At 65.1% G+C, this 54,687-nt stretch carries 57 protein-coding genes and 1 pseudogene; 42 read left to right on the top strand and 16 right to left on the bottom strand.

Translation table 11 applies throughout. The features are described 5' to 3' along the window. Positions 1-18 precede the first annotated feature (18 nt). Positions 19-2,040, bottom strand: coding sequence for a YgiQ family radical SAM protein (locus C7G41_RS03125; protein WP_106941174.1), 2,022 nt, complete (start codon positions 2,038-2,040; stop codon positions 19-21). A gap of 193 nt (positions 2,041-2,233) precedes the next feature. Between C7G41_RS03125 and C7G41_RS03120 the strand changes: the two genes are divergently transcribed. Beyond that, positions 2,234-2,419: a hypothetical protein gene (locus C7G41_RS03120; protein WP_035961037.1), complete on the top strand. Its 186-nt coding sequence runs from the start codon at positions 2,234-2,236 to the stop codon at positions 2,417-2,419. Positions 2,420-2,572: 153 nt separating this feature from the next. Further along, on the top strand, positions 2,573-2,737 hold the full coding sequence (locus C7G41_RS37645) for a hypothetical protein (RefSeq protein ID WP_007597654.1): 165 nt from the start codon (positions 2,573-2,575) through the stop codon (positions 2,735-2,737). Between the two features lie 6 nt (positions 2,738-2,743). Here C7G41_RS37645 and C7G41_RS03110 read toward each other — a convergent pair whose 3' ends face one another. Then, the gene (locus C7G41_RS03110; protein WP_106941172.1) at positions 2,744-3,409 is read right to left on the bottom strand and encodes a GntR family transcriptional regulator; all 666 of its coding nucleotides are present in this window, start codon (positions 3,407-3,409) and stop codon (positions 2,744-2,746) included. Between the two features lie 8 nt (positions 3,410-3,417). Further along, the gene (locus tag C7G41_RS03105) at positions 3,418-4,830 is read right to left on the bottom strand and encodes an FAD-binding oxidoreductase (protein WP_106941171.1); all 1,413 of its coding nucleotides are present in this window, start codon (positions 4,828-4,830) and stop codon (positions 3,418-3,420) included. 169 nt (positions 4,831-4,999) lie between these two features. Here C7G41_RS03105 and C7G41_RS03100 point away from each other — a divergent pair, with 169 nt between their 5' ends. The 8 genes from C7G41_RS03100 (at position 5,000) to C7G41_RS03070 (ending at position 15,725) form a co-directional block, all read left to right on the top strand. After that, positions 5,000-5,884 (top strand): dihydrodipicolinate synthase family protein, encoded by an 885-nt coding sequence (locus C7G41_RS03100; protein WP_199198098.1) that lies wholly within the window; start codon positions 5,000-5,002, stop codon positions 5,882-5,884. Positions 5,885-6,090: 206 nt separating this feature from the next. Continuing rightward, positions 6,091-8,418 carry a TonB-dependent siderophore receptor gene (locus C7G41_RS03095; RefSeq protein WP_106941170.1) on the top strand — a complete coding sequence of 776 codons (2,328 nt, stop codon included), beginning with the start codon at positions 6,091-6,093 and terminating at the stop codon, positions 8,416-8,418. Positions 8,419-8,481: 63 nt separating this feature from the next. Beyond that, positions 8,482-9,675, top strand: a complete 1,194-nt coding sequence (locus tag C7G41_RS03090; protein ID WP_106941169.1) for a PepSY domain-containing protein — start codon at positions 8,482-8,484, stop codon at positions 9,673-9,675. A 137-nt stretch (positions 9,676-9,812) separates the two neighbouring features. Further along, the gene (locus tag C7G41_RS03085; protein WP_245446438.1) at positions 9,813-10,688 is read left to right on the top strand and encodes a DUF1963 domain-containing protein; all 876 of its coding nucleotides are present in this window, start codon (positions 9,813-9,815) and stop codon (positions 10,686-10,688) included. Next, positions 10,675-11,103, top strand: a complete 429-nt coding sequence (locus C7G41_RS38170) for a DUF1963 domain-containing protein (protein ID WP_245446437.1) — start codon at positions 10,675-10,677, stop codon at positions 11,101-11,103. The genes C7G41_RS03085 and C7G41_RS38170 overlap by 14 nt, the downstream gene beginning before the upstream one ends. Positions 11,104-11,245: 142 nt before the next feature. Next, positions 11,246-12,478 carry a rhodanese-like domain-containing protein gene (locus tag C7G41_RS03080; RefSeq protein WP_106941168.1) on the top strand — a complete coding sequence of 411 codons (1,233 nt, stop codon included), beginning with the start codon at positions 11,246-11,248 and terminating at the stop codon, positions 12,476-12,478. 258 nt (positions 12,479-12,736) lie between these two features. Beyond that, entirely contained in the window at positions 12,737-13,981 is a 1,245-nt protein-coding gene (gene serA / locus C7G41_RS03075) for a phosphoglycerate dehydrogenase (RefSeq protein ID WP_106941167.1), read from the top strand. Positions 13,982-14,063: 82 nt separating this feature from the next. Continuing rightward, entirely contained in the window at positions 14,064-15,725 is a 1,662-nt protein-coding gene (locus C7G41_RS03070; protein ID WP_106941166.1) for a tannase/feruloyl esterase family alpha/beta hydrolase, read from the top strand. 41 nt (positions 15,726-15,766) lie between these two features. Here the strand turns inward: C7G41_RS03070 and C7G41_RS03065 are convergent, their stop codons facing one another. Next, positions 15,767-17,380: an MDR family MFS transporter gene (locus C7G41_RS03065; protein ID WP_199198097.1), complete on the bottom strand. Its 1,614-nt coding sequence runs from the start codon at positions 17,378-17,380 to the stop codon at positions 15,767-15,769. Then, the gene (locus C7G41_RS03060; protein WP_199198096.1) at positions 17,328-18,566 is read right to left on the bottom strand and encodes an HlyD family secretion protein; all 1,239 of its coding nucleotides are present in this window, start codon (positions 18,564-18,566) and stop codon (positions 17,328-17,330) included. Before C7G41_RS03060 ends, C7G41_RS03065 begins: the two co-directional genes overlap by 53 nt. Before the next feature lie 157 nt (positions 18,567-18,723). Here C7G41_RS03060 and C7G41_RS03055 point away from each other — a divergent pair, with 157 nt between their 5' ends. The 5 genes from C7G41_RS03055 to C7G41_RS03035 all read left to right on the top strand — a co-directional run bounded on the left by C7G41_RS03055 (position 18,724) and on the right by C7G41_RS03035 (position 23,930). Continuing rightward, a complete protein-coding gene (locus C7G41_RS03055) occupies positions 18,724-19,332 on the top strand; it encodes a TetR/AcrR family transcriptional regulator (RefSeq protein WP_306768028.1) in 609 nt (202 codons plus the stop codon). Between the two features lie 59 nt (positions 19,333-19,391). Then, entirely contained in the window at positions 19,392-19,877 is a 486-nt protein-coding gene (locus tag C7G41_RS03050; protein ID WP_106941163.1) for a MarR family winged helix-turn-helix transcriptional regulator, read from the top strand. An 11-nt stretch (positions 19,878-19,888) separates the two neighbouring features. Then, positions 19,889-20,659, top strand: a complete 771-nt coding sequence (locus C7G41_RS03045; RefSeq protein WP_106941162.1) for an enoyl-CoA hydratase — start codon at positions 19,889-19,891, stop codon at positions 20,657-20,659. Between the two features lie 123 nt (positions 20,660-20,782). Beyond that, positions 20,783-22,864: a methyl-accepting chemotaxis protein gene (locus C7G41_RS03040; RefSeq protein ID WP_106941161.1), complete on the top strand. Its 2,082-nt coding sequence runs from the start codon at positions 20,783-20,785 to the stop codon at positions 22,862-22,864. A gap of 124 nt (positions 22,865-22,988) precedes the next feature. Beyond that, positions 22,989-23,930, top strand: a complete 942-nt coding sequence (locus C7G41_RS03035; RefSeq protein ID WP_106941477.1) for a dihydrodipicolinate synthase family protein — start codon at positions 22,989-22,991, stop codon at positions 23,928-23,930. Between the two features lie 153 nt (positions 23,931-24,083). Here C7G41_RS03035 and C7G41_RS03030 read toward each other — a convergent pair whose 3' ends face one another. From C7G41_RS03030 to C7G41_RS03020, 3 genes are read right to left on the bottom strand one after another with little or no spacing between them, the layout of a single operon-like run. Further along, positions 24,084-24,782 carry a DUF1045 domain-containing protein gene (locus tag C7G41_RS03030; protein ID WP_106941160.1) on the bottom strand — a complete coding sequence of 233 codons (699 nt, stop codon included), beginning with the start codon at positions 24,780-24,782 and terminating at the stop codon, positions 24,084-24,086. Between the two features lie 18 nt (positions 24,783-24,800). Continuing rightward, positions 24,801-25,994, bottom strand: a complete 1,194-nt coding sequence (locus C7G41_RS03025; RefSeq protein ID WP_106941159.1) for an alpha-D-ribose 1-methylphosphonate 5-triphosphate diphosphatase — start codon at positions 25,992-25,994, stop codon at positions 24,801-24,803. After that, entirely contained in the window at positions 25,991-26,662 is a 672-nt protein-coding gene (locus C7G41_RS03020) for a chloramphenicol acetyltransferase (protein WP_106941158.1), read from the bottom strand. Before C7G41_RS03020 ends, C7G41_RS03025 begins: the two co-directional genes overlap by 4 nt. Positions 26,663-26,845: 183 nt before the next feature. On the opposite strand from C7G41_RS03020, the gene phnC reads away from it, so the two are divergent. From phnC to phnE (C7G41_RS03000), 4 genes are all read left to right on the top strand, one after another. After that, positions 26,846-27,655: a phosphonate ABC transporter ATP-binding protein gene (gene phnC, locus C7G41_RS03015; protein ID WP_106941157.1), complete on the top strand. Its 810-nt coding sequence runs from the start codon at positions 26,846-26,848 to the stop codon at positions 27,653-27,655. A gap of 63 nt (positions 27,656-27,718) precedes the next feature. After that, positions 27,719-28,654, top strand: coding sequence for a phosphonate ABC transporter substrate-binding protein (phnD, locus tag C7G41_RS03010; protein ID WP_106941156.1), 936 nt, complete (start codon positions 27,719-27,721; stop codon positions 28,652-28,654). 77 nt (positions 28,655-28,731) lie between these two features. Further along, positions 28,732-29,616 (top strand): phosphonate ABC transporter, permease protein PhnE, encoded by an 885-nt coding sequence (gene phnE, locus C7G41_RS03005; protein WP_106941155.1) that lies wholly within the window; start codon positions 28,732-28,734, stop codon positions 29,614-29,616. Next, the gene (gene phnE / locus C7G41_RS03000) at positions 29,613-30,461 is read left to right on the top strand and encodes a phosphonate ABC transporter, permease protein PhnE (protein WP_106941154.1); all 849 of its coding nucleotides are present in this window, start codon (positions 29,613-29,615) and stop codon (positions 30,459-30,461) included. The genes phnE (C7G41_RS03005) and phnE (C7G41_RS03000) overlap by 4 nt, the downstream gene beginning before the upstream one ends. Positions 30,462-30,507: 46 nt before the next feature. On the opposite strand, the gene phnF is transcribed toward phnE (C7G41_RS03000), so the two are convergent. After that, positions 30,508-31,239: a phosphonate metabolism transcriptional regulator PhnF gene (gene phnF, locus C7G41_RS02995; RefSeq protein WP_106941153.1), complete on the bottom strand. Its 732-nt coding sequence runs from the start codon at positions 31,237-31,239 to the stop codon at positions 30,508-30,510. Positions 31,240-31,407: 168 nt separating this feature from the next. Between phnF and phnG the strand changes: the two genes are divergently transcribed. The 9 genes from phnG to C7G41_RS02950 are packed head-to-tail and all read left to right on the top strand — an operon-like array spanning position 31,408 to position 38,346. Continuing rightward, on the top strand, positions 31,408-31,821 hold the full coding sequence (phnG, locus tag C7G41_RS02990) for a phosphonate C-P lyase system protein PhnG (RefSeq protein WP_199198156.1): 414 nt from the start codon (positions 31,408-31,410) through the stop codon (positions 31,819-31,821). 4 nt (positions 31,822-31,825) lie between these two features. Then, positions 31,826-32,434: a phosphonate C-P lyase system protein PhnH gene (gene phnH, locus C7G41_RS02985; protein WP_199198095.1), complete on the top strand. Its 609-nt coding sequence runs from the start codon at positions 31,826-31,828 to the stop codon at positions 32,432-32,434. Positions 32,435-32,436: 2 nt separating this feature from the next. Continuing rightward, on the top strand, positions 32,437-33,552 hold the full coding sequence (locus tag C7G41_RS02980) for a carbon-phosphorus lyase complex subunit PhnI (RefSeq protein WP_106941151.1): 1,116 nt from the start codon (positions 32,437-32,439) through the stop codon (positions 33,550-33,552). Beyond that, positions 33,549-34,439, top strand: a complete 891-nt coding sequence (locus tag C7G41_RS02975; protein WP_106941150.1) for an alpha-D-ribose 1-methylphosphonate 5-phosphate C-P-lyase PhnJ — start codon at positions 33,549-33,551, stop codon at positions 34,437-34,439. Before C7G41_RS02980 ends, C7G41_RS02975 begins: the two co-directional genes overlap by 4 nt. Beyond that, on the top strand, positions 34,432-35,229 hold the full coding sequence (gene phnK / locus C7G41_RS02970) for a phosphonate C-P lyase system protein PhnK (RefSeq protein ID WP_106941149.1): 798 nt from the start codon (positions 34,432-34,434) through the stop codon (positions 35,227-35,229). Before C7G41_RS02975 ends, phnK begins: the two co-directional genes overlap by 8 nt. A gap of 22 nt (positions 35,230-35,251) precedes the next feature. Continuing rightward, complete coding sequence (phnL, locus tag C7G41_RS02965; RefSeq protein WP_106941148.1) at positions 35,252-35,950, top strand: phosphonate C-P lyase system protein PhnL; 699 nt, start codon at positions 35,252-35,254, stop codon at positions 35,948-35,950. An 11-nt stretch (positions 35,951-35,961) separates the two neighbouring features. Beyond that, positions 35,962-37,119: an alpha-D-ribose 1-methylphosphonate 5-triphosphate diphosphatase gene (locus C7G41_RS02960; protein WP_106941147.1), complete on the top strand. Its 1,158-nt coding sequence runs from the start codon at positions 35,962-35,964 to the stop codon at positions 37,117-37,119. Next, the gene (phnN, locus tag C7G41_RS02955; protein WP_106941146.1) at positions 37,116-37,712 is read left to right on the top strand and encodes a phosphonate metabolism protein/1,5-bisphosphokinase (PRPP-forming) PhnN; all 597 of its coding nucleotides are present in this window, start codon (positions 37,116-37,118) and stop codon (positions 37,710-37,712) included. Before C7G41_RS02960 ends, phnN begins: the two co-directional genes overlap by 4 nt. A gap of 22 nt (positions 37,713-37,734) precedes the next feature. After that, positions 37,735-38,346 carry a pyridoxamine 5'-phosphate oxidase family protein gene (locus C7G41_RS02950; RefSeq protein ID WP_106941145.1) on the top strand — a complete coding sequence of 204 codons (612 nt, stop codon included), beginning with the start codon at positions 37,735-37,737 and terminating at the stop codon, positions 38,344-38,346. 180 nt (positions 38,347-38,526) lie between these two features. Here C7G41_RS02950 and C7G41_RS02945 read toward each other — a convergent pair whose 3' ends face one another. Further along, on the bottom strand, positions 38,527-39,204 hold the full coding sequence (locus C7G41_RS02945) for an SDR family NAD(P)-dependent oxidoreductase (protein WP_106941144.1): 678 nt from the start codon (positions 39,202-39,204) through the stop codon (positions 38,527-38,529). Between the two features lie 447 nt (positions 39,205-39,651). Between C7G41_RS02945 and C7G41_RS02935 the strand changes: the two genes are divergently transcribed. Together C7G41_RS02935 and C7G41_RS02930 are read left to right on the top strand one after the other, a co-directional pair. Further along, the gene (locus C7G41_RS02935) at positions 39,652-39,873 is read left to right on the top strand and encodes a hypothetical protein (protein WP_106941143.1); all 222 of its coding nucleotides are present in this window, start codon (positions 39,652-39,654) and stop codon (positions 39,871-39,873) included. Between the two features lie 21 nt (positions 39,874-39,894). After that, positions 39,895-40,848 carry an aliphatic sulfonate ABC transporter substrate-binding protein gene (locus C7G41_RS02930; RefSeq protein WP_106941142.1) on the top strand — a complete coding sequence of 318 codons (954 nt, stop codon included), beginning with the start codon at positions 39,895-39,897 and terminating at the stop codon, positions 40,846-40,848. Positions 40,849-40,854: 6 nt separating this feature from the next. On the opposite strand, the gene C7G41_RS02925 is transcribed toward C7G41_RS02930, so the two are convergent. The 3 genes from C7G41_RS02925 to C7G41_RS02915 all read right to left on the bottom strand — a co-directional run bounded on the left by C7G41_RS02925 (position 40,855) and on the right by C7G41_RS02915 (position 43,819). After that, positions 40,855-41,637, bottom strand: a complete 783-nt coding sequence (locus C7G41_RS02925; RefSeq protein WP_106941141.1) for an alpha/beta fold hydrolase — start codon at positions 41,635-41,637, stop codon at positions 40,855-40,857. A 4-nt stretch (positions 41,638-41,641) separates the two neighbouring features. Further along, entirely contained in the window at positions 41,642-42,937 is a 1,296-nt protein-coding gene (locus tag C7G41_RS02920) for an O-acetylhomoserine aminocarboxypropyltransferase (RefSeq protein ID WP_106941140.1), read from the bottom strand. 81 nt (positions 42,938-43,018) lie between these two features. After that, positions 43,019-43,819 (bottom strand): IclR family transcriptional regulator, encoded by an 801-nt coding sequence (locus C7G41_RS02915; RefSeq protein WP_199198094.1) that lies wholly within the window; start codon positions 43,817-43,819, stop codon positions 43,019-43,021. 132 nt (positions 43,820-43,951) lie between these two features. Between C7G41_RS02915 and C7G41_RS02910 the strand changes: the two genes are divergently transcribed. The 6 genes from C7G41_RS02910 to C7G41_RS02885 are packed head-to-tail and all read left to right on the top strand — an operon-like array spanning position 43,952 to position 48,556. Beyond that, positions 43,952-44,917 carry a tripartite tricarboxylate transporter substrate binding protein gene (locus tag C7G41_RS02910; RefSeq protein WP_106941138.1) on the top strand — a complete coding sequence of 322 codons (966 nt, stop codon included), beginning with the start codon at positions 43,952-43,954 and terminating at the stop codon, positions 44,915-44,917. Between the two features lie 3 nt (positions 44,918-44,920). Further along, a complete protein-coding gene (locus C7G41_RS02905; protein ID WP_106941137.1) occupies positions 44,921-45,538 on the top strand; it encodes a flavin reductase family protein in 618 nt (205 codons plus the stop codon). A 43-nt stretch (positions 45,539-45,581) separates the two neighbouring features. Then, positions 45,582-46,442, top strand: a complete 861-nt coding sequence (locus C7G41_RS02900; RefSeq protein WP_106941136.1) for a fumarylacetoacetate hydrolase family protein — start codon at positions 45,582-45,584, stop codon at positions 46,440-46,442. Positions 46,443-46,445: 3 nt separating this feature from the next. Then, positions 46,446-47,249 (top strand): 2-oxo-hept-4-ene-1,7-dioate hydratase, encoded by an 804-nt coding sequence (gene hpaH / locus C7G41_RS02895; protein ID WP_106941135.1) that lies wholly within the window; start codon positions 46,446-46,448, stop codon positions 47,247-47,249. A 25-nt stretch (positions 47,250-47,274) separates the two neighbouring features. Next, the gene (locus C7G41_RS02890; protein WP_106941134.1) at positions 47,275-47,667 is read left to right on the top strand and encodes a RidA family protein; all 393 of its coding nucleotides are present in this window, start codon (positions 47,275-47,277) and stop codon (positions 47,665-47,667) included. Between the two features lie 13 nt (positions 47,668-47,680). Continuing rightward, complete coding sequence (locus C7G41_RS02885) at positions 47,681-48,556, top strand: amidohydrolase (protein WP_106941133.1); 876 nt, start codon at positions 47,681-47,683, stop codon at positions 48,554-48,556. Between the two features lie 111 nt (positions 48,557-48,667). Here C7G41_RS02885 and C7G41_RS02880 read toward each other — a convergent pair whose 3' ends face one another. Together C7G41_RS02880 and C7G41_RS37290 are read right to left on the bottom strand one after the other, a co-directional pair. Further along, a complete protein-coding gene (locus tag C7G41_RS02880) occupies positions 48,668-49,675 on the bottom strand; it encodes an LLM class flavin-dependent oxidoreductase (protein ID WP_106941132.1) in 1,008 nt (335 codons plus the stop codon). 80 nt (positions 49,676-49,755) lie between these two features. Continuing rightward, entirely contained in the window at positions 49,756-49,896 is a 141-nt protein-coding gene (locus tag C7G41_RS37290) for a hypothetical protein (RefSeq protein ID WP_158267985.1), read from the bottom strand. Between the two features lie 14 nt (positions 49,897-49,910). Here C7G41_RS37290 and C7G41_RS02875 point away from each other — a divergent pair, with 14 nt between their 5' ends. The 5 genes from C7G41_RS02875 (at position 49,911) to C7G41_RS02850 (ending at position 52,732) form a co-directional block, all read left to right on the top strand. Then, on the top strand, positions 49,911-50,333 hold the full coding sequence (locus tag C7G41_RS02875) for an MgtC/SapB family protein (RefSeq protein WP_106941131.1): 423 nt from the start codon (positions 49,911-49,913) through the stop codon (positions 50,331-50,333). A 135-nt stretch (positions 50,334-50,468) separates the two neighbouring features. Then, positions 50,469-50,972: a Twin-arginine translocation pathway signal gene (locus tag C7G41_RS02870; protein WP_106941130.1), complete on the top strand. Its 504-nt coding sequence runs from the start codon at positions 50,469-50,471 to the stop codon at positions 50,970-50,972. A gap of 11 nt (positions 50,973-50,983) precedes the next feature. Further along, a complete protein-coding gene (locus C7G41_RS02865; RefSeq protein ID WP_106941129.1) occupies positions 50,984-51,622 on the top strand; it encodes a ferric reductase-like transmembrane domain-containing protein in 639 nt (212 codons plus the stop codon). 172 nt (positions 51,623-51,794) lie between these two features. Then, a complete protein-coding gene (locus C7G41_RS02855) occupies positions 51,795-52,271 on the top strand; it encodes a Crp/Fnr family transcriptional regulator (RefSeq protein ID WP_106941127.1) in 477 nt (158 codons plus the stop codon). Positions 52,272-52,402: 131 nt separating this feature from the next. Beyond that, positions 52,403-52,732 carry a hypothetical protein gene (locus tag C7G41_RS02850; RefSeq protein ID WP_106941126.1) on the top strand — a complete coding sequence of 110 codons (330 nt, stop codon included), beginning with the start codon at positions 52,403-52,405 and terminating at the stop codon, positions 52,730-52,732. Positions 52,733-53,016: 284 nt separating this feature from the next. On the opposite strand, the gene C7G41_RS02845 is transcribed toward C7G41_RS02850, so the two are convergent. Next, positions 53,017-53,394, bottom strand: coding sequence for a hypothetical protein (locus C7G41_RS02845; RefSeq protein ID WP_106941125.1), 378 nt, complete (start codon positions 53,392-53,394; stop codon positions 53,017-53,019). Between the two features lie 473 nt (positions 53,395-53,867). Between C7G41_RS02845 and C7G41_RS02840 the strand changes: the two are divergent. Further along, positions 53,868-54,175: pseudogene (locus C7G41_RS02840) on the top strand (putative quinol monooxygenase). The last annotated feature ends 512 nt before the right edge of the window (positions 54,176-54,687 follow it).

Below are 54,687 nucleotides of genomic sequence, written 5' to 3'. Positions count from 1 at the left end.
CCTGATCCGGCCCGCCCGCTACTTCATCACCCGCAGATTCTTGGTCGTGAACCGCTGGGTCTTGCCGTCTGGACGAACCGGTCGCCGCGTGCCGGCGGCCTTGCCGGTGCCGGGCGGCTGGTGCGCGGGGACCAGCTGGTCGGGGCGCGAGCCGATCAGGTCGGCGCGGCCCATCTCTTTCAGCGCTTCACGCAGCACCGGCCAATTGTCGGGGTCGTGATAGCGCAGGAACGCCTTGTGCAGCCGGCGCTGGCGCAGGCCCTTGATGGCCTCGACCTTGTCGCTGCCGCCGCGCCGCACGCCGCGCAGCGGGTTGACGCCGGTGTGGTACATCGCCGTTGCGGTCGCCATCGGCGAGGGCAGGAAGGTCTGCACCTGGTCCGCGCGGTAGCGGTTCTTCTTCAGCCACAGCGCGAGGTTCATCATGTCCTCGTCGGTCGTGCCCGGATGTGCCGCGATGAAATACGGGATCAGATAATATTTCTTGCCGGCCTGTTCGGCCGCGGCATCGAACATCCGCTTGAACTGGTTGTAGGCGCCGATGCCGGGCTTCATCATCTTGTCGAGCGGCCCGCGCTCGGTGTGTTCAGGCGCGATCTTCAAATAGCCGCCGACGTGATGGGTGACGAGTTCCTTGATGTATTCGGGGCTCTCGACCGCGAGGTCGTAGCGCACGCCGGAGGCCACCATCACCTTCTTGATGCCCTTGGTCTCGCGCACCTTGCGATAGAGCCGGATCAGATCGTCATGCGAGGTGTTGAGGTTCGGGCAGATCTCGGGGAAGACGCAGGACGGCCGCCGGCACGCTGCCTCGACCTTCGGGTCCTTGCAGGCCATCCGGTACATGTTGGCGGTGGGACCGCCGATGTCCGAGATCACGCCGGTAAAGCCGGGCGTCTTGTCGCGGATCAGTTCGATCTCGCGCAGGATCGAGCCCTCGGAGCGGTTCTGGATAATGCGGCCCTCGTGCTCGGTGATCGAGCAGAAGGTGCAGCCGCCGAAGCAGCCGCGCATGATCGTCACCGAGAACTTGATCATGTCCCACGCCGGGATCTTCGCGTCACCGTAGGACGGATGCGGGGCGCGCGCGTAAGGAAGATCGTAGACCGCGTCCATCTCGTCGCTGGTCAGCGGGATCGGCGGCGGGTTGAGCCAGAGATCGCGATCGCCGTGGCGCTGCACCAGCGGTCGCGCATTGCCGGGATTGCTCTCACGATGCAGCACGCGTGACGCGCGCGCATAGGCTTCCTTGTCCTGCTCGACCTGCTCCAATGCCGGCAGTCGGATCACGGTCAAGCCTTTCGTCCGCGACGCGCCTTCATCGGCGGAGTCAATATCGTCGGCGTGCAGCTCGGAATAATCCTCGGGCACGCGGCGGAACAGCGCGACGCCCCTGATGTCGTCAAGCTCGCGCGGCGCCTCGCCGGCGGCAAGACGATTGGCCACTTCGACGACGGCGCGCTCGGCATTGCCGTAAAGCAGCAGGTCCGCCTTGGCGTCGGCCAGCACCGAGCGGCGCACCTTGTCCGACCAGTAATCGTAATGCGCGATCCGGCGCAGCGAGGCCTCAATGCCGCCGAGCACGACCGGGACGCCCTTGAACGCCTCGCGGCAACGCTGCGCGTAGACGACGGTGCAGCGGTCCGGCCGCTTGCCGCCTTCGCCGCCCGCGGTATAGGCGTCGTCGCTGCGGATGCGCCGGTCCGCGGTGTAGCGGTTCACCATCGAATCCATGTTGCCGCCGGTGACGCCGAAGAACACTTTTGGCTTGCCCAATGCCTTGAACGGCTCGGCCGAATGCCAGTCCGGCTGCGAGATGATGCCGACGCGAAAGCCCTGCGCCTCCAGCAGGCGGCCGATGATGGCCATGCCGAAGCTGGGGTGATCGACATAGGCATCGCCCGTCACCAGCACGATGTCGCAGGCATCCCAGCCGAGCGCATCCATCTCGGCGCGGCTCATGGGGAGGAACGGCGCCGGCTTGCGCGGACGCGCCTGCGCCATCAGGGGTTTTTCGGCGGCGATGATCTGGATGTCCATGGCGCCTACGCATAGGACTCCGGGCCGCCGAATACAACCGACAGGCGCGTGAAAGATCCGGTTCCGTGGCCGGCAGCCTGGGCGCGCGAACGCGTTAACCGCTCGCGAGAGCCGCCATCAGGTGTGTGACGCCGTCCACATACCGCCCAGCCTGTCCCGCGTCATGCTCTGCCTCGTTTCAAGGGAGAGATCGATGTTTGTGGTCGACATGCTGCTGATCCTGGCGATGATGTTTTTCCTGTTCCTGCCGATCACCGATCGCAGGACAGTGCGGATGAGACTCTGCATGCTGTGCGCGCTGCTGGCGCTGTTCTCGGTCTCCGTCACCCGTACCCAAATCGCACCGGTGCAACTCGCGGGCGTAGGCTCGACCCATTAAGCGCGCCAGCTGATCCACATTCTCGGGTTACACGCAGGAACCAACTGCCCTCGCGAACATTCTGATGCAGGGTTTGCGCCGGCCCGGCTGGCGCGCGCTCGCGCCCGGGGTTTAATATCGCCTCGATGTTCGCCTTTGGCGGATGGGGGAGCCGTGAGTACAGTCATAGAGAACTTGCTGTTGCGAAAGCAGAAGCTCGTTGAGCAGCTCGAGAAGGCGCCCACGGTCGAGGACCGCGACAAGATCGAACACCAGCTCGAACAGATCAACACCGCGCTGGATTTTCTGGACAGGCCCGGCACGAAAGGCGCGCGGTAGCAGCGCTCAATCGACCTGCAGCGCTTTGGCGTAGACCACGCCCGAATTGGTGACATGCGTGGTCATCAGCGTCGCGAAGGCGGCGAACTCGCCGCGGGCGAACAGATCGAGCAGCTTGCGATGCTCGTCGAAGGACGTGCGGGTGCGCACGTCGATCGGCGAAGTCAAATTGGTGCGGAGTGCTGCGACGCGGCTGGATGCGAGCTGATAGGATTCGGCGAGATAGCGGTTGTCGCAATGGGCGAACAGCGCCTCGTGAAAGGCGGCATCGGCGCGCCCGTAGGCGATGTTGTCCCTGGCGGCAATCGCCGGCTCCATCGCCGCGATCGCCTCGCTCATCGTCGCGATCGCACCGGCGCGATCATGGTGGAAGGCGAGCTCGGCGGCCTTGGGCTCGAGCGCGATCCTGAACGTGCAGAGCGCGGTGATGTCTTCCGCGCTCGGCGTAAAGACAAAACTGCCGACCTGCGGCCGGATCACGACGAGGCCCTGTGCCTGCAACTGGCCCATCGCCTCGCGCACCGGGGTGCGGCTGACACCGAAGGAGTTTGCCACCATCTCCTCGGAGATGGCGGCGCCGAGCGCGAACTCGCCGTCGATGATGGCCTGGCGCAGCCGCTGCACGACCCGTTGCGACAGTGATTTCGGTGCATCGAGCTTCAGCGATCGCATCGGCTCTCTCAGATCACCTTGCCGGGGTTGAGCAGATGATCGGGATCGAGCGCGGCCTTCAGCGTCCGCATCAGCGCGATCTCGGCCTCGCTGCGGGCGTGACCCAGCCACTTCTTCTTCAGCGTGCCGATGCCGTGCTCGGCGGAGACGCTGCCGCCCATCTCGCGCACGAGACCGTAGATGATCGCGTCCATCGCTTCCTTCGGCTGCTCCTCGACGGCAAGGCCGGTCACCCAGGAGACGAGATGCAGATTGCCGTCGCCGATATGGCCGTAATAGACGCTCTCGCAGCCCTCGATGCCATCCGCGAGCGCCGCCTTGCAGCGCGTGACGAACTCGTCCATCCGCGCCACCGCGAGGCCGATGTCGTAGGAGATGTGCGGCCCCAGCACCTGGCCGAACTCGGCGCAGATGTCGCGCACGCGCCAGAAGCTTTGCGTCTGCGCCAGCGATTGCGCCACGGCGGCATCGGCGAGGAGCCCGCGCTCCATCAGCTCTTCGAGCCAGCTTTGGAAGCGCGGCGCGTCGAGGCTCTCGTCGGTGCCCTGCGCTTCCACCAGCACGTAGAGGCCGTGGCCTGCGGCGACCGGCGGCTTGACGCCGGCGCGAGTCGTGATCACGTCCCAGTAATCCGGCCACATCACCTCGAACGCCGACAGCAGCGGGCCGAGCCCGCTTCGCGCGGCGCCGAGCAGCGCGATCACCGCGGCATAGTCCTCGAGCGCGCAGAGCGCGGCTATGGTCGAGCGCGGTTTTGGAAACAGCCGCAGCACCACGCGGGTGATGATGCCGAGCGTGCCTTCCGAGCCGATGAACAGATGCTTCAGATCATAGCCGGCGTTGTTCTTCATCAGCTTGTTGAGGCTGGTGATGATGGTGCCGTCGGGCAGCACGACTTCGAGCCCGAGCACCAGTTCGCGCGTCATGCCGTAGCGGATCACGCGGTTGCCGCCGGCATTGGTCGAGAGGTTGCCGCCGATGGCGCAGGAGCCGCGCGAGCCGAGATCGAGCGGAAAGAAGAAGCCGGCCTCGTCGGCCGCCATCTGGATCGTCTGAAGCGGCGTGCCTGCTTTCACCGTCATCGTCATCGAGGCATGATCGATCTCCTCGATGCCGCTCATGCGCTCCAGCGAGATCGCGACCCAGCCTGCTTCAGGCGATGCGCCGCGGCACAGCCCGGTCAATCCGCCCTGCGGCACGAACGGCAGATGCGCCTGCCGGCAGGTCAGAATCGCGTCCGCAACGCCTTGCGCGTCGACCGGGCGGATCACCGCGAGCGGCGTTTGCGGCAGGCTCGCGCTCCAGTCGTTGCAATTGCGCGCGGGCACGTCGGTGCCGACAAGCACAGCTGCCGCGCCGAGCTTGTCGCGCAAGGCGCCAAGCAGTTGGTCGGGCCGCTCGATGGGGGTCACCATGTTCATGCAAGCCCTCCTCAAGATCGGCGGCGCCGTGACGGCGAAAGCATTTGCGTGCTCGTTGTATGTAAGGTACAAGACTAAAAGTAAAGCAAAAACAAGGCCCGACCAAGCCCGCTAAGGTCCCTCAAGATCAGAGGCCTGGTCCGAAGCCACAGCAATGGATGATGGTGTGATGACGGAGGCAATTCGCGGGTTCTGGGTGGCGTCGGCGACGCCGCTGGCGACGGACGGCAGCGTGGACTCCGCAAGGCTCGCGGCCCACGCCAAGCAACTCTTCGCCAAGGGCGTCGACGGTGTCGTGCTGTTCGGCACCACAGGCGAGGGCACCTCCTTCAATGTCGCCGAACGCGTCGCGACCATCGAGGCCGTGCTCAAGGCCGGCGTCGCGCCGGCCCGAATTGGAATCGGCGGCGGCTTTCCCGCGATCAGCGACAGCATCGCGCTGACGCGCGCCGTGCTCGGCCTCGGCCTGCGTCACGTGCTGTATCTGCCGCCTTACTTCGACCGTAGCGTCAGCCCCGAAGGCATCGAGGATGCCTTTGCGGCGATCCTCGACGGCGTCGCCGACGATCGCCTGCGCGCCTACCTCTATCATATCCCGCAGATCTCGGGTGTCGCGATCCCGACGGGCGTCGCCGCGAATTTGCGCAAGCGCTACGGCAAGATGGTTGCGGGTCTGAAAGACTCCAGCGGCGACTTCAAACAGTTCCAGGCGTTCCGCGCGGCCGCTCCCGAGCTCGCCATCACCGTCGGCAACGAGGTCGACATTACCCGCGCGATCGCCGCCGGCGGTGCCGGCACCATCTGCGGCATGGCCAACATCGCGCCGGAGCTGGTCAAGGCCATGATCGACGGCAAGGATGTCGAAGCACGCATGCAGGCTGCCGTGGACATCGTGGTGAAATCACCATCCTTCCTCACGACGCTGAAAGCCATCCTCGCGGCGCAGACGGGCGATGCGAGCTGGCTGCGCGTGCGGCCGCCGCTCCGGGCCTTGTCCGACGGCACCGCGCTCAAGCGGAAACTCGACGAGCTGATGGCTCCCGCCATCGCGTGAGATCGCGCAAAACCGCGACACGTTGCCGCGAATTCGCGCGCTGCGTGTTGCGCTCGCTGCGCAATCAATCGAGGATTGCCGAATAGCGTGATCGAAGCCTAGAACCATTCGACACTAGAGCGATTCAAGGCCGGCTACGGTTCTCTTCGCGTACCACGACTGTTAGACGCGCCAGCTTCTGCGTCTGACTTGGAAGTGAATCGAAAGTGCGTGTCTATCTGGACGGCCAGCACGTCAGCGGCCGTCGAACGCCTGCCGGCGAGAGCCGCGCGGGCCTTCTCATCGGCGCGGCCGTGCTGCTTGCCGAATTTCTCTCCAGCTCCGCGACAGCGCAGGCACAATCCGCACTGCCGCCGGTGACGGTGGAAGCGCCGGCGCCGCGGCCGAAAGCGGCGCGGGCATCGGACCAGCCTCAACGCCGGACGCAAGCGCCCGCGCGTCAGCGCAGCCGCAATGCTACCGCGCCCGCAGCTCCGACGCTCTCGGAGCGCGCCGCCGCGGAAGCCGCCGCGCAACAGGCCGCAAAGCTCGGCTACCGCGCGATGCCGAGTGCGACCACGCTGCGCAGCGGCGCCTCGCCGCTCGACACCTCGCAGGCCGTCAACGTCGTGCCCGCGCAGGTGTTGAAGGACCAGCTCCCGCGCAACATCGACGACGCGCTCATCAACGTCTCCGGCATCACCCAGACCAATACGCTCGCCGGCAGCCAGGACGCGGTTATCCGCCGCGGCTTTGGCGACAACCGCGACGGCTCGATCATGCGCAACGGCATGCCGCTGGTGCAGGGCCGCAGCTTCAATCCCGCAGTCGAAAGCGTCGAGGTGCTGAAGGGCCCGGCCTCGTTGCTCTACGGCATCATGGATCCCGGCGGCATCGTCAACACCATCAGCAAGCGGCCGGAGCTCTACCAGCATGGCTCGGTCACGCTGCTCGGCTCGGCCTTCAACGCCTCGACAACTGGCGCTGACGGCTTGCTCGACGTTACTGGTCCGATTGGTGACCAGGGCCTCGCCTATCGCTTCATTGGCTACGGTGTCAGCGAGGACTACTGGCGAAATTTCGGCCGTCATCGCGAGATGCTGGTTGCGCCGTCACTGGCCTGGTACGGCCAGGACACCACCGTTCAGCTCAACTACGAGCATCGCGAGTTCATCTATCCGTTCGATCGCGGCACGGCGTTCAATCCGGTGACCAAGGCGCCGCTGGCGGTACCCACGACGCGCCGGCTCGACGAGCCGTTCAATAACACGTGGGGCACGTCGGACCTGATCCAGGCGTCGGTCGAGCACCGCTTCAATCAGGATTGGAACCTCTACGCCGGCTACAGCTACAACACCGAGACTTTCAGCGCCAACCAACTCCGCATCTCCACGCTGAACTTCTCGACGGGCGTCGAGACCCGCAGCAACGACGGCACCCAGGGCTCGCTCAGCAATGCCAGCTACGGTACGTCCTACATGTCCGGCGGCTTCTGGCTCGGCAACATGCGCAATGATGTGGTGTTCGGTGGCGACGGCCAGTATCGCACCATCTACCGGGACAACCTGATCCGGCAGGCCACGCCTGCCATCAATGTCTACAATCCGGTCTACGGGCTGGTCGGACCCGGCACGACGGTGTCCAATCCAGACAGTGCGCAGACTGACAAGCTCGGCCAGTGGTCGATGTTCGTGCAGGACACCTTGCATCTGACGGAGCGGTTCGCGTTGGTCGGCGGCGTCCGCTACATGGACTACGACCAGATCGCCGGGCGCGGGAAGCCGTTCGTCACCAACACCAATGTGTCCCAGGACAAGGTGCTTCCGCTCGGCGGCGCCATTTTCAAGCTGACCGACCAGATCTCGCTCTATGCGAGCTATACTGAATCGCTGAAGCCGAATTCGACCATCGCCCCGATCGGCGTCCTGATTGGCTCCAATGTCGCGCCGGAAGAAGGCGTGTCATACGAGACCGGCGTGAAGTTCGATTTGAACAAGCGCATTTCCGGAACGCTGGCGCTCTACGATCTCGACAAGAAGAACGTGCAGACGACGAAGACGAATAGCGCAGGCGTGGTGGAACTCCACACCGTGGGCCGTGCCCATTCGCGCGGCGTGGAGCTGGATGTCACCGGCAGGCTCACCGACAGCTGGGCTTTGATCGGCAGCTATGGCTACACCGACGCCCGCGTGACGGCATCCGAGGATGTCACTCTGCTAGGCAGGAAGCTGCAGAACGTCGCGCTGAACACGGCGTCGCTTTATCTGGTCTATGACTTCGGTACAGCCTTGCCGGGCCAACTCCGCCTCGGCGGCGGCGCGCGTTATGTCGGCGATCGTCCCGGCGATTCGATCAACTCCTTCTTCCTGCCCTCTTATGTGGTCGCTGATATTTTCGCGACCTATGAGACGAAACACCAGAACACGCCCGTGATCTACCAGTTCAACGTCAAGAACCTGTTCGACACCGTCTACTATCCCTCCGCCGTCAACAATCTGAACGTCGCCATCGGCGACGCGCGCCGGGTGTCGCTGTCGGCGACGGTGAAGTTTTAGCGATGGGCATGTCGCGCAGGGACACTCGTCTGATAATCGCGCCGAGCGGGAAGGCCCGCGCCGATGCGTGAGTGCTGGCGCGCGATCAAGGCGGTCCTGCTTCAGGTCCATTCGGTCGCCGGGCTCTTGCTCGCGCTGCTGCTCGCTGTGATCGCACTGACAGGTGCGATCATGAGTTTCGAGGACGAGATCGGCGACTATCTGAATAGCGGCATCATGCAGGTCGCACCGCGCCAGGCACCGGCGCTGCTGCCGGACGAACTGGTTGCGCGCCTGACCGCGGGGCAGGATGTCGGCAAGGTCTCCGCCGTGACGCTGGCGAGTGATCCGTCCGTCGCGGTGCATGTGCGCTTCGCCCGCGACGAACAGGGCGCGCGGCCGTCCTCGCTCTATGTCGATCCCTATGACGCGCGCGTGCTGGGCGCGCCGCGCGGCGAGGAATTCTTTGCGACCGTGCGCAAGCTGCATCGCTGGCTGTTGATTTCCGGCGACGCCAAGGGCTGGGGGCGTCAGATCACGGGCGTGGCCGCGCTTGGCCTCATCGTCATGCTGGTTTCGGGCCTCGTGCTGCGCTGGCCGCGTCGTTCAGGCAGCGCGAAGATGTGGCTGAAGCCCAATCTCGGCCTGAGCGGACGCGGGCTGCATCGGTCGCTGCATGCGGTGATCGGCACCTGGGTCCTGCCGGTCTATCTGGTGATGACGCTCACCGGGCTGTGGTATTCGTTCGACTGGTACAAGGACGGCGTCGTCTGGCTGCTATCGCGTCCGCAAATTGCCGCCGCGAAGATGCAGCCCAAAATGCCCACGAAGGCGTCGCGTGCCGCCGGCGTCAGCGAGACGGCAGCGCCGATCGGCTTTGATCCCGCGTGGGCCGCCTTCCTGCACGAAGAGGGCAGCCGCTTCTCCAAGGCTCTGTTGACGCTACCGGCCGGTTCGGGGACGGTGATCCGGATCCGGTCATGGGGGAAGGACTCGACCCTCGACACCACCCGCGACGAATTCCGCATCGACGCCGTCACCGGTCAACTGGTCTCCGCGGAACGCTACGCCGACAAGACTCTCGGCGAGAAGATCATCGCCAACGTGCTCGACATCCACCGCGGCGCATTTCTGGGCTGGCCCGGCAAGCTCGCCTTCATGCTCGCGGCTGCGTTGATGCCGCTGTTTTCGGTCACCGGCGTCCTGCTCTATCTGTCGCGCCGCAGGCTACGGCGCCCTGCGCAGCCGCGGCTCGGGCGGCTCATGCCGGGCGAGTGAACGCGTCGACTGCCGTTCGGCGATCGCCGAATAGCAATGACAGCGAAGCGCATTGGCGCGGCGGGCAAGAAGCACTTGTCGGAGCTTTCGCAAAATGGTTCGATTGGCGAGGTGCATCCTAAAGTGGTGGTCGTCTGATGGCGTTATCTGAACGAGACGAGATCGAAGAGACGGCGCTGCCTGCTGTACTGGTGAGACGCAGTGACCTGCCCGTGCCGCTCACGCACACGGCGCGAAGTTTCTTCGGCGGACTTCCCAGGCTGCCCCCAGAATTGGAGTGGCCGACGGCGGAAGTCAGGGCGAACGAAACCTTGGAGACCGTCGCGCTCACCTTCGTCGCCCAGATCGACTTGGCCGAAGTCCCGGGCTCCGGTTGGTCGCCGCTGCCGAAACGAGGCACGCTCTATTTCTTCTGCAGCTCGGTGTTTGTGGGCGAAGGACGTCCGCCTTGCCGCATTCTCTACGGTGCTGCTGCGGGTGACGCATATCCCGACCGCGCGCCACCGCCCGATTTAATGCCGCTGGCGGGGACCGATGGTGACGCCCAGGTCAAATGGCTCGATCCGGCGCTCGATTTTCATTCCGAGGTCGAGTTCAAATATCCACTTTCTTTCCAGGTATTCCGGGACTTCTATTTCCACGAGGACGCCGTCGGCGGCGAACTCATGATCGCAGAATTATGCAAGGCATTGGGTCCCGGGGTGCCGCAACAACCTGATTTGCTGCAATTCAGAATCGCGTCCGAATACGAGAAGGACGATCATTGGCCTTTCAACTGGCTTCTGATCAATCATGTGGTTCGGTCCGTGCTGTCGCACGTCGTGCGCGATCTGACACCCCGATACTCCCACAAGCCAAGTAAACGACGAGGCAGTCGCGGAATTGAAGCGCCTTCGCGCTGGCGCAATCGGATGGCTCGAGCGTTGTCGGGCGCTGACTCCAATGGACGACGTGGATGCGGACACAAGAGCGATCTTTCGGGCTTGGTGGACCGACGTCGTGCACACCTATGAGAATATCAATCAAAACGTCTATACGTATTCGTCCACAATCGCAGCGGACCTCGGCAATGCCATCAATCATACGATCCGATGCATAGCGGAGCAGAATGTCGAAGCTCTCGACGAAGTTCCTCTCAGCTATCTTACGAATCTCGCGCGTCAAAATCATTGGAACACGCCGACCGTAAGAAGCGCCAAATACCGCCATTTCGACACCGCCCTGCATCAGATGCTGGGATATGGCAGTGGCCCGCAAAATGCGACGGAGGAGCACTTGGAGGATATATTATTGCTCCAGATGCAAGGTGATCTCGCGTTTCTTGATTGGCACTCCAACATCGGATGTACGCTTCATTTCTGGATCGACCGCGATGCTCTCGATCAGCTCGACTTTGCGAAAGTGGTCGCCACATATGAATGTGATTGAGGTGACGCCGACGCGCTCAGGATCTTCCTCCTCGACCATGATGTGTCTGACAAGGGCTACCGAATTCGATTGTGCGCAGCATGGCTAGCCAATGCCGCAACAATGGTTCAAAAGCTCATGGCCACCTCTCAGAGTTCATGCCATGAAGCTCCCGACCGTCACTCCCGCTGATATCCGCCGCGCACTGCTGCTCCGCGAGGAGATCGCGCTGCTCGATCTCAGGCACGAGGCTGGTTTCGCGACGGGACATCCGCTGTTCGCGGCGAACATGGCCGCGGACCGGATCGAGATCGAAGCCGAGGTCAGGCTGCCGCGCAAGAATGTGCCAATCGTGCTCTATGACGACGGCGAAGGACTGGTCACAGCCGGCGCCGAGCGGCTCGCGGCCCTCGGCTATACCAACGTCCGCGCGCTCGATGGCGGGCTGAAGGCCTGGCGCGACGCGGGCTATCAGGTGTTCGAGGACGTCAACTCCTACTCGAAAGCCTTTGGCGAGCTGGTCGAGTCGCGCAGGCATACGCCGTCGTTCAGTGCCGACGAGGTGGCAAAATTCATCGCGGACAAGGCCAACATCGCGATCCTCGACGTCCGCCGCTTCGACGAATATGCCACCATGAACATCCCGGGCTCGGTCAGCGTGCCCGGCGCGGAGCTGGTGCTGCGAGCAGGACAGGCGGCACCCGATGCCGACACCACCATCATTGTCAATTGCGCCGGCCGCACCCGCTCGATCATCGGCACCCAATCGCTGATCAATGCCGGCGTGCCGAACAAGGTCCGGGCGCTGCGCAACGGCACTATCGGCTGGACGCTGGCGCGGCATACGCTCGACCACGGTGCCGACCGGCGTGGCGCGATCGGGCCGTTCGAGGGCGGTCCGGCCAATGCGCGCGATGTCGCCTATCGCGCCGGCGTGCGCCACATCGGTGCGAGCGAGATGGCTGCGCTTGTCGCGCAGACCGATCGCACGCTCTATCGTTTCGACGTGCGCGATGCCGAGGAATATGCAGCCGGCCATCTCCCGAGCTTTCGCCATTATCCCGGCGGCCAGCTCGTCCAGGAAACCGACATGGCAGCGCCAGTGCGTGGCGCGCACATCGTGCTGACCGACGACAAGGGCGTCCGCGCCGACATGACGGCGTCCTGGCTCGGGCAGATGGGGTGGGAGGTTTTTGTGCGGGAAGGCGGCTATGACGGCACGCTCGAAATCGGTCCGCCGCACGTCCTGCCCAAGCCCGACCCCGCCCACCGTTACCGCCGCCCCTATGAAGGCACCGGCGTCGAGGAGCGCGCGATGCAGGCCTATCTCGACTGGGAATACGGCCTGGTCGAACAACTGCGTCTGGATGGAACGCACGGGTTTTACGTCATCTGACGCTGATACCGTCACCCTGAGGTGGCCGCTCCTTCAGCGGCCCTCGAAGGGCGACGGCGCAGCTAGGGCCATTCATCCTTCGAGGCTCCCCACGCGACGCTTTGCGTCGCATGGCTCGCACCTCAGGATGACGGAAGAAAGTAGTGGGATGCCAAGCAGGTCTATCCCCGCCATCTTCTCCCCGTATCCAAACCCTATTGTGCTGCGCATCCCCCGCGGTCTATGAGCTGCGGCGAAGCTGTGACCCACGGAGATTTCATGTCAGCCCCAGGCCAAAGCCCTGAGCGGAACGCGAAGGCGCTGCTGCTCGAAGGCGTCAATGACAGCGCCGTGGACCTGTTCAGAACTGCGGGTTTCACCAATGTCGAGCGCCTGACCAAGGCGCTGGACGGCGAGGATTTGCGGCGTGCGCTCAAGGGCGTGTCATTGCTCGGCATCCGCTCGCGCACCCAGATCAGCGATGAGGTGCTGGAAGCGGCCGACCAGCTTCTCGCCGTCGGCTGCTTCAGCGTCGGCACCAACCAGGTCGATCTGCTGGCGGCGCGCAAGCGCGGCATTCCGGTGTTCAACGCGCCGTTCTCCAACACGCGCAGCGTCGCGGAGTTGGTGATCGGCGAGATCGTGATGCTGCTGCGGCGCATCTTCCCGCGCTCGGTGTCGGCCCATGAGGGCGGCTGGGATAAGTCGGCGACCGGCAGCCGCGAGGTGCGCGGCCGCACCCTCGGCATCATCGGCTACGGCAATATCGGCTCGCAGCTCTCCACGCTGGCGGAGGCGATCGGCATGCGCGTGATCTATTTCGACCGCACCGACAAGCTCCGTCACGGCAATACCGAGCCGGTCGAGAAGCTGGAGGAGCTGCTGGCGCAGAGCGACGTCGTCAGCCTGCACGTGCCCGAGACGCCGGAGACCGCTGGCATGATCGGCGAGAAGGAGCTGCGGGCGATGAAGCCCGGCTCGCTCCTGATCAACAACAGCCGCGGCACCGTCGTCGATCTCGATGCGCTGGCGGGAGCTCTGCGCGACGGCCATCTCGCGGGTGCCGCCATCGACGTGTTTCCGGTCGAGCCCTCCTCGAACTCCGATCGCTTCAAGAGCCCGGTGCAGGGCCTCGGCAACGTCATTCTCACCCCGCATATCGGCGGCTCGACCGAGGAGGCGCAGGAGCGCATCGGCGGCGAGGTGGCGCGCAAGCTGGTCGACTTCTTCATCACCGGCTCGACCACGGGGGCGGTGAATTTTCCTGAGGTGCAGTTGCATCTGCGCCCCTCCGGCGCGCGCTTCAGCCACGTCCATCGCAACGTGCCCGGCATGTTGCGCCGGCTCAACGAGGTCTTTCTCCAGCGCGACATCAACATCGCTGCGCAATATCTGGAGACCTCCGGCGACCTCGGTTACGTCGTGCTCGACGCCGACCTCGGCGGGCAGGATTCAGGCGCGCTGCTGGAGCAGATCCGCAGCCTCGAAGGCACGGTCGGCGCGCGGCTGGTGTTCGAGCACTAGCCTCATTGACGGCCGGCCGGAGGTCGCCTTGAATGCGGCCATCTGACGGAACGAACGAGAATAGAAAGTGCGGGGGGAAACGATGGCGCAAGTGTGTGCGAAGCTGTGCGTATTGCTCGTGGGCGCGGTGACTGCGCTGGGCGCGAATTCCGCTTCGGCGGCGACGCTGGCCGAGGATGCGGACACCGTCTGCAAGGGCCTCATCGGCGGCGCTGACGCCGTGAAGATCGATTCGGCGACGTTGCTGGCGCCGTCGCAACTGGCCGTCGCCGAACGCGGCCCGACGCCGTCGGGGCGCGTCACGCCGGCCAATCCCGGCTTCTGCAAGGTGCTCGGCCATATCGATCCCACCGATGCCAAGGCGCCGCCGATCAAGTTTCAGGTCAATTTGCCCGTCGAATGGAACGGCCGCTCGGTGCAATATGGCGGCGGCGGATTCAACGGCGTGCTGATCACGGGCCTGGCGCTGCCGCCGGCCTATCCCTTCGACAAGCCGTCGCCGCTCGCGCGCGGTTTCGTCACCTACGGCACCGATTCGGGTCATGAGTCCAAGCCGGGCGAGCCGCCGCAGCTGTTCGCGCTCAACGACGAAGCCTTCGAGAATTTCGCCCATCGCGCCTACAAGAAGGTGCGCGATGCCGCCGTCGCGCTGATGCAGCGCGCCTACGGCAAGACGCCGGAAAAGATGTACTTCATGGGTTCGTCCGAAGGCGGCCGCGAAGGCCTCACCATGGCACAGCGCTATCCCGACGATTTCGACGGCATCTTTGCCCGCGTGCCCGTCATCAACTGGGTCGGCCTGCAGCATGCCGGCACCCGTTCGGGGCTCGCGACCATGGGTGACGGCTGGATCAATCCGGCGCAGGTGAAGCTGGTGGGCGATGCCGTGCGGGCCGCTTGCGACAAGGCCGACGGCTCCGATGACGCGCTGGTGCAAGATCCCGTTTCCTGCAAGGCGGCGTTCAAGGCGGAGACGCTGCGTTGCGCGAGCGGCAAGTCGGGCGATCAGTGCCTCACCGACGCACAGATCAAGGCGATCGACACCCTGCATGCGACCTACAAATTCCCGTTCGCGCTTGCCAACGGTCTCGATGATTATCCGGGCTGGGGTGTGTCGGGCGAGGACACGCCGGCGGTCGGCCCGACCGGCGGCTGGGTCGCGTGGTGGCTCGGCACGGCGCCTCCCGCGCAGCCGCCCGCGCCCAACAACGGCATCGCCTGGATCTACGGTGCCGGCGGCATCCAATATGTGTTCGCGCGCGATCCCAAGCTCGACGTGACGACGTATAAGCCGGAAGAGCACAAGGCACGGCTGCTCGAGGTCTCCAGCTTGATGGATTCGACCGACCCCGATCTCAGCCGCTTCCGCGCCCGCGGCGGCCGGCTGATCATGCTCGAACACATGGCGGACTACGCGCAGAGCCCTTATGCCGGCATCCGCTATTTCGAAAACGTCGAACGCAAGCTCGGCAAGGCCGAGACGGCCGAATTCGCGCGGCTCTACACCGCGCCCGGGGTCGATCACGTCGGCTCCGGCGCGCCGGCCAATGTCGACATGCTGAGCGCGCTGGTCGACTGGGTCGAAAAGGGCAAGGCGCCCGTCGACCTCGAAGTCGCCGAGCAGAAGGTCGAAGCGCCGTCGTTTGCGACGCTTCGCGCGCTGCCGCTTTGTCGCTGGCCGGCCTGGCCGCACTACAAGAGCGGTCCGGTGACGGAGGCCGCGAGCTTCAGCTGCGGGCCGTGAGGTCCGGATTCACCTTTCCGCGTGCGGGGGAGGCGGCGACCTCAATGCGCCGGCCCGCCCGCCGCCTTCACCCGGCGCGTCAGCAGCACTGCGATTGCGGCGAGCACCAGCACCACGCCGATCACGGCAAACGTGTCGGAATAGCCCATCACCAGCGCCTGGCGCTTCACGGTCTTGCCGAGCGCGATGATGGCCTGCTCGCGCGCGGCGTGGGGGTCGGGCACGCCGTGCGCCATGAAGTAGTCGGTCACCTGCGCGATCCGGGCGCGGACTTCCTCGCGGCCGAGCGTGATCGACTGGCCGATGATGTTGGAGTGGAACTGCTCGCGTTTGGTGATGATGGTGGCGAGCGTCGCCGTGCCGATCGCGCCGCCGAGGTTGCGGAACATGTTGCTGATGCCGGAGGCCGCTGCCGCATCCTGCGGCGCGATGCCGCCGGTCAAGACCGAGGTCAGCGGCGTCAGCACCATGGCTTGTCCCACGGCGCGCACGATGTTCGGGATCCAGAGCTGGTCGCCGGCATAGTCCGGCGACATCGCCGTGTTCATGAAGCAGCTGTAGGCGAAGATCAGAAGCCCGGTGATCGCGATATAGCGCGTGTCGAAGCGCTGCATCAGTTTCGGGATCAGCGGGATCAGCACGAGTTGGGGCAGGCCGGTCCATGCCAGCACGTTGCCGATCTGCTCGGCATTGTAGCCCTGCGCCTGGCCGAGATAGGCGGGCAGCATGTAGACCGAGCCGAACAGCGCGAACCCGACCATGGTCATGGCAATGGTACCGAAGCCGAAATTGCGTTGGGTCAGCAGGCGCAACCGGATCAGCGGCTTCTCGATCGTGAGCTCGATCGTGATGAACAGCGTGAGGCTGACGGCCGCGATCACCGCCAGCTTGATGATGAAGGGTGAGGAAAACCAGTCGTCCTTGTTGCCTTCCTCGAGCACGGCTTGCAGCGCCGACAGACCGATCGCCATGGTGACGATGCCAGCCCAGTCACCATCCTTCAGCAGGCCGAGCTGCATCTTCTGCCGCTCCAGCGTCAGATAGAGCGCGGTCACCATGACAGCGGTCGGGATTACGTTGACGAAGAAGATGGTGCGCCAGCCGTAATTTTCCGTGAAATAGCCGCCGATGGTCGGGCCGATCGCCGGCGCAAAGGTGACCGACAGCGCAAAGATCGCGAGCCCGACGGGCTGCTGCGGCTTCGGCAGCTTGGTCAACACCAGCGTGAACGCCATCGGGATCAGCACGCCGCCGGCAAAGCCTTGCAGGCCGCGCATCGCGATCATCGACGGCAGGTCGTGGGTGAAGGCGCAGGCGACGGAAAAGGCTGCAAACAGCACCGCGCTCGCCAGCATGTAGCGGCGGAACGAGAACACGCGGCTCAGATAGTCGGTCAGCGGGATCACGATGATCTCGCCGATCAGATACGACGTCGAGATCCAGGAGCCGTTGTCGGCGCCGGTGCCGATGCCGCCCTCGATGTTGAGCAGCGAGGCGTTGGTGATCTGGATGTTCAGGATCGCCATGAACGAGCCGATCATGGCCGCGAGCACGGCGATCCAGGTTGCGAGGCTCGCGCGGTTCGGATCGCTGGCGGCGCGATCAGGCGTCGCGGCCGGTGTTGCTTGCGTCGAAAGTGAGAGGCTGTTTGACATGGCACGACCCTCCGGAGACGAGCTTCGCTTTGGGCGTCACGGCCGTATTCGCGGTCGAACGTGTTGCAATGGTCGGGATCACGGACATGCCGGGCCGCAGCGCGATCGCGGGGCCATGCGCGGCGTCGAGCGCGATCTTGACCGGGATACGCTGCACCACCTTGGTGAAGTTGCCGGTGGCGTTGTCCGGCGGCAGCAGCGCGAATTCCTGGCCACTTGCGGGCGCGATGGAATCGACATGGCCGTGCACGATTTGGCCCGGGAACATGTCGACCTCGATATCGACGGCCTGTCCCGCCTGCACATGCGTCAGCTGCGTCTCCTTGAAATTGGCGACGACATAGGCGCCTTCGGCCGGAACGATCGACATCAGCTGCGTGCCAGCCTGCACGAACTGGCCGATGCGCAAGGAACGGTTGCCGACCACCCCGTCGATTGGTGAGACCACATTGGTGTAGCCGAGGTTCAGCTCGGCCTGGTGCTGCACGGCATCCGCGCGCGCGGCTGCTGCCTTGGCTTGCTCGATCTCGGCCTTGAGCAGATCGATCTGCTTGAGGGCCGAAGCGAGGTTGGCGTTATCGCGCTCGAGCGTTGCCCGCGCCGACGCGATGCGCGATTGAGCCTGCTGCGCGTTCTGGAGGCTGCCCGAGCCGGACGCGGCGAGGTCGGTGTAGCGCTTGTTGTCTTGCGCGGCGAAGGTGAGGTTGGCCTGGTCGACGTCGAGCGTGGCGCGTGCGGCCTTGATCACCGCCTGCTGCACGTCGAGCTGCGCTTCCTTGCTGGAGATGGTCGCGTTCGCGGCCTGGACGTCGGCGCGGGCCTGATCGAGCGCGACGCGGAAGTCGCGGTCATCGATCCTCGCCAGCACCTGGCCAGCCTTCACATGCTCGTTATCGGCGACCAGGACCCGATCGAGATAGCCGCTGACCTTCGGCGCGATGGTTGTGTTGTCGGCCTTCACATAGGCGTCATCGGTGGAGACGAGGTACTGCCCAACGGTCCAGTAATCGTAGCCGTACCAGCCCGCGCCAGCCAGCGCGACGACAGCGACGCCCGCCAGCAACAGCTTGCGAAGGTTAAGTTTTTGTCGGCGGACGTCGGTCGCGGCGCCGGTCAGGACGCCCTCCAGCGCAGTCGCGGGAAGGGCGCTTTGGGCGGCAGCGGATGGGGTGGTGTGGACGGTCATGGCCGGCTCCCCGGAATTAGGAAACTTGATAATTTCCAAAATGAGGTTAGCTTTGGAATTGTCAATGGAATGACAGGCATCATTTAAAGACATGGCTCAGGAAAAATCGGAAAGCGCAAGATCGTCGGGCGAATGCCGCCCGCGGGGACGGCCGCCGGTGCGCGACGACGAGGAGACGAAGCAGATCGTCCTTGACGCCGCACGACACACCTTCGCCGTCGAAGGCTATGCCGCGACCAGCACCGAGGAGCTGGCGCGCAGCGCCGGGATTTCGACCAAGACGCTGTATCGGCTGTTTCCGGGCAAGGCTGCGCTGTTCGAAGCGATGTGCGTTGACCGGCTCGAACGTCTGCTGTCCGCCGTCGATCTCCAGGCCGGCGACGAGGTCGACATCGAAACGGGCCTGCGCGCCGCGTTGCTCGCCTGCGCCGATCTCGCGCTCGATCCGGACGTCATGGGATTGCAGCGCATGGTGCTGCAGGAGTCGGCCGCATTCCCGGAGCTCGCCGCGAACTTCTACAAGAACGGCATCTCCCGCACCGTCACGGCGCTGGCGCGTTGGCTCCGTCTCCAGGTGAAGAGGAAGCTCATCACGCTCGATGACGCCGACGAGGCCGCGGGCATGCTGATCGGCATGGTCGCATCCGCGCCGCAACGCGCCGTGATCTATGGCGGCATGCCCCTGCCGTCGCGCAAGGACATCGAGCGGCGCGTGCGAACCTGTGTGGCCATTTTCCTCGATGGCAGCCGCGTAAGATCGAGCTAGCGATGGCCGGCCTTTGACAATGCTTCCCTGTACGGATATATATTTCGCATACGAAATAAATGGGCACACGCGTGACCGCGGCGAGACATCATCGGCTGATCTATCTCCTGAGCGTCGCGCAGCGGCGCTTGCAGCGCTGGATGGCGTCGCAGCCTTCGAGCGAGGTCACGCCGGCGCAGGCAGGACTTCTGTTCATTCTCGGCAAGCAGGACGGTGCACTCATGGGCGAGGCGGGCGCGGCGCTCGACCTGGGGCCGGCCGGCATCTCCGGCCTCGTCGACCGCACGGCAGCTGCAAAGCTGATCGAGCGGCGGGCCGACCGCGAGGACGGGCGCGCCTGGCGCGTCTGGCTGACGCCGAAGGGCCGTGCAGCGCTCGCGCAGGCGAAGGCCAACGCGGCACAGGTCAACGCGGCGTTGACGGATGGGTTCACCGGTACGGAGATCGATATCGTCGCGCGCTGGCTGACCAGCATCCAGGACAAGTTTCCAAGAGAGCTTTCAAGAGAGCTTTCGAGCGAACTTTCAAGAGATCCAGAGGAATAGAGGAGAGACCCATGACCGAGCACGTCCGGATCCAGAACAGCGGCGGAATTCTCACGCTCACGCTGGCGCGCCCCGACAAGAAGAATGCGCTGACGGATGCGATGTACGGCAAGCTCGCCGATGCCATCGAATCCGCCGAGCACGATCCGTCGGCCTGCGTGATCCTGATCCGCGGCGAAGGCGACATGTTCACTGCCGGCAACGACGTCGGCGAATTCGCGGCGGTCGCAGCGGGCAAGTCGGAAGGCAGCCGCAACGTCGTGCGCTTCATCCAGTCGCTGGCGCGCTGCACCCGGCCCTTGGTCGCCGCGGTGCAGGGCCGCGCCGTCGGCGTCGGCACCACGATGCTGCTGCATTGCGACCTCGTCGTGCTTGCCGACAACGCGCAATTGTCGACGCCCTTCGTCAGCCTTGCGCTGGTGCCGGAAGCAGCCTCCAGCCTGCTGATGCCGGCGCGCATCGGCTATGCCCGGGCCTACGAGATGTTCGCGCTGGGCGAGACGGTGCCGGCCAAATCAGCGCTGGAATGGGGGCTCGCCAACCGCGTGGTGCCGCTCGACAGGCTCGATGCCGAGGCGCTCGCGCTGGCGCAGCGTCTTGCCCGTCAGCCGGCCGGCGCGCTCACCGCCACCAAGAAGCTGATGCGCAATGGCGAGGCGCTTGTCGCGCAGATGAGCGCCGAAGGCGAGCAGTTCGGCCTGCGCCTGCGCACCGCCGAGGCGCGCGAGGCCTTCACCGCTTTCGCGGAACGCCGCCCGCCGGATTTCACCAAGGTTGCGTGACATGGGGGGCACCGAGCCTCGTCGGGGGTCCCCACGGCAATTCGATTAAACTTAACGGAACATTGGCATGTCCCGGGGCAAGGTGGCGCTCGAAATAGGCCCCCGACCCAGGCCCCCGACACCATGGCAATGTTTAAGAAATCGGTAAGTTCGCTCCTCCTGACCTTGATGGCCCTGCTCGCCGCGGGTGCGCTGGCCTCTACGGCGATCCAGATGGTCGGGGCGTTCGGCCGCCACAGCGACAGCCTCGAGACCGCGCGGCTTGCCGCCGCCGACAAGGCGATCTTCCATGGCGTGCTGGCGCTGCGCAACAATCGCGGCGATGCGCAGAGCGCGATCCTCGGCGAGGACGACCCGCGGGCAAAACTCGAGGCGGCGGAAAAGGCTGAACAGGGCGGCTATGACGCCATCGGCGCCGCGCTCGCCACCGTCGATTTCGCCCGCCGCGACGAACTCGCCGGCACATTGAAGCAAGGCTGGAGCGCCGCCGCACCACAATTCCAGCTGTTCTACGACGAAGCCAAGCGCCCGCGCGCCGAGCGCAAGATCGAGCGGACCAACTCCTGGTATGATGCCGTCACCAAGGTGATCGAAACGGCGAACCTCGCCTCCACCGCGGTCTCGAACCGTGCCTGGATGAATGACCCCTTCATCGCCCGCATGATCCAGGTCAGGCGCTTCGCCTGGCAGGTGCGCGACCGTTATGGGATCCATTGTTCGTCCCTTCGTTCCAACATCAACAGCAGCAAGCCGCTCGACGACGCCCAGAAGCGGTCAGTGGCGCAATGGGATGGCACGATCGCCTCCGGCTGGACGGGTATGGCCGAGTTGCTGGCTGCGCCCGACGTGGCGGCGGAGCTGGTGACGGCAGCGACGGACGCGAAAGCCAAGACCGACGGCGCGCTCAAGCAGATCGGCGACCTCACGAAGAATTTCGACGGCAGCGGCAAGCCCGCGATGCCGGCCTCGGAATGGAATACGTTGTGTCAGGCACCCTTCGCGTCCATTGTCGCGGTGGCGAACAAGGCGCTCGACCAGTCGATCGCGCGGGCGGAGACGGTGCAGGCCAAGGCGCTCACCAATCTCGTCGTGCAGTCGCTCGCGTTCCTGCTCGCGCTGGCCGTGACTCTGGCCGGCGTCTACGTGGTGCGCAACCGCCTGATGCGCCCGGTGCGGGCCATCCTGGACGCCATCGCCAAGATCAGCGCCCGCGACTACGCGACGCCCGTTCCGCAATCCAGACATCCCGACGAGTTCGGCACCATGGCGGCTGCGCTCGAAAGCCTGCGCGAGAGCGCGGCGACCGCGGAACGCCTGGGCCGAGAGCGCGAATCGCAGCAGGCGCTGCAGCTCGCCCGGTCCGGCACCGTCGATGCGGCCTGCCGCAGCTTCGACGACACGGTGCAAGCCGTCATTCACAGCGTTGCGGCGTCGACCAAGGAGCTCGATGCCACCGCGACCGACGTGCGCTCGCTGGTTTCGGAATCGAGTAGCCAGACCGCGGCGGTCTCGTCCTCCGCCGAGCAGGCCACCAACAATCTCGAGACCATTGCGGCCGCGACCGAAGAACTCTCGGCGTCCGTCGGCGAGATCTCCGCGCAGGTGCAGGCCAGCGCTCGCGAGGCCCGCGAAGCCGTGTCGCAGGCAGCGCAGACCAATGCGACGGTCGAGATCCTCGATCAGACCGCTGGCCGCATCGGCGAGGTCGTGAAGATGATCAACGCCATCGCAGGGCAGACCAATCTGCTGGCGTTGAACGCCACCATCGAAGCCGCGCGCGCGGGCGAGGCCGGCCGCGGCTTCGCCGTGGTTGCCGGCGAGGTCAAGAGCCTCGCCTCGCAGACGGCGACGGCGACGGAAGAGATCTCCCGCCAGGTCGCGGAGATCCAGGGCGCTACCGGCCAGGCGGTGACTGCCATCCGCGCGATCGGCGGCGCGATCAGCGGCATCGACGAGAAGATGACGGCGATTGCGGCAGCCGTCGAACAGCAGCGCGCGGCCACCACCGAGATCTCCCGCAACTTCCAGCAGGCCGCGCAGGGAACCCGCGAGGTCACCGACACCATCGGTAGCGTGGCCAGGCTCAATCAGGAGACGGGCAATGCCGGTTCGGTACTGTCGGTATCCGTGACGAAAATGTCCGCCGACGCCGATCGTCTCCGCGTGGCGGTCGAGGGCTTTTTGGGCGCGGTGAGGACCGCATAGCTTCGACGATCTACCATCCTTGCGTCGCGCGATCGGCATTGCCGACGATGCGCGCGGCGGCTACATCTGTGACGCTGCGCGAGCGCCGCGGCAGATGTAAGAGATATCAGGGATGGAGAGTTCGATGCCGGTCACGCCCCAACACAAGGCCCAGCGCCCCTATCGCGGCGTGTTCCCGGTCGCACCCACCATCTTCGACGCGCGCGGCGAGCTCGACCTCGACGGCCAGCGCCGCTGCATCGATTTCATGATCGATGCCGGCTCGAACGGTCTGTGCATTCTCGCCAATTTCTCCGAGCAATTCGTGCTCACGGATGCCGAGCGCGAGACCGTGATGCATGCGGTGCTGGAGCATGTCGCGGGCCGGGTTCCCGTGATCGTCACGACCACGCATTTCAGCTCCGCCGTCTGCGCCGCGCGCAGCCAGCAGGCCGAGGCGGCCGGTGCCGCCATGGTGATGGTCATGCCGCCCTATCACGGCGCAACCTTCCGCGTGCCCGAGAAAGGCGTCGTCGAGTTCTTCAAGGTGCTGTCGGGCGCGATCAAGATTCCGATCATGATCCAGGATGCGCCTGTCGCCGGCACGCCGCTGTCGGTCGAGCTGCTCGCGCGGCTGGCGCGCGACTTCTCGAACATCCGCTATTTCAAGATCGAGGTGCCGGGTGCTGCCGTAAAGCTGCGCAGCCTGATCGAGGCCGGCGGCAGCGATATCGAGGGTCCCTGGGACGGCGAGGAAGCGATCACGCTGCTCGCCGATCTCGATGCCGGCGCCACCGGCGCGATGACCGGCGGCGGCTATCCCGACGGCATCCGCCAGATCATCGATCCCTATTTCGCCGGCAAGCGTGAGGAGGCGAAAGCCGCCTACGAACGCTGGCTGCCGCTGATCAACTACGAAAACCGCCAATGCGGCCTGATCGCCTGCAAGGCGATGATGCAGGCCGGCGGCGTGATCAAGTCGGACACGGTGCGGCATCCGTTGCAACCGCTGCACCCGGCGACGCGGGCCGGGCTGCTGGAGTTGGCCAAGGAGCGTGATGCGCTGGCGTTGCGGTGGGGGAAGTAGCCCCTACGTCGTCCCGGCGAAGGCCGGGACCCATAACCACGAAATTGAGTTTGACGACAACTCGGAGTTACTAGCCCGACCCATAGCCCCCCTCGGGGATATGGGTCCCGGCCTTCGCCGGGACGACATTGAATATGACGCGCGAGCGGGCGCCTACCTCACCAACTCCCACTCGCCCACAATGCGGAACTTTGCCCCCGCATCATCCTGCTTGAACAGCGCAATGCGATCGACCGGCAGCGTCTCAAGCCCGAGCGCCGCAAACCTTGCCCGCAGCATCTGCAGAATCGGCCCGCGGCGCTCCGCGTCCAGCCGTCCCGTCAGCGTCATGTGGAAGCGGAACTCCTCCATCACGTAAGGGTAGCCCCAGCGGTCGAGATAGTCGCGCTGCCGCTCGCTGAGCTTCTCGGGCTTTCGACGCGCGCGATCTTCCGCTGTCAGGGCGGTGCGAAAGCCATCGAACGCACGGACGCAATCAGCGGCGAGCTCTTGGAGCGCATCGACCGGCTCAGCCGGAATGACGGCGATGAAGCCGCTGATGGCATCGACGACCGGGCGGATCAACGGGACAGGCCGCGCCTCGCCGGCGAAGACCGCGCAGGCCGCCAAAAGCTCCGCCTCCGTCCTGCCCGGCGCGAGTGCCATCGGCGCCTTCAGCGTGCCGTGAAAACCGTACGTGCGGGGATCGGCGGTGATGTCGCGCCAGTCCGGCGCGACATGCAGCGCAGGGTCGGGAAAGGGCAATTCATCGCCGGTATAGGCATCGTAGCCGAGCAACTCCGCGCCGAAGCGGGAGAGGGCGCTGTCGCTGCCTGCGGCAAAATAGATCGCGTAGCGGGAGGGGGCGGTCATCGTTCGAGCATAGCGGGTTTATGCCGCGACGACAGCTTCGCGCGGGGTGGCTGCCATGCCAAGCAACCGCGTCGCGTCGGTGAGATGCACGAGCTTGCCGCCTGATATCACCGCGATCAGCCGCGGCCGCAGCGGCACGCTGTCGTCGACCAGCAGAATGTCCGCGCGTCGTCCTTCCGCGAGCACGCCGCGATCGGCAAGGCCGGTCGCGCGCGCCGGCGCGGCGCAGACCAGGTCCCAGGCCTCGGTCAGTGGCAGCACGCCGTCGGCGGTGAGGCGGAACGCGGCGAGCAGCTGCGCGGGATAGTAGTAATCCGAGGCCAGCACCGAGCAGAGCCCCTTGGCGATCATGTCGGATGCCTTGGTCCAGCCGGTGTGGCTGCCGCCGCGCACGACGTTCGGCGCGCCGTAGACGATGGCGTCACCGTGGCTTGCCGCCGCCCGCGCCGTGTCCTCGTTGACCGGAAACTCCGCGATCGCCACGCCCATGGCGCGAAAACCCTGGCGCATCGCCGGCGTCGCATCGTCATGCGAGAGCATCCGCACCCCGGCGGCGCGGGCGGTCGCGGCAAGCCGCGACACGGAAGCCGGGACTTCGCTGGCGTGCGAAAGCACGTGTCCGACCAGCCGGTCGAATTCCTCGCTCGACAGGCCGGTACGCTCCACCATGCGGTTGCGCTTGCGAGGTTTGGCCATGTCCCCGACCGTGCCGTCCATGTGATCGTTGAAGGCGAGCAGGTCGACGCGGCCATCAGTGAGCCACTGACCGATCTCGGCTTCGGCGTCGAGATTGTAGGTCTCGTGGCGCAGATGGAAGCGGGTGTCGGCGGCGAATTGCGGACGCTGCCGTTCGATCGCCTCCATCAGGCCGCGCGCATTGTCGGCGCTGCGCAGGCCCGGCTCCCACGAACAGGTCGTGGCGTGAAACACCGTGGTGATGCCGTTGCCGATCGCCTGGCGGTCGCTGTCGGCGAGCGCCACGTCGATCGGGAAGTCGACCCCGGCGCGCGGCATCATCTGCCGCTCGAAGGCATCGCCATGCAGATCGACGATGCCGGGCAGCACCAGCAGGTTTCGCGCGTCGATCGCAAGTCGCGCCCGGCCGCGAGAGGCATCGACCTCGGCGATGTCCTGTCCGGACAGGGCAAGCGACGTCTCGACGAACTCGGAGCCGATCAGAGTCCGGCCGCCCTCGAGGAAAATGTCTGTCACGCGATCGCGCTTCGTTTGCTGCCAAGGGAATTGTTGAGAGAACTTCCCCGTGCTTCATATGCCGCGAGGAAATCTTCAATCCCGAGCTTGCGGAAATCGGGCAGTGCTGCACGCAATTTGTCGTGATCCCAATCCCACCAGGCGAGTCTGGCGAGCCGCCCGGCGACGTCTTCCGAAAAGCGGCGGCGCACGATGCGCGCCGGATTGCCGGCGACGATGGTGTAGGCCGGAACGTCCTTGGTGACGATGGCGCCGGCCGCGATCACGGCGCCGGTGCCGATGTTGCGGCCCGGCAGCACGATCGCGCCATGGCCGATCCAGACGTCATGGCCGATATGGACGTGGTGCTGGCGCCGCCAGTCGAAGAAGTCCGTGTCGTCGCTCTCGCCTTCGAAATAGGCGCTCGAACGATAGGTGAAATGCGCCTGCGTGGCGCGGTGCATCGGGTGATTGCCCGGATTGATTCGCGTCATCGCCGCGATCGAGCAGAATTTTCCGATGGTGGTGTAGGTGATCTGGGCATCGTTCACGACATAGGAGTAATCGCCCATCGTGACTTCGTGCAGGATCGTGCGCGCGCCGACCTCGGTGTAGGCCCCAAGCCGGGTGTCGTGCAGCCTGGCCGAGGGATCGATGGCCGGCTGGACCGAAAGAGCTTTGGCGGCCATGTTGCATCCGAACGAGAGGGCGGGCGTTTTTCTTCGAGCGCCTTGATGACAATGTCATGACGACGCGATGACAGGGGATGATTAGGGGATGAGGTGTGTACGATCGCCGCACCGCAATGTCCGTGTCACACAAGTGTCAAGCGCCGGCGTTAGCGGTGGGTCCCAGCTACTCTGGAGCCCTGCATGCTGGTGGTTGAAGGTCTGACGTGTCGCTTCGGCGTGAAAGCCGCGGTGGACGACGCTTCGTTTCAAGTTTCTCCCGGCGGCTTCGTCGGCGTGATCGGACGGTCCGGCGCCGGCAAGTCGACCCTGCTGCGGACCATCAACCGTCTCGCGACCCCTTCGCAGGGCCGTATCCTGTTCGACGGCCTCGACGTCACGGCGTTGCGCGGCAAGGAGCTGCGGCAGTGGCGGGCGCGCTCGGCGATGATCTTCCAGCAGTTCAATCTGGTCGGCCGGCTCGATGTCCTCACCAACGTCCTGATGGGACGGCTCGCAACGATGCCGGCCTGGCGCTCGCTGTCGCAGACCTGGCCCGAGCAGGACAAGGCGCTGGCGATGTCCGCGCTCGAGCAGTTCGATATCGCCCCGCTCGCAGCCCAGCGCGCCGATCAGCTCTCCGGCGGCCAGCAGCAGCGCGTGGCGATCGCCCGCGCGCTGGTGCAGCAGCCCGACATCATCCTCGCCGACGAGCCGATCGCGTCGCTCGATCCGCGCAACACCAAGATCGTGATGGATGCGCTGCTGCGCATCAACAAGCATTTCGGCATCACCGTGCTCTGCAATCTGCATTCGCTCGACCTGGCGCGCAGCTATTGCGACCGCCTGATCGGCATGGCGCAAGGGCGCGTGGTGTTCGACGGCGCGCCGGCTGAGTTGACCGACCATGTTGCGCGCGAGCTCTACGATCTCGAAGCCGCCGATGTCATGGGCGGCATGCCTGCACCGGTGCGAGAGGGCATTCCGGCGCTTGGAACGGCGGCCGCCGCTTGAGCCACGCCGCATCGATCATCACCAGTTTTGCGTCAACCGACCTCAAACGATGAAGAGTATATCATGATCACTCGCAGATTGATCCTTGCCGGCGCCGCCGCGCTCGCCTTCACGACTTCCGCTTCCGCCGACGACTGGAAAGCCAAATATCCCGAACTGACCTTTGCGGTCATTCCGGCGGAAAACGCCTCGGGCGTCACCGAGCGCTGGGCGCCGTTCATGAGCTATCTTTCCAAGGAACTGGGCGTGAAGGTCACGCTGCGCATCGCCAACGACTACGCTGCCGTGATCGAAGGCCAGCGTGCCGGCAACATCCACATCGCGAGCTACGGTTCGGCCTCGTTCGCCCGCGCCCGCCTGACCGGCGTCAAGACCGACGCCTTCGCCAACGACATCAACTCCGACGGCTCCACCGGTTATTACTCGGTGTTCTTCGTCAAGGCGAGCAGCCCCTACAAGAGCATCGACCAGCTCAAGGGCAAGAACCTCGGCCTGGTCGACCCGAACTCGACCTCCGGCAACAACGTGCCGCGCTTCGAGCTCGACAAGATGGGCATCGCGGACGCCGACACCTATTTCAGCAAAGTCGTCTTCACCGGCAGCCATGAGAACGCGATCCTGGCGCTGGCGCAGGGCACGGTGGAGGTCGCCGCCAACCAGTGGACCAGCGACGACGATTCGACGCTGGCACAGATGCTGACCAAGGGCATGCTGAAGAATGCCGACGGCTCGGCGATGAAGAAGGACGATTTCCGCATCATCCACAAGTCGGCGCCGATCATCAATGGCCCCTATGCCTACAATTCCGACCTGCCGGAAGAGGCCAAGGCGGCGATCGCGAAGGCGTTCTTCGACGCCCCGGCCAAGGACAAGGCGGCCTTCGATCGCCTCCAGGACGGCCAGAAGAAGGGTTTTCATCCCGCGACCACCAAGGATTGGGATGGCACGATCGAGCTGATCAAGTTCGTCGATGCGCTGCGTAAGAAGAAGGCGTCCTGAGTTTCGGGACTATGCCACTGGAGCCGGGTCGATGGACCCGGCTCTTTCTCTTTTGAGTGAACATTCGCCTTGACCAGATGACCGTCGCGGTTTCGATCCTTCCCGAGCAGCAGCTCGCCGTGCTCAACGCCGCCTATCGCCAGGCGGTCGCGCGCAAGCGATGGCGGCTCCTGTTCGGAGCCGTGGTGTTCGCCGCCGCACTGCTGCTCGCCGCGGTCGGCGCGGAAGTGAATTTGCACACTCTCTTCGCTCATTTCGGCAACTTCATGAGCTATTTCGACCGCATCCTCACACTCGACACCGGCCAGCGGGTCTGGACCGACGTCGGCGAGTGGCTCTGGGGCTGGCGCAAATGGTTGAGGATGCTGGGCGAGACCGTGTTGATCTCCTATGTCGGCACGCTCATCGGTGCGACTTTTGCATTCTGCCTGAACTTCTTCGCGGCTGAAAACACCTCGCCCGCGCCCTGGCTGCGCTTCGTGGTGCGGCGCCTGCTGGAATTCGCCCGCACGGTACCCGGCATCGTGTTTGCGCTGATCTTCGTGATCGCGTTCGGGCTCGGACCGATGGCGGGCGTGCTGGCGATTGCGATTCACTCCACCGGCGCGCTCGGAAAGCTGTTCTCGGAGATCGTCGAGAACGCCGATATGAAGCCGGTCGAAGGCGTCCGCTCGACCGGCGCGAGCTGGCTGTCCTGCATGCGCTTCGCCATCCTGCCGCAGGTCACGGCAGGCTATGCCAGCTACGCGCTGCTGCGTTTCGAGATCAACGTTCGCGAAGCCTCCGTGATGGGCTTCGTCGGTGCCGGCGGTATCGGCCAGGAGCTCGTCGTCGCCATCCGCAAGTTTTATTACTCCGACGTCAGCGCGATCCTGCTCACCATCATCGTCACGGTCTTCATCATCGACATCAGCACCGGCTGGCTGCGCGGCCGTCTGTTCGGCAAGGAGGCGCGGACATGACGGGGCCGCAGCAGATCGACACGCGGGAGCTTCGCGCGCGCTACCCTGATGTGTTCGACCGGCCGGCCTCCGCCCGGCTCGCCATGCCGGCGATGATCGTCGCGGCCTTCGCGATCCTGGTTTATGGCCTGGTCGATCTCGACTTCTCGCCGTCGCGCTTCGTCGCGGGCCTCAGCCAGCTCGGATGGATCAGCCTGATGATGATCCCGCCGGATCCCGGCTCGTCGCTGCCGATCTATCTGAAGGCGCTGGGCGAGACGCTGTCGATCGCGCTGCTCGGCACGACGCTGGCCGCACTGTTCGCGCTGCCGGTCAGTCTTCTTGCCGCGCGTAACGTTGTGCCGTCGAAGCTGCTGCGCTTTCCGGTCCGACGTTTCCTGGATTCGATCCGCGGCGTCGATACGCTGATCTGGGCGCTGGTGTGGATCAACGTGGTCGGGCTCGGCCCGTTCGCCGGCGTGCTCGCCATTGCCGTGTCCGATTTCGGCGCTTTTGGCAAACTGTTCTCGGAGGCGATCGAGGGCGCGGACCAGAAGCAGGTCGAGGGCGTCCGCGCCTCCGGCGGCAGCGCGCTGCACGAGATTCGCTTCGGCCTGCTGCCGCAGGTCCTGCCAGTGATCGCCGGGCAGGTGCTCTATTTCGTCGAGTCGAACACGCGCTCGGCCACCATCATCGGCATCGTCGGCGCCGGCGGCATCGGCCTCCAACTCGCCGAGCAGATCCGCGTGCTGGAATGGCAGAAGGTGTCGTTCCTGATCCTGATGATCCTGGTCGCGGTCGCCGCGATCGATTTCGTCTCGGGAAAATTGCGCTTCGCCATCATCGGGCGGCGCGCCGTGACGTAACTTTCTTCCTTCTCCCCTTATGGGAGAGGGGCAGAGAACAGCCCGTTCACCCGTTCTCCACCAGAAACTCCACCCGCTCTGCCGCAAACCGCGAATGCTTGGTGACCAGCGGCTTGCCGTCGAGATCGTGGTCGGTGGCATCGACCACCAGGATCGGCCGTCCCAGTGCCAGGTCGAGCCGCGCGGCGTCGGCTGCGTCGACGATGCCGGCGGTGATGCGGGTCGCGCCGCGGCGATAGTCACGGACGCCGTAATGCTCGAGCAGTTTCGTCATCGAGCGGGTCGCGGCAAAGACGTCGCCCGCCCCCGGGAACAGCTGAGCCGACAGCCAGGTCGTGGAGACGCAGATCGGCGTGCGGTCGGCGAGGCGCATCGCCTCGATCCGAATCAGCGGTGCGCCGGCCTTCAATCCAAGTTCCCGCGCGAGTTCGCGGGTCGCGACATCATCCGATGCCTCGATCAACCGGCCATGCGGTTCGCGGCCGTCCGCGCCGACGATCTCAGAGAAACGGGTCCGCGAGCGCAGCGGGTAGGCGAGACGCTGCGCCTCGACATAGGTTCCGCTGCCGCGTTCGGCCCGCACGATGCCGCGCTCGGCAAGGGCGGCCAGCGCGCGCCGCACGGTGTGGCGGTTCACGCGATAGGTTTCGGCGATCTCCACCTCGCCCGGCAGCTTGTCGCCCGCCGCAAAGCGGCCGTCGGCGATGCCGCGCTCGATGCCGTCGGCAACGAGGCGCCACAACGCGACGCCGGAGGAGGCTGTGTCCTGCATGCTCATGTCGCGGGGAAGCTACTCCAGAAATCACGCCTTTGTCACGAAACAGTCATGGCATTCCCGTATCAAGTTGTCTAGTATCATAGACAACTTGGATTCGACAAGTTCTGCAGAAAAGTCGGTGATGTGGTGACCCAGCACAACAATCAGCAAGCGCAACGCAAGACCGCAATGGCCGTGCTGGCGCACGCGGAGGCGGGCGAGATCGCCGCTCGCCTCCGCACTCTCGCCCTGCCGGCGCATCAGGATCTGCGCGCGCCGGAAAACGGCCTCGTCATGCTGCGCGGCCGGGTCGGCGGCGACGGTGCGCCGTTCAATATCGGCGAAGCGACCGTGTCGCGCGCCGCGGTGCGGCTTGCCAGCGGCGAGGTCGGCTTCGGTTACACGCTCGGTCGCGACGGCGAGAAGGCGCGGCTGATCGCGCTGTGCGATGCGCTGGTGCAGTCCAGCGATTTCGGCGGCGCGGTGGAGCGGGACGTTATCGCGCCGTTGCGGGAGCAGCTTACGGTCAGGCGCGAAAAGGTGGCGGCCGAGACCGCCGCGACGAAGGTTGATTTCTACACCATGGTGCGCGGTGAGGGGTGAGGTCATGACCACGATTGCGGAACTGCCGCCGGGGTTCGCCGACAAGGTGCTGTCGGCGCAATCCACCTTTCGTTCGGTCATGGACGCGATGGCGCGGCCGGGGTCGGTCCGGCGCATCGTGCCGACATCGGGAGCGCCTCATACGATGAGGCGCGGCACGGCCGCGATCGCGCTGACGCTGTTCGATCACGACACGCCGCTCTGGCTCGATGCGCGCATGTCGGAAAGCACCGACGTGACAAAATGGCTGAAATTTCACACCGGCGCGCCAGTGGTGCAGGATTCTTCGATCGCAAGCTTCGCGTTGATCAGCGACGGCGCGGCGCTGCCTTCGCTCGAGCGTTTCGCGCTGGGCACCAGCGAATATCCGGATCGCTCGACCACGTTGATCCTTCAGGTCGATAGCCTGGATTCGGGACGCAGCTTCGACCTGAGCGGACCCGGCATCGACGGTGTCGCGACGCTCCAGGCGTCGATCAAGCCGTTCGATCTGTTCGAGCGCCTGCGCGTCAACGAAACGCTGTTTCCGCGCGGCATCGATGTGGTGCTGGTCGCCGACGATGCCGTGGTCGCGATCCCGCGCACCACGCGCGTCGTGAACAAGGGAAGCTAAGCATGTATGTCGCAGTCAAGGGCGGCGAACGCGCCATCGAGAACGCCCATCGCCTGCTTGCAAGTGCCCGGCGTGGCGACCAGAGCGTTCCGGAAATTTCCCTCGACCAGATCTCGGAGCAGCTCGGCCTCGCCGTGGACCGCGTCATGAGCGAAGGCTCGCTCTATGACCGCGAGCTCGCGGCGCTGGCCATCAAGCAGGCGCGCGGCGACCTGATCGAGGCGATCTTCCTGGTCCGCGCCTTCCGCGCCACGCTGCCGCGCTTCGGCGCCAGCGAGCCGGTCGAGACCGGCGCGATGCGGGTGCAGCGGCGGGTGTCCTCGACCTTCAAGGACATTCCCGGCGGCCAGATCCTCGGCCCGACCTTCGACTACACCCATCGCCTGCTCGATCCCTCGCTCGCCGAAGGCTTTGTGCCGGAGCAGCCTGCGACGGCCGAAGCATCCACGGTGCCAACGCCGCGGGTGACGGATATTCTCGGCCGCGACGGATTGATCGAATCCTCGCCGCGGGCCGAGGAAGGTGCCAGCGTCGGCGACCTCACGCGCGAGCCGCTGAATTTCCCCGCGGACCGCGATCTGCGCCTGCAGAACCTCGCGCGCGGCGACGAAGGGTTTTTGCTGGCGATGGGCTACTCCACCCAGCGCGGCTACGGCCGCAATCATCCCTTTGCCGGCGAGATTCGCTTCGGCGAGGTCGAGGTCGAGTTTTCGGCGGAAGACGTCGGCTTCGCCGTGCCGCTCGGCTCGATCGAGCTTACCGAGTGCCAGATGGTCAACCAGTTCAAGGGCTCCGCGACCGAAGCGCCGTGCTTCACCCGCGGCTATGGCCTCGCCTTCGGCCAGAGCGAACGCAAGACCATGTCGATGGCGCTGGTCGACCGCGCGTTGCGCGCGCGCGAACTCGGCGAGGAGGCACTCGCCCCCGCGCAAGATGAGGAATTCGTGATGTCGCATTCGGACAACGTCCAGGCGACCGGCTTCGTCGAGCATCTGAAGCTGCCGCATTATGTCGACTTTCAGTCCGAGCTCGGCCTGTTGCGCAAGCTGCGCCGGGAGTTTTCTGAAGCGTTCACAGATGCCAATGCGCCCGACGCCATGAAGGAGGCCGCGGAATGAACGCGCCCGCCTACAATTTCGCCTATCTCGACGAACAGACCAAACGGATGATCCGCCGGGCGATCCTCAAGGCGATCGCGATCCCCGGCTATCAGGTACCGTTCGCCAGCCGTGAAATGCCAATGCCCTATGGCTGGGGCACCGGCGGCGTCCAGGTCACCGCCGCGATTCTGGGGCCGCAGGACGTGCTGAAGGTGATCGACCAGGGCTCCGACGACACCACCAATGCGATCTCGATCCGGAAGTTCTTTGCCAAGACCGCCGGCGTCGCCACGACGACCGCGACGATCGACGCGACCGTGATCCAGACCCGCCACCGCATTCCGGAGACGGCGCTGCACGCAAATCAGGTGCTGGTCTATCAGGTGCCGATCCCGGAGCCGCTGCGTTTCCTCGAGCCGCGCGAGACCGAGACTCGGCGCATGCACGCGCTCGCCGAATACGGCCTGATGCACGTGAAGCTCTACGAGGACATCGCCCGCTTCGGCCACATCGCGACGGCTTACGCCTATCCGGTGAAGGTCAATGCGCGCTATGTGATGGATCCGTCGCCGACGCCGAAATTCGACAATCCCAAGATGGACAATTGCCCGGCGCTGCAATTGTTCGGCGCCGGCCGCGAGAAGCGGATCTATGCGATCCCGCCCTATACGCAAGTCGTGTCGCTCGACTTCGAGGATCACCCGTTCGAGCCGTATCGCTTCAACGCGCCGTGCGCGCTGTGCGCCGCGGAAAATTCCTATCTCGACGAGATCGTCACCGACGACAAGGGCGGGCGCATGTTCGTCTGCTCCGACACCGATTATTGCGAGGGACGCCAGGCCGCCGGCCATCACGGCAGCCTCAGCGCTGCGCCGTACAAGGACAAGGCGGGCTCACATGGTTGATCAAGACATGCTAGAAAACGACCAGCCATTGCTCATTGCCGAGTCTCTCAGCAAGTCCTATGGCCGCATCACCGCCTGCCGCGACGTGTCCTTTGCGCTCTATCCCGGCGAGGTGCTGGCGATCGTCGGTGAATCCGGCTCGGGCAAGTCGACGCTGCTCCAGCTCCTGTCGGGTCAGCTCGCGGCCAGCGGCGGCCAGGTGTCCTATCGGATGCGCGACAGCGTCACCCGCGATCTTGCTACGCTGGGCGAGGCCGAGCGGCGCTTCCTGTTCCGCACCGATTGGGGTTTCGTGCACCAGGATCCCGCGCAGGGGCTGCGCATGGCGGTCTCGGCCGGCGCCAATGTCGGCGAGCGGCTGATGGCAGTGGGGTGGAATCACTACGGCCGCATCCGCGATACCGCGTCGGACTGGCTGACCCGCGTCGAGATCGACATCGCACGCATCGACGATGCGCCGCGCACCTATTCCGGCGGCATGCGCCAGCGTCTCCAGATCGCCCGCAACCTCGTCACCGAGCCGCGGCTGGTGTTCATGGACGAGCCGACCGGCGGCCTCGACGTTTCCGTGCAGGCCCGTCTGCTCGACCTCGTGCGCAACCTCGTCGCCGAACTGCACCTCGCTGTCATCATCGTCACCCATGATCTCGCGGTCGCGCGCCTGCTGTCGCACCGCGTGATGGTGATGAAGGGTGGCCGCGTCATCGAGACCGGCCTCACCGACCAGGTGCTCGACGATCCCCGCGAGCCCTACACCCAGCTCCTCGTCTCCTCGATTCTGCCGGCATGAGTTTTCCCAGAAGAGTTTCCCAATGACCGCCATGATCGACGTCACCGACGCCAACAAGACCTTTACGATGCACCTGCAAGGCGGCATCGAATTGCCTGTCGTCAGCGGCGTGACCTTCCACGTCAACCCGGGCGAATGCGTCGTGCTAGCTGGGCCATCAGGCGCCGGAAAATCGTCGATTCTGAAGATGATCTTCGGCAACTATCGCTGCGACTCCGGTCGCATCGGCATTCGCCATCGCGGCGCGCTGGTCGATCTCGCCACCGCCGAGCCGCGACAGGTCCTCAACATCCGCCGCGCGACCATCGGCTATGTCAGCCAGTTCCTGCGCGCGGTGCCGCGCGTCGCGACCGTCGACGTGGTCGCCGAGCCGCTGATCGTCAACGGCCTGGCGCGCGCGGAGGCGCAGGCCCGTGCCGGCGAATTGCTGCATCGGCTGAATATCCCCGAGCGGCTCTGGCAGCTTCCGCCCGCGACCTTCTCCGGCGGCGAGCAGCAGCGCGTCAACATCGCGCGCGGCTTCATCTCGGACTTGCCGATTCTGCTGCTCGACGAGCCCACCGCCTCGCTCGATGCCGCCAACCGCGCCGTCGTGGTCGAGCTGGTCGCTGAAAAGAAGCGCCAGGGCGTCGCCATGGTCGCCATTGTCCATGACGACGAAATCCGTCATCTGATTGCCGACCGCATCGTCGATGTCACCAGCTTCGCCGCCGCGGCCTGAAGGAAATGGACATGAACGCCAAGTCGAAGGTAACCGTGATCGCCAACGCCAGGATCGTGCTGGCGGACCGGGTGATCGAGCAGGGCTGGCTCGCTCTCGCCGATGGACGCATTGCCGAGATCGGTGAGGGCAGGGCGCCTGCGGGGGCAGAGGATACCGGTGGCGATTTGATCATGCCGGGACTGATCGAGCTCCACACCGACCACCTCGAGGCGCATTACGTGCCGCGCCCGAAAGTGTTCTGGAATCCGGTCGCCGCCGTCGTCTCCTATGACGGCCAGCTCGCGACATCGGGCATCACCACGGTGTTCGACTCGCTCCGGGTCTGGCGTGAGGACGGCGCCGAGGAAGTCGACGGCCGCGCCGGCACGCTCGCCGCCGCGATCACGACCGCGCGCGATGCCGATCTGCTGCGCGCCGATCACTTCCTGCATCTGCGCTGCGAAATCCCGATGCCGAGCGTGGTCGAGGAGGCCAGGGAGCTGATCGATCGTCCCGACGTGCGGCTGATGTCGCTGATGGATCACACACCCGGCCAGCGCCAGTTCCGCGACGAAGGCAAGCTGCGCGACTATTATCGCGGCAAGGGCGGCGGCAAGACCGATGCCCAGCTCGACGAACTGTTCGCGAAGCGTTTCGAGTATCAGAAGGCCTATGCCGCGACCAATATGCGCGAGATCGTGGCGCTGGCGCATAAGTACAAGATCCCGCTGGCGAGCCATGACGATACCACCGAGGAGAACGTCGTGGACGCCGTGCGCGACGGCGTGTCGGTCGCGGAATTTCCGACCACGCTGGAGGCCGCGCGCGGCCTGCACGAGGCCGGCATCGACATCCTGATGGGCGCGCCGAACGTCGTGCGCGGCGGTTCGCACTCCGGCAACATCGCCGCGGTCGATCTCGCCCGCGAGGGCCTGCTCGACATCCTCTCGTCGGACTACATTCCCTCGAGCCTTCTGATGGCTGCGCTGCATTTGCCCGAGCAGGTGCCCGCCATCAGTCTTGCGGCGGCGATCCGCACCGTGACGAAGGCGCCCGCGGAGGCGGTCGGTCTCTCCGACCGCGGTGAGATCGCGATCGGCAAGCGCGCCGATCTGATCCGCGTGCATGTCGCGGGCAGCGTCCCCGCGGTCCGCAGCGTCTGGCGCGAAGGGAGCCGTGTCGCATGAGCGAGACCGTCACCACGGCGGAAGAGACGACGGGAGCGATCGGGCCCGGACGGCTCGTGCTCGTGGTCGGTCCCAGCGGTGCCGGCAAGGACACGCTGCTGCGGCTGGCGCGGGCAGCGTGCATCGAGAATCACGACATCGTCTTCCCGCGCCGTGTCGTGACGCGGGAATCCTCTGCCGACGAGGACAATATCGCGGTGAGCTCCGACGAATTCCGGCGCGCACTCGATCACGGGGATTTCGCCGTGCATTGGGAGGCGCATGGGCATTGCTACGCGCTGCCACTCGACATCGACGCTGATATCCGCGCCGGCCGCGCCGTCGTCGCCAATGTCTCGCGCACGGTGATCGGCGCGCTGCGCCAAAAATATGCAAACGTCGTGGTGGTCGCGATCACGGCGCCGCCGGAGGTGCTGGCGCAGCGGCTTGCCGCGCGCGCCCGGCACAGTGACGGCAATATCGCGGAACGGCTGACGCGCAACGTCGACGACGCATCGGCGCAGGCCGATGTCACCATCCTCAACGCGGGCAGCGCGGAGTATCACGGCCGCCAGCTTCTGCGTGTGATCAGGAATCAAGGCTGGCACGAATAGCCCGCACAACAAGGAGACTGGAATGTCGGTGATCGAAACGGTCGAGCAGCTGGAGGCCATCTACGGCGTCACCAATGACGCCTCGACCGTGAAAGTCGCCGACCACGTCACCCCGCTCTATCGCGTCTTCATCGAAAAGGCGCCGTTCGCCGCGCTCGCCACCATCGGACCTGAGGGGATCGACTGCTCGCCGCGCGGCGATCTCTCCGGCTTCGTCCGCATTCATGACCCGAAGACGCTGATGCTGCCGGATCGCCGCGGCAATAACCGGGTCGATTCCCTGCGCAACATCGTGCGCGATCCCAGGGTGTCGCTGATGTTCCTGATCCCCGGCTCCGGCAATGCGGTCCGCGCCAATGGCCGGGCCCATCTCGCCATCGATCCCGAACTGCTCGCCTCGTTCAAGGTCGAAGGCAAGGCGCCCCGCAGCGTCATGGTGATGACGGTCGATGAAATCTACTTCCAGTGCGCCCGCGCCATCGTCCGCTCCGACCTCTGGAATCCCGACAAGCGCATCGATCCGAACACGCTGCCGACACCGGGCCAAATCCTCGCCGAGATGAGCGAGAACAAAGTCGGCGGCGCGGAGTACGACCGCATCTGGCCGGAGCGGGCGGCAGCGACGATGTGGTAGTGTTGTTTCCCTTTCCCCCTGCGGGAGAGGGTGGCTCGCCGCGACAGCGGCGAGACGGGTGAGGGGTCTCTATCCGAGCACTCATCTCGCAGTTGGTATGCGCGGATAGAGACCCTCATCCGGCGCTTCGCGCCACCTTCTCCCACAAGGGGAGAAGGGAAGAGGAAGCTCGCCGCGCCCCTAATTAAACGCCATCCCGCCGCTCAGCGCGATCGTCTGGCCGGTCATGTAGGCGTTGTCGACCAGCAGCATCACGGCTTTCGCGACTTCGTCCGCGGTGCCGAAGCGGCCGAGCGGAATGCGGCTGACGAGTTGCTGCTGGCCGCTCATCATGTCGGTCTCGATCAGCGACGGCGCCACCGCGTTGACGGTGATGCCTTCCTTCACCAGACGCGCCGCATAGCCGCGCGTCAGGCCCTCCATGCCGGCCTTGGATGCATTGTAGTGCGGTCCGATCGAGCCGGCGCCGCGCGCCGCTCCCGAGGAGATGTTGACGATGCGCCCCCATTTCCGCGCGCGCATCGACGGCAGCACGGCCTGGGTGCACAGGAAGACGGATTTCAGATTGACCAGGATGGTGCGGTCGAAATCGTCTTCGCTTAAGTCATCGACGCCGCGCGTGATGGCGATGCCGGCATTGTTGACGAGGATGTCGATCGGCCCGAGTTCGTTCGTGACTCGTTTGATCATGCCGGCCACGGCCTCGCGCTGCGATACGTCCGCAGCAACGGCAATGGCGCGGCCGCCGCGCTTGCCGATCTCATCCGCGAGTTGCTCGGCCTGTCCGATCCGCTCGCGGCAGTTGATCGCCACGGCCGCGCCGGCCTCGGCCAGCGCGCGGCAGACCGCAGCGCCGATCCCGCGCGATCCGCCGGTGACGAGCGCCGTGCGTCCTTCAGGTCATCCGCCATGACTGGGCCTCCCTCTCATTTGTCGCTTATCGAGCGGACCATACCACGGCCGGCTGCGCACTGGCGTTGAACTCATCGCGAGATGAATTCGTCTGCCGGCGCTCGCGCCCGGAGAAGTGCCGATGCGCGCCAGTGGCAATTATGGATAGCCATTTCATTGACCGATCGGGCTAAACGCTCGATATTTGGAGCATCGACACTGCTCCTCGAGCCGAAGCCGCGACATGAGAACCGATCACCAGCGCAATCAGAACGACATGCAAGCGGGCATGGCGCGGCGCTGTTTCTCGGCGGCGACCGGCGCCTGTTGTTGTTGCTGACCGCCGCCTCCTAGCAGCACGCCACCCAGCAAATCCAGAGACAGGAGCGCCGAGATCCCGGCGAACGAGCAGTCATGTCCCGAATTCAATCGAACGCTTACATCATCGAAATCCACGACCGCGCCGCCGGCATCGTCACGAGGGATACGCGCGGCTTCCGCTTCTTCTCCTCCGAGCGTCTGTTCGACAGCCTCGAGGGTCGCCAGTTCCGCTCGGCGCGCGAGGCGGAGCGCGCCGCACGCGCGGTGTTCTTCGAGCAGAGCCGGCGCGCGAACTCCCAACTCTTTGCCAGCTGACTCCACCGAAAGGACCAGATTATGATGACCCGACGACACATTCTAGCAACGACCCTGCTGCTCGCGACAGCTTTGGCCGGCCCTGCGCGCGCGGAGGACAAGCCGGCGGAAATCCGCATCGGTACGCAGAAAGGCGGCTTCTTCCCGGCGGTGCGCCAGCGCCAGACGCTCGAAATCGCCTTCAAGCCGCTCGGCATCGAGATCAAATGGATCGACTTCCAGTTCGGCCCGCCGCTGCTGGAGGCCGTCAATGTCGGCAGCGTCGATTTCGGCTTCGTCGGCGACACCCCACCGATCTTCGCGCAAGCCGGCGGCGCCAGAATCCGCTATGTCGCGGCCGTGAAGTCCGACGGCAACACCCAGGCGATCGTCGTACCGAAGGATTCGCCGATCAAGACGCTCGCCGATCTCAAGGGCAAGCGCGTCGCCTTTGGCAAGGGCTCGAGCGCACATAATCTCTTGGTTGCGGCGCTCGAAAAGGCCGGTCTGTCCTGGTCCGACATCACGCCTGCACCGCTCGCGCCGGCGGACGCGACGGCAGCCTTCGTCAAGGGCTCGGTCGATGCATGGTCGATCTGGGACCCCTATCTCGCGCTTGCCGAACTGAAAGAGAATGCGCGCGTCATTGCCTTCGACAAAGACGTGCACAAGCCGAACGCCTACTACATCGCCAACACCGATTTCGTTGAGAAGTATCCCTCGCTGGTCGCAAAGCTCAACACGGCCTTTGCGTCTGAAGGCGTGTGGGCGGAGTCGCATCACGAGGAGGTCGCAAAGGCACAGGCCGAGGCGACCGGCGTCGACATCGAAGCGGTCCGCCGCTTCGTCAACCGATCCAGCTATCGCGTGGTGCCGCTCGACGCCGAAGTGGTCAAGACCCAGCAGGCGGTCGCCGATCGCTTTGCCAAGCTCGGCCTGATCCCGAAACCGGTCAACGTCTCCGACATCGTCTGGAAGTGGACGCCGGGGTCGTGAGGGGCCTCAGCCCCTCAGCGCCACCAGCAGTTCATCCGGGCGTTCGGCCATGATCATGTGGCCCGCGCCCGGCACCACGACGGTCTTCGCATGCGGGATCGCCGCCGCGAGTGCCTTGCCGGCCTTCACCGGCGTCATCATGTCCCGCTCGCCGAGGATGAGCGTCGTAGGCACCGTCACGCTCGCGGCTGCTTGAAGCGCATTCGCGTAAGCATTGCAGGCCGACAAATCCCGGAACAGCACGCCCGGCTCGCAGTGTTTCAACACGGCCTGCGCGCCGCCATGCATCCACAGGCCCGGCGCGAGGCTGCCGCCGAGCTCGGCGTTGAAGCCGAGGCCCCAGATCGAGACCATGTCGTTAGCATCCTGCGAATTGGCTTCGGCCGCCTTGAGCAGATCCGGGCCGACCGTCATGGTCGCGGCCGTGCCGATCAGGCTGAGCGCGGACACCTTGTCGGGATGCCGTGCCGCCGTCTCCAGCGAGATCAGCGATCCCATGGAATGGCCGATCAGATGCGCTTTCGTAATTCCGGCCGCATCGAGCAGACCCGCCGTCCAGTCTGCCATTTCGGCGATACTTGCGAGCGACGGTCCGGGCGAGCGGCCGTGGCCGGGCAGATCAGGCGCCAGCACGCCAAAGCCGTGATGGGCGAACCAGCGCGTGTGCAGCGCCCAGGTCGAATGGTCGAATCCGGCGCCATGGAGGAAGACGACCGCGGGCAGGGATCTGTCGAAGTCGCGGCCGCCGGTTGCGACCAGCACCTCGGCGCCGTTGACGGGGAGCTTCATGGTGTCAGACCTTTTGCGAGATGCGTAGCGCTTGGGTGAGATCGTCGATGATGTCGCTTGCGGTCTCGATGCCGACCGAGAGCCGCACCAGCTCCTCGCCGATGCCGGAGGCCTTGAGCTGCTCGGCGTCCATCTGCTGGTGCGTGGTCGACGCCGGGTGGATCACCAGCGTCTTGGCGTCGCCGACATTGGCGAGATGGCTGATCATGCGCAGCGATTCGATGAACTTGCGGCCCGCGGGCCGACCGCCCTTGATGCCGAAGGAGACTATCGAGCCGGCGCCGCGCGGCAGCAGCGTCTTTGCAAGCTGGTAGTCCGTGTGGTCTTCCAGCGATGGGTGCAGCACCCAATCGACGGCCTTGTTGGCTTTCAGTGCTTCCAGCACGAGGTGCGTGTTCTGGATGTGGCGGTCCATGCGCACGCCAAGCGTCTCCACGCCCTGCAACAGCTGGAACGCGTTGGTCGGCGACAGGCAGGCGCCGAAATCGCGCAGACCTTCGGTGCGCGCGCGCATGATGAAGGCGGCGGTGCCGAACTGCTCGTCGAAGACGATGCCGTGATAGCCGCCATAGGGCTCGGTCAGCACGCCGAATTTGCCGGATGAGCGCCAATCGAAACGGCCGCCGTCGACGATGGCGCCGCCGATCGCGATGCCGTGGCCGCCGATCCATTTGGTTGCCGAATGCATGACGATGTCGGCGCCGAGCTCGATCGGACGGCTGAGATAGGGCGTGGCAAAGGTGTTGTCGATCAGCAGTGGGATTTTTGCGTCATGCGCGATCTGCGCGACCTTCGGAATGTCCAGCACCTCGAGCCCGGGATTGCCGATGGTCTCGCCGATCACCAGCTTCGTGTTCGGCTTGATCGCCGCGCGGAACGCGTCGAGATCGCGCGGTTTCACGAAGGTGGTGGTGATGCCGAAGCGCGGCAGCGTGTGCGCCAGCAGGTTGATGGTGCCGCCATAGAGCGAGCTCGACGCCACGATATGGTCGCCGGCGTTCAGAAGCGTCGCGATGGCCAGATGCAGCGCGGCCATGCCGCTCGCGGTGCAGATCGCGCCGACGCCGCCCTCCAGCGCGGCGAGCCGCTCTTCGAGCACGCCGGTGGTCGGATTGGAGATGCGCGTATAGATGTGGCCGGCGCGCTCGAGATTGAACAGAGCGGCGGCGTGATCGGAATCCTGGAACACGTAGGACGTGGTCTGGTAGATCGGAACGGCGCGGGCGCCGGTCGCGGGATCCGGATGCTGGCCCGCATGCAGGCTCAGGGTCTCGAAGGCGGGCGGTTTTGGCGCGGGCATGCGGGGCCTCGTTGCTCGGTCGGCGGAGGCGGCCCTTGTGCCACAAAAATGCGCGGCACGTCAGCCCATTGACAGCGTGGCCTAACCCCGGATCGCCTGCTCGATGATCCGCGCCTCCCGCAGCAAAATCTCCGCGACCTCCTGTTCGCGGCGCGGGCCGAGCCTCGTCCGAACGGCGGAGACAGTCATGGCAGCAGCGGGGCGGCCGTCCGGGGTCTTGATCCAGGTCGAGATCGACTTCGTGCCCTGCACGAGACCAATTTCCCTCATGCCATACCCCAGCCGTCTTGCGGCGGTGACCTGGCCCAGCACCGTTGCGGCATCGGTCCGATAGGCCTCCAGTCGCTTCTCGTTGGCCGCGACGATTTTTCGCGCGTCCTGCGCCGGCATCGCGGCGAGGATGGCAACGCCTGCGCTGGAGACGCCGAGCGGTCGGCGCGCGCCGACCTCGATCGACAGCACCTGGATCGGATAGACACCGATCCTGCGATCGACGCACAGCGTGTCGTTGCCGGTCCGGACCGTCAGGAACAGCGTGTCGCCGATCTCGGTCGACGCACGTTGCAGCGACGGATTGGCGGCGATCAGCAGCCGCGACGGCCGGGCCCGTGCGAGCGCGAGCTCCGGCACCTGATTGCCGATCGCGTAGCGGCCGGTCCTGTCATGCCGTTCGACGATGCCTTCCTCGATCAGGACGTGGACGATGCGATGCACGGTCGGGCGGGTGAGGCCGGTCGCCCGCACCACCTCGGCCAGCGGCACGCCGTCTTCGCGGCCTGCGGCGAGAATGCGCAGCACGGCGAGCGCGCGGCGGATCGCCTGCGCGCCCTGTCGCGGTTCGGTCACGCGGCGGGCGGATTTCGCGGAAGTCGTCTTGTCCATAATATGGACAAGAACGCCACAATTCACTCGACAGGTAAAGCGCGCATCTGGAGATTGCGCTCCGAATCGAGATGCCGTGTACGAACACAGGCAACTCGATGTAAAAATTGGAAGTGCCGCCGGGAGGTTAACATGAGATTAATCTGGATTGCCATAGCTGCCGCGGCAGCGACGTTGACGGGACCGGCGTCGGGCCAGCAATGGCCGGCGCGCAACGTCAAGCTGATCGTGCCCTATCCGGCCGGCGGCAATGTCGACAGCGCCGCGCGCATCATCGCCGACAAGCTCCAGGAAAAGCTCGGCCAGCCCTTCATCATCGAGAACAAGGCGGGTGCCGGCGGCATGATCGCGGGCGAGGCGTTCGCGAAATCCGCACCCGACGGCTACACGCTGTTCGTCGGTGCCAACGGCCCGGTGCTGTTCGCGACCGAAATCAACAAGCGCGACGTCTACAATTGGAAGAAGGACTTCCTGCCGATCACGACGATCTCGATGACGCCGTTGGTGCTCGAGGTGCATCCGTCGGTGCAGGCGACGACCTTCAAGGAGTTCATCGACCTCGCCAAGCGCGAGCCCGGCAAGCTGACGATGGCCTCGCCCGGTCCCGGCACCACCAACCATCTGCTCAGCGAGCTGATGCAGTCCAGCCTCGACCTGCAATGGGTCACCGCGCACTATCGCGGCAATGCGCCTGCGGTCAACGATCTCTTGGGCGGGCAGGTCCAGTTCGCGTTCGACCAGCTCACGGTCAGCCTGCAGCACATCAAGGCCGGCCTGTTCCGGGCGCTGGCCGTCACCAGCCCGCACCGCCTGAAGTCGCTGCCCGACGTGCCGACCTTCGCTGAGCTCGGCTACAAGGATTTTGACGGGCAGACCTTCACCGGCCTGTTCGCACCGGCAGGCACGCCGGCGCCCGTGATCGACAAGCTGCACGAGGCGCTGACCGCGATCCTGAAGGATCCCGCCGTGGTCGACAAGTTCGAGAAGCTCGGCGGCGAAGCCGTCGCGATGACGCCCGACGAATTCAAGGCCTATCTCGCGCGCGAGGACGCCAAATGGATTCCGATCGTGCGCAAGGCCAACATCAAGGCGGATTGATCGATGCGGATCGACCCCGCCGAGCTCGGCGCCGAGCGCATCTACCGGCTGATGACCGGCATCGTGGTGCCGCGTCCGATCGCCTGGGTGACGAGCCTGTCGCGCGCAGGCGTGCTCAACCTCGCGCCGTTCAGCGCCTTCACCTTCGTGTCGCAGAAGCCGCCGATGCTGGCCATCAGCGTCGGCCGCAAGGGCGCGGACTACAAGGACACCGCGCACAACATTCTCGACACCGAGGAATACGTCATCCACATCGCCGATACCCCGCTGATGCAGGCCGTGCACGACTCATCGGTCGAGCATCCGCCTGAGATCAGCGAGGTCGCGGAGCTTGGCCTCGAGACGATCGCGAGCGAGCGCATCAACGTGCCGCGGCTCAGCATTGCGCCCGTTGCGATGGAATGCCGCTTCCGGCAGTGCCTCGAATTCGGCGACGCCCGCAGCCGGCTGATTGTCGGCGAGGTCGTGATGTTCCACCTCCGCGACGGCCTCGTGAACGACGGCAAGGTCGAAACTGCGGCGCTCGACCCGATCGCGCGCATCGGCGGGCCGCGCTACGCCCGGCTCGGCGAGATCGTGACGCTGCGCGGCGTGTTCCAGACTCCCAAATCGAAAGACTGAGCACGCTGCCCCGCGCGCGCCTCAAGACCATTGGAGAACGACCATGCGACTCCTAAGCTATCTCCTGGACGGAGAGCCGCGCTATGGCGCCGCCATCGAAGGCGGTGTCGTCGATCTGACCCGGCGGATCGGCCGCGACTTCTCCGATGTGAGGGCACTGATCGCGGCCAATGCGCTGGCCGACGCGCAGGAAGCCGTCGCCGGACAAAAGCCGGACTACGCGCTCGACGATCTCGTGCTGCTTCCGCCGGTGCTGACGCCGGAGAAGCTCTGGTGCATCGGCGTCAATTACGCCGAGCGCAACGCGGAGTATAAAGACAGCTCCGACCTGCCCAAATACCCGAGCCTGTTCGTGCGCAGCATGTCCTCGATGGCAGGCTCCGGTCAGCCGCTGGAGAAGCCTCACGTCTCCGATCAGCTCGATTACGAAGGCGAGCTCGTCATCGTGATCGGCCAGGGCGGCCGCCACATTCCGCGCGAAAAGGCCTGGTCCCACATCTTCGGCATGACGCTGTGCAACGAGGGCACGATCCGCGACTGGCTGCGCCACGGCAAGTTCAACGTCACGCAGGGCAAGAATTTCGACCGCTCCGGCAGCATCGGCCCGTGGATCGTCACCGCGGACGAGCTCGACCCGCGCGGCCCCCATGACATCGTCACGCGCGTCAACGGCGAGGTCCGGCAGCAGGACACCACCGAACGGCTGATGTTCCCGTTCGATTTTCTGATCTCCTATCTCTCCACCTTCGCCACCCTCAAGCCCGGCGACATGATCGTGACGGGCACGCCGACCGGGGCCGGCGCCCGCTTCGACCCACCGCGCTGGCTCAAGGTCGGCGATGTCGTCGAGGTCGAATCCAGCCGCATCGGCGTGCTGCGCAATACCGTCGCGGCGGAGAGTTGAGCCATGCTGGATGCCGCCACGATCGAACGCCTTGCCGCGCGGCTCGACGAAGCCGAGCGCACCAAGACGCTGATCACGATGTTCACCAAAGACTATCCCGATTTCAGCATCGAGGATGCCTATGCCGTTCAGCGCGCCTGGACAAAACTCCAGCTCGGACGCGGCCGGGTCATCAAGGGCCACAAGATCGGCCTGACCTCGAAGGCGATGCAGAACGCGGTCGGCATTTCCGAGCCGGATTACGGCGTGCTGTTCGCCGACATGTTCTATGCCGATGCCACGCCGATTCCGTTCGACCGCTTTCACGCGCCGCGAATCGAGGTCGAGCTCGCCTTCGTGCTGAAGGCGCCGTTGCGCGGGCCCGATTGCACCATCTTCGACGTGCTCAACGCCACCGACTACGTGACCCCGGCGCTGGAGATTCTGGAGACGCGCATGCACCGCGTCGACCCCCAGACGGGCAAGGCGCGAAAGGTCATGGACACGATCTCGGACAACGCGGCGAACGCCGCGCTGGTGCTCGGCGGCCGCCCCTTCCGTCCGATGGACGCGGACATGCGCTGGATCGGCGCGCTGCTGTTCCGCAACGGCGAGGTCGAGGAGACCGGCCTTGCCGCCGGCGTGCTCAATCATCCTGCCAACGGCATCGCCTGGCTCGCCAACCGCCTCGCGCCGCATGACGAACATCTCGCCGCCGGCGAGGTCGTGCTGGCGGGATCGTTCACGCGGCCCGTCGACATCCGCCGCGGCGACACCTTCCACGCAGACTATGGCGCGTTCGGCTCGGTGTCGTGCCAGTTCGTCTGAACAAGCAACAAAGAGGGAGCGCATCATGACCGGTCACACGCGGCGCAAGAGCATCCATATCGGCGGCTTCAAGCATGCCAATCCGATTCCGAACGCCTGCCGCATCGGCAGTCTCGTGATGTCGGGCGTCATCCTCGGCCGCGATGCGGCTGGCGCAATGCCCGAGAGCCTGGACGCGCAATGCGCCAACATGTTCGCGCATATGAAGGCGACGGTGGAAGCCGCCGGCGGCACCACGGACGACATCATCAAGATGACGGTGTGGCTGAAGGACCGTACGCAGCGCGGGCCTGTGAATGTCGAGTGGCTCAAGATGTTTCCGGACGAGCATTCGCGTCCGGCGCGCCATGCGCTGCCGATGGACAACATGGATGGCGGCGCGCTGGTGCAGTGCGACTTCACCGCCGTGATTGACTAAAGGAGCCTGCCGCATGCCGACCTATCTGCCGTTCGATCCGAACCCGCGCCGCCCGGTCAAGGCGCCGCCGCCGAAGACCGTGGACAGCCAGTTTCACGTGCTCGGCCCCATCGACAAATATCCCGAGCGTCCCGGCGCGGCCTATCGGATGCCGACCGCGACCTGGGAAGCGGCGCTGCGCGTGCACAAGACGCTCGGCATCGAGCGCGGCATCATCGTGCAGACCACCACCTATGGCGCCGATCATGCCGTCGTGCTCGACGGTCTCGCCGCCATGGGCCCGAACTATCGCGGCTGCGCCAACGCGCTGGTGTTCGCCGAGGCGAACGACACTTATCTCGCCAGGCTGCATGATGCAGGTGTCCGCGGCGCGCGCTTCAGCTTCCGCCAGGAACTCGGCGCCGTGCTGTCGGATGCCGACTTCGCCCGCGCCATTGCGCGCATCCGCGAGCTCGGCTGGTACGTCAAGATCCAGCCCGAGAAGGACGGCATCGTCTCCAGCGTCGCCAAGTACGAGAATCTGGACGTGCCCGTGCTGATCGACCATATGGCGCGGCCCGATCCGGAAGCCGGCAAAAACGATCCGAACCTGCGCAAGATGCTGGAGCTGCTCGCCAAGGGCAATTTCTGGGTGATGCTGTCGCTCGGCGAGAAGACCTCGAAGCTCGGGCCGCCCTACGACGACGTCATCCCGATCGCGCGCGCCTATATCGAGGCAGCCGTCGACCGCTGCGTCTGGGCCAGCGACTGGCCGCATCCGGTCTCCGTGAAGCAGCCGCCAAACGACGCCGATCTGCTCGAGCTGATGTACCGCTACGCGCCGGATCAAGCGGAACTGGAGAAGATCCTGGTGCACAATCCGGCAAAGCTGTTTGGATTCCCGGACTAGCGCTACCCCGTCATTGCGAGGAGCGAAGCGACGAAGCAATCCAGACTTGTTTCCGCAGAGGCACTCTGGATTGCTTCGCTGCGCTCGCAATGACGGGCGTGGTCTTCGCGCTCACCCCGCCGGCTGCGAAGCCAGTCTGTCCCTTACCCCGGCGGCGATCTCGAACGAGCGCAGCCGCGCGGCGTGGTCGTAGATCTGCCCCGTGGTCATCAATTCGTCCGCGCCGGTCTCGGCGATCAGCGCCTTCAGCTTCGCTTCGACCATTTCAGGCGAGCCGACCGCGGAGCAGGACAGCGACTGGCCGACCATCGCCTTCTCGGCCGGCGACCATAGCGCGTCCATGTCGCCAGTCGGCGGCGGCAGCGGGCCGGGCGTGCCGCGGCGCAGATTGATGAACTGCTGCTGCAGCGAGGAGAACATGCGCTGCGCGTCCGCCTCGCTGTCGGCGGCGAACACGTTGACCCCGACCATCGCGTAGGGCTTGTCGAGCTGCGCCGAGGGTTCGAAGCGCGCGCGATACTCCCGCAGCGCCGGCATCATCATTTGCGGCGCGAAATGCGAGGCGAACGCGAACGGCAGGCCGAGCATGCCTGCGAGCTGCGCGCCAAAGGTGCTCGATCCCAGGATCCACAGCGGCACCTTCGTCCCCATGCCCGGCACGGCGCGGATCGTCTGGTTTGGTTGCACGTCGCCGAGCAGCGCCTGCAACTCCAGCACGTCCTGCGGAAAATTCTCGGAACTGGTGGCGAGGTCGCGGCGCAGCGCCCGTGCGGTGAACTGGTCGGTGCCCGGTGCCCGCCCGAGCCCGAGGTCGATCCGCCCGGGATAGAGCGAGGCCAGCGTGCCGAACTGCTCGGCGATGACGAGCGGCGAATGGTTCGGCAGCATGATTCCGCCGGACCCGACCCGGATCGTCTTCGTGCCACCCGCGACATGCCCGATCACCACCGACGTCGCCGCGCTCGCGATGCCCGTCATGTTGTGATGCTCGGCCAGCCAGAACCGCTTGTAGCCCCAACCCTCGGCATGCTGCGCCAGATCGAGTGAATTGCGAAAGGCCTGCGTCGCATCGCCGCCTTGGCGGATGGGCGCAAGGTCGAGCACGGAGAAGGGGATCATGGGCGGGTCCGGATGGCGCGTGCGATGGGAACGTGGACTCGACATGTAGGAGCCGACTGCAGGAATACCAGCCGAAACGATCATCGGGCTGCGCCGGCGGCGCCATCGCGGGGAGGCGAAGCCATCGCTGCGCCGATGCATGCGGCAAATTCGCCTGCATGGAAACCGCGGGCCGCATTGCGGCGTTGCCGGCCGGTTTGATCAATGGCGTCGATTTTCATTTCGGGGGCTTTCTTTGGACAGATTCAATATCGGCGTTCATGTCGTTGCGCTGGCTGCGGCCTTCGCGCTCGCCGTTCCCATTGGGTGGGACCGCGAAAAGCGGGCGCGAAGCGCGGGCTTGCGCACCTTTCCGCTGGTCGCAATGGCAAGCTGCGGCTTCGTGCAGGCCAGCGAAAGCCTGCTTGTGCATTCGCCTGACGGCATGGCAAAGGTGATCGAGGGCCTCATCACCGGCATCGGCTTCATCGGCGGGGGCGCTATCCTCAAGCAGGGGAATTCGGTGCAGGGCACCGCGACCGCCGCGAGCCTCTGGGCCACCGGGGCCATCGGCGTCTCCGTCGGGCTCGGCGCTTTTGATGTCGCAGTAACGGTCGCGATGTTCACGTTCCTGACGCTTCGCTTGTTGACGCTGGTCAAGGAAGACGACGATCACTGATGCACGTGCGAGCAGCCTGCACCCCGTTCACAACACCGTCATTGCGACCCGTTGCGCCCCTCGGCCCAACTGGGCGTCTGGCGCCTGTTGTTGTACACTCGCTGAGCCATTGGATGCTCGCCAGGAGGAACCGACATGACCACGGTCGTACTCAATCGCCGGAGCCTCCTCGCCGCGGGCGGCTCGGCCCTCGCCACCGGGCTTTTGGCAACCGGTGTTCCCGGCCTGCTGTTGCCTGCCCGCGCGGATGGCCTCGCACCGACCGAGACGATGTCGGGCGGGGCGAACAACTACCGCAGGGGCGCGGCGATCGTGGAGCGGATCGGCAAGGGTGGCTTCTGGATGAGCGGCACCGTACGTCGCGCCGGCGACGGGGTTCCACTGGCCGGGCAGCGCATCCAGATCTGGGCGCACACCACCGAAGGGCAGGAGCACGAGCCGCAGAGCCATGGCGCCACGCTCACCGACAAGGACGGCAAGTTCCGGCTCGAGATGCCGCAGATCATTCCCATCTTCGGCCAGCCGCATGGTCACCTCGCCTATGACAGCGGTGAGTTCAAAACCGTGTTTCTGCGGCCGGTGATGCGGAGCGCAAAGGAAACCAGCCTCGAGGCGCACTTCGTGCTGCAGCCGGCCTGATCGCATTGGAGATGAAGGGGCGGCGATCGGCCAGGGCTCCCCTGATCTGGGCCGCCCTTGCCTTGGCCATTGGCGTGCCGATCGCGCTCGCCGCGGGAAGCGAGCAGCTCGCATGGCGCGGCCCGGTCTACATCCTCGCCGGCTTTGCAGGGATCATCGCGCTCGGTCTCGTGCTCGTTCAGCCTCTGCTGATCGGCGGATATCTGCCGGGATTGTCGACCTATCGCGGCCGGCGCGCCCATCACTGGATCGGCGGCGCGCTCGCTCTGGCGGTGGTGATCCACGTCGCCGGCCTCTGGATCACCAGCCCGCCCGACATGATCGACGCCCTGACCTATACATCACCGACGCCGTTCTCCCCCTTCGGCGTGACCGCCATGTGGGCCATCTTCACCGTCGCGGTTCTGGCCGCGCTGCGCCGGCGATTGGGACTGCGGCTGCGCACCTGGCGCATCGTCCATATTCCCCTCGCGATCGTCATCGTTGCAGGCAGCGTGGCCCATTGCCTGCTGATCGAGGGGACAATGGAGACAATCTCGAAGGCGGCGCTGTGCGTGTTGATCGTCGTGGCAACCGTGAAGGTCATGATTGACCTGCAAGTGTGGCGAAAGCGAAGGACGCTGCGGGGGGAAAGTGTCGCGCGGCAGTAGCTCACTGGGCTCAAGAGGCGAAGCTCTCTCAATTCGTGACTGCGAGGAGCATTTGCGACGAAGCAATCCAGAGTCCCTCCGCGGAAAGATTCTGGATTGCTTCGCTACGCTCGCAATGACGGAGCAGGCTACCCCGCTTGCCGCAGTCAGCGACCGGGCGTAACCTTTCGCGATGGCCGTCAGTGCCCCCGAACTGAAAGCATTCCTGCTCGCCACACCGTTCTTCGGCGGTATCCCGGATCAAAGTCTCGACCTCCTGATGTCGATGCTGGTCGAGTGCCGATTTGAAACCGGAGCAACCGTCGTGACGGAGGGCGAGCCCGGACGCTCGCTGTTCATCGTCAAATCCGGTCGGCTGGCGGTGAGCAAGCGGGCGAATGCGGGCAACGTCATCCCGATTTCCGTTCTGGAGCCCGGCGATTTCTTCGGCGAAATGACGCTGATTGAAATGCAGAATCGTTCTGCCACGGTGGTCGCGGAGAGTCCGACCCTGCTCTACGAGCTGACCGCCCAGAAGCTCTACGCCTGCTACAAGGCCGATATCCACGCCTATGTGATCGTCCTGCAAAACATCAATCGCGAGCTATGCCGACGGCTGCGCCGCTCCGACGATCGCTTCGCCGGACAGCAGATGGGTGACGAGAGTTGACATGCGTAGGATGGGTAGAGCGAAGCGAAACCCATCATGTTTCGTCACCGCGCAAATCTTCCATGGGTTTTCGCTTCGCTGGCCCATCCTGCAAACTTCCCGGCCCCGTAGGCTTCGAATAGGAAAATAACATGGCTCAAGCCGGAGAAAATGGAAGATTCGGGGCGTTCAAGCACCACGCCAAGGTGCACTCCTTCAGGGTCAGCACTGCTTTGCTGACTTGGATTTTGCTCGGCGCGACGCTCTTTTACAAGCCTGAGTGGGTCCGATGGGCTCTGCGCACAGGCACGCACGGTATTGAAGCTGTCGGCGATGCGCTTCCTGGTTATTGGGGCGCTCAGGCAGAAATTGTCTTGCGTGAGCTCGGTGGTTTCCTTTGGATCCAGATCACGGCCGCGATCCTGTTTGTAAGGTTCGTGTTTTGGCTGATCGGGGCCTCCTGGCGCCGTGGTCGGCGGTAGATCCAGTCAGCGCGCGCAGGACGGGTCGAGCGAAGCGAAACCCATCATGTTTCGTCACTGAGCAATGCTATGCAACTCTTGGCCAAATCTGACCGGAGCTCTCGCTCGGGCGATGTCCGCAACTGGACCCGTTGCAGACCTTCGCAATCTCCCACGCTCGCTCTAGCAGCCTCGTGCCGAACAAAAATCGACAGCGCTGAACTCTTGCAGGTGCGTTGTGCGGCGCCGAGGATCCCGAATCGGCGCCGCGTCGCTACGATTTTTCGCGGCCGCGAGGATACGGACTAGTAGCCCGGACAAATCCAGTTGCCGTAGGCGTCGTAGCCGCAGCCGCCGCGATAGTAGGCGCCTGTCGCAGCAGCGCCGATGGCAGCCGCGCCGACCGCCGCCGCACCGACTCCGTAACGCCGATACCCGTAGCCGCCATAACCATAGCGCCCGCCACGCACTGCAACAGCACCACCCCGCGCTCCTCGAACTGCGACAGCGCCGCCCCGGTAGCCTCGGGCTGCAACAGCGCCGCCGCGGTATCCACCTCCGTGATATCCGCCACCGCCCCGATAGCCCCCACCGCCGCGACCGCGGGCATAGGCATCGTCTGGGATCAAACTGGCGGTGAGCAGAACAACTGCTGCGGTAGCAGCGAGAATATAGCGAAGCATGACAGCAACCTCTCTACGAAGTCTGGGAGCACGGGAGATTGCGGCGGCCTCGACGCGTTAGGTTGATATAAGTCACGGAACTCATGCGCTCCGGCATGCTCGCGCCGCGGTGCGCGGAGGCGCTAGGCCGGTTCGCCGCGGCTTCCACTATGTTTGCTTGGGAACCGACCCCAGTGCGTAGGATGGGTAGAGCGTGCGTTCCCCTTCGCGCGGAGGAAGCGAACGTTCCAAACGGCGGGCGTTCGAGGAACCCTTGCTCGACGGAGTGATCGAGGGCTTGCTCAAAAAAATGAGCGTTTCAAGAGATGTGGCAACGCGCCACGCGCTATCGGTCAAATTATCGCAACGGCAAATATCATAAAGAGTTTGCAAGGATCGAATTCCGACCCTGGGAATTGTGCGGTTGAGCGTTCATGACGCGAGGATGATTTGTAGCCGAAAGGCATTCGCGACGATCAGAACAGGAGAGCAGAATGACAAAGTTCGCGCTGTACGTTCCGCTTGAAGCCAAGCCTGGCAAGGAGAAGAGGTCGAGGACTTCCTGCGGTCGGCGGTTCCTTTGGTGAACGCCGAACTCGGAACGATCTCATGGTATACGATTCAGGAAGGACCTTCCTCTTTCGCAATATTTGATACCTTCGACGACGAGGCTGGGCGCGACGCGCATCTCAACGGAAAGGTCGCGGCCGCGTTGATGGATAAGATCAAGGAAGGCGACATGTTCGCCAGGACACCGGAAATTCATAAGTTGGGGATTATCGCGGATAAATCGGCGAAGTAGACGGTCCTGGCGGCCTCTCCGGTAGCGACTGTCATACGTGGTTGGCGCGCACGCGCTACGACATGATGTGCGCCAATCTGACCCGTCGGGCAAAACACCCACCTCCCGCCAAAACTCGTCAACCCTTCCCCATAAAAATATTCCACTTTACCGAAATTCGGAATTACGTTATCCATCCGCCCATCCCGGTCCAGGGAGAGGGGCGATCGTCCGTCGTAACGAACGTGGATCGGGGTGCGGTGGACGCGGCAGCGTCGGGCACGCGAAGGCGGGACCAGGGCGAGATGAACCTCGTGAGGTCCTGTTGCGTGCGGACGAACGGCGCCTGTGTCCGGTGAAGCCTTTGGGCGAAGCCGGATCGCTGCGTACGGCAAAATCGTGTGGTCCTGGCCGTCGTTGCTACGGTCAAGCCTTGCGGAGATGGATCGGGGCTCAACCGGGTCTTCGGCCATCGTCAATTCGCAAGGCGACGGTGACAAAAAGGAACTCGTCGCCGGGGAGAGCGCGGCATA

Origin of the sequence: Bradyrhizobium sp. MOS002 (assembly GCF_003020115.1) — a bacterium.
Classification (GTDB): Bacteria; Pseudomonadota; Alphaproteobacteria; order Rhizobiales; family Xanthobacteraceae; genus Bradyrhizobium.
The sequence above is the reverse complement of the archived record's forward strand: the minus strand, read 5'-3'. Positions and strand labels throughout refer to the sequence as shown.

Coding starts and splice junctions, on each gene's coding strand:
- C7G41_RS03125 (WP_106941174.1), bottom strand. CDS start 2,040: ATGGACATCCAGATCATCGCCGCCGAAAAACCCCTGATGGCGCAGGCG.
- C7G41_RS03120 (WP_035961037.1), top strand. CDS start 2,234: ATGTTTGTGGTCGACATGCTGCTGATCCTGGCGATGATGTTTTTCCTG.
- C7G41_RS03110 (WP_106941172.1), bottom strand. CDS start 3,409: ATGCGATCGCTGAAGCTCGATGCACCGAAATCACTGTCGCAACGGGTC.
- C7G41_RS03105 (WP_106941171.1), bottom strand. CDS start 4,830: ATGAACATGGTGACCCCCATCGAGCGGCCCGACCAACTGCTTGGCGCC.
- C7G41_RS03100 (WP_199198098.1), top strand. CDS start 5,000: ATGACGGAGGCAATTCGCGGGTTCTGGGTGGCGTCGGCGACGCCGCTG.
- C7G41_RS03090 (WP_106941169.1), top strand. CDS start 8,482: ATGCGTGAGTGCTGGCGCGCGATCAAGGCGGTCCTGCTTCAGGTCCAT.
- C7G41_RS03085 (WP_245446438.1), top strand. CDS start 9,813: ATGGCGTTATCTGAACGAGACGAGATCGAAGAGACGGCGCTGCCTGCT.
- C7G41_RS03080 (WP_106941168.1), top strand. CDS start 11,246: ATGAAGCTCCCGACCGTCACTCCCGCTGATATCCGCCGCGCACTGCTG.
- serA (WP_106941167.1), top strand. CDS start 12,737: ATGTCAGCCCCAGGCCAAAGCCCTGAGCGGAACGCGAAGGCGCTGCTG.
- C7G41_RS03070 (WP_106941166.1), top strand. CDS start 14,064: ATGGCGCAAGTGTGTGCGAAGCTGTGCGTATTGCTCGTGGGCGCGGTG.
- C7G41_RS03065 (WP_199198097.1), bottom strand. CDS start 17,380: ATGTCAAACAGCCTCTCACTTTCGACGCAAGCAACACCGGCCGCGACG.
- C7G41_RS03060 (WP_199198096.1), bottom strand. CDS start 18,566: ATGACCGTCCACACCACCCCATCCGCTGCCGCCCAAAGCGCCCTTCCC.
- C7G41_RS03050 (WP_106941163.1), top strand. CDS start 19,392: ATGGGCACACGCGTGACCGCGGCGAGACATCATCGGCTGATCTATCTC.
- C7G41_RS03045 (WP_106941162.1), top strand. CDS start 19,889: ATGACCGAGCACGTCCGGATCCAGAACAGCGGCGGAATTCTCACGCTC.
- C7G41_RS03040 (WP_106941161.1), top strand. CDS start 20,783: ATGGCAATGTTTAAGAAATCGGTAAGTTCGCTCCTCCTGACCTTGATG.
- C7G41_RS03035 (WP_106941477.1), top strand. CDS start 22,989: ATGCCGGTCACGCCCCAACACAAGGCCCAGCGCCCCTATCGCGGCGTG.
- C7G41_RS03030 (WP_106941160.1), bottom strand. CDS start 24,782: ATGACCGCCCCCTCCCGCTACGCGATCTATTTTGCCGCAGGCAGCGAC.
- C7G41_RS03020 (WP_106941158.1), bottom strand. CDS start 26,662: ATGGCCGCCAAAGCTCTTTCGGTCCAGCCGGCCATCGATCCCTCGGCC.
- phnC (WP_106941157.1), top strand. CDS start 26,846: ATGCTGGTGGTTGAAGGTCTGACGTGTCGCTTCGGCGTGAAAGCCGCG.
- phnD (WP_106941156.1), top strand. CDS start 27,719: ATGATCACTCGCAGATTGATCCTTGCCGGCGCCGCCGCGCTCGCCTTC.
- phnE (WP_106941155.1), top strand. CDS start 28,732: ATGACCGTCGCGGTTTCGATCCTTCCCGAGCAGCAGCTCGCCGTGCTC.
- phnE (WP_106941154.1), top strand. CDS start 29,613: ATGACGGGGCCGCAGCAGATCGACACGCGGGAGCTTCGCGCGCGCTAC.
- phnF (WP_106941153.1), bottom strand. CDS start 31,239: ATGAGCATGCAGGACACAGCCTCCTCCGGCGTCGCGTTGTGGCGCCTC.
- phnG (WP_199198156.1), top strand. CDS start 31,408: ATGGCCGTGCTGGCGCACGCGGAGGCGGGCGAGATCGCCGCTCGCCTC.
- phnH (WP_199198095.1), top strand. CDS start 31,826: ATGACCACGATTGCGGAACTGCCGCCGGGGTTCGCCGACAAGGTGCTG.
- C7G41_RS02980 (WP_106941151.1), top strand. CDS start 32,437: ATGTATGTCGCAGTCAAGGGCGGCGAACGCGCCATCGAGAACGCCCAT.
- C7G41_RS02975 (WP_106941150.1), top strand. CDS start 33,549: ATGAACGCGCCCGCCTACAATTTCGCCTATCTCGACGAACAGACCAAA.
- phnK (WP_106941149.1), top strand. CDS start 34,432: ATGGTTGATCAAGACATGCTAGAAAACGACCAGCCATTGCTCATTGCC.
- phnL (WP_106941148.1), top strand. CDS start 35,252: ATGACCGCCATGATCGACGTCACCGACGCCAACAAGACCTTTACGATG.
- C7G41_RS02960 (WP_106941147.1), top strand. CDS start 35,962: ATGAACGCCAAGTCGAAGGTAACCGTGATCGCCAACGCCAGGATCGTG.
- phnN (WP_106941146.1), top strand. CDS start 37,116: ATGAGCGAGACCGTCACCACGGCGGAAGAGACGACGGGAGCGATCGGG.
- C7G41_RS02950 (WP_106941145.1), top strand. CDS start 37,735: ATGTCGGTGATCGAAACGGTCGAGCAGCTGGAGGCCATCTACGGCGTC.
- C7G41_RS02935 (WP_106941143.1), top strand. CDS start 39,652: ATGTCCCGAATTCAATCGAACGCTTACATCATCGAAATCCACGACCGC.
- C7G41_RS02930 (WP_106941142.1), top strand. CDS start 39,895: ATGATGACCCGACGACACATTCTAGCAACGACCCTGCTGCTCGCGACA.
- C7G41_RS02925 (WP_106941141.1), bottom strand. CDS start 41,637: ATGAAGCTCCCCGTCAACGGCGCCGAGGTGCTGGTCGCAACCGGCGGC.
- C7G41_RS02920 (WP_106941140.1), bottom strand. CDS start 42,937: ATGCCCGCGCCAAAACCGCCCGCCTTCGAGACCCTGAGCCTGCATGCG.
- C7G41_RS02915 (WP_199198094.1), bottom strand. CDS start 43,819: ATGGACAAGACGACTTCCGCGAAATCCGCCCGCCGCGTGACCGAACCG.
- C7G41_RS02910 (WP_106941138.1), top strand. CDS start 43,952: ATGAGATTAATCTGGATTGCCATAGCTGCCGCGGCAGCGACGTTGACG.
- C7G41_RS02905 (WP_106941137.1), top strand. CDS start 44,921: ATGCGGATCGACCCCGCCGAGCTCGGCGCCGAGCGCATCTACCGGCTG.
- C7G41_RS02900 (WP_106941136.1), top strand. CDS start 45,582: ATGCGACTCCTAAGCTATCTCCTGGACGGAGAGCCGCGCTATGGCGCC.
- hpaH (WP_106941135.1), top strand. CDS start 46,446: ATGCTGGATGCCGCCACGATCGAACGCCTTGCCGCGCGGCTCGACGAA.
- C7G41_RS02890 (WP_106941134.1), top strand. CDS start 47,275: ATGACCGGTCACACGCGGCGCAAGAGCATCCATATCGGCGGCTTCAAG.
- C7G41_RS02885 (WP_106941133.1), top strand. CDS start 47,681: ATGCCGACCTATCTGCCGTTCGATCCGAACCCGCGCCGCCCGGTCAAG.
- C7G41_RS02880 (WP_106941132.1), bottom strand. CDS start 49,675: ATGATCCCCTTCTCCGTGCTCGACCTTGCGCCCATCCGCCAAGGCGGC.
- C7G41_RS37290 (WP_158267985.1), bottom strand. CDS start 49,896: ATGAAAATCGACGCCATTGATCAAACCGGCCGGCAACGCCGCAATGCG.
- C7G41_RS02870 (WP_106941130.1), top strand. CDS start 50,469: ATGACCACGGTCGTACTCAATCGCCGGAGCCTCCTCGCCGCGGGCGGC.
- C7G41_RS02865 (WP_106941129.1), top strand. CDS start 50,984: ATGAAGGGGCGGCGATCGGCCAGGGCTCCCCTGATCTGGGCCGCCCTT.
- C7G41_RS02855 (WP_106941127.1), top strand. CDS start 51,795: ATGGCCGTCAGTGCCCCCGAACTGAAAGCATTCCTGCTCGCCACACCG.
- C7G41_RS02850 (WP_106941126.1), top strand. CDS start 52,403: ATGGCTCAAGCCGGAGAAAATGGAAGATTCGGGGCGTTCAAGCACCAC.
- C7G41_RS02845 (WP_106941125.1), bottom strand. CDS start 53,394: ATGCTTCGCTATATTCTCGCTGCTACCGCAGCAGTTGTTCTGCTCACC.